The 57,671-nt window shown below is 74.7% G+C and carries 31 protein-coding genes, 1 tRNA gene and 1 pseudogene; 27 read left to right on the top strand and 6 right to left on the bottom strand.

All coding sequences use genetic code 11. From position 1 onward, the window contains the following. Nucleotides 1-2: 2 nt before the first annotated feature. Nucleotides 3-76: transfer RNA gene (locus tag IF01_RS0136330), tRNA-Met, on the bottom strand. A gap of 710 nt (nucleotides 77-786) precedes the next feature. Here IF01_RS0136330 and IF01_RS0136335 point away from each other — a divergent pair. The 17 genes and pseudogenes from IF01_RS0136335 (at nucleotide 787) to IF01_RS0136415 (ending at nucleotide 39,871) form a co-directional block, all read left to right on the top strand. Next, nucleotides 787-2,430 carry an alkaline phosphatase D family protein gene (locus tag IF01_RS0136335; RefSeq protein WP_030397904.1) on the top strand — a complete coding sequence of 548 codons (1,644 nt, stop codon included), beginning with the start codon at nucleotides 787-789 and terminating at the stop codon, nucleotides 2,428-2,430. A 359-nt stretch (nucleotides 2,431-2,789) separates the two neighbouring features. Then, the gene (locus tag IF01_RS0136340) at nucleotides 2,790-4,049 is read left to right on the top strand and encodes a helix-turn-helix domain-containing protein (protein WP_030397905.1); all 1,260 of its coding nucleotides are present in this window, start codon (nucleotides 2,790-2,792) and stop codon (nucleotides 4,047-4,049) included. Between the two features lie 226 nt (nucleotides 4,050-4,275). Then, nucleotides 4,276-4,737: pseudogene (locus IF01_RS42845) on the top strand (cobalamin B12-binding domain-containing protein); the annotation flags it as partial. A 110-nt stretch (nucleotides 4,738-4,847) separates the two neighbouring features. Then, the gene (locus IF01_RS0136350) at nucleotides 4,848-6,197 is read left to right on the top strand and encodes a methylaspartate mutase (protein ID WP_051742129.1); all 1,350 of its coding nucleotides are present in this window, start codon (nucleotides 4,848-4,850) and stop codon (nucleotides 6,195-6,197) included. Further along, on the top strand, nucleotides 6,194-7,204 hold the full coding sequence (locus IF01_RS0136355) for an asparagine synthetase A (RefSeq protein WP_030397908.1): 1,011 nt from the start codon (nucleotides 6,194-6,196) through the stop codon (nucleotides 7,202-7,204). The genes IF01_RS0136350 and IF01_RS0136355 overlap by 4 nt, the downstream gene beginning before the upstream one ends. A 55-nt stretch (nucleotides 7,205-7,259) precedes the next feature. After that, entirely contained in the window at nucleotides 7,260-8,525 is a 1,266-nt protein-coding gene (locus IF01_RS0136360; RefSeq protein WP_030397909.1) for a glutamate synthase-related protein, read from the top strand. A 232-nt stretch (nucleotides 8,526-8,757) separates the two neighbouring features. Beyond that, nucleotides 8,758-13,530, top strand: coding sequence for a non-ribosomal peptide synthetase (locus IF01_RS0136365; protein WP_244215733.1), 4,773 nt, complete (start codon nucleotides 8,758-8,760; stop codon nucleotides 13,528-13,530). Nucleotides 13,531-13,574: 44 nt separating this feature from the next. Then, the gene (locus IF01_RS0136370) at nucleotides 13,575-18,056 is read left to right on the top strand and encodes a non-ribosomal peptide synthetase (RefSeq protein WP_244215734.1); all 4,482 of its coding nucleotides are present in this window, start codon (nucleotides 13,575-13,577) and stop codon (nucleotides 18,054-18,056) included. A gap of 105 nt (nucleotides 18,057-18,161) precedes the next feature. Next, nucleotides 18,162-20,081 carry a non-ribosomal peptide synthetase gene (locus IF01_RS0136375; RefSeq protein ID WP_279617289.1) on the top strand — a complete coding sequence of 640 codons (1,920 nt, stop codon included), beginning with the start codon at nucleotides 18,162-18,164 and terminating at the stop codon, nucleotides 20,079-20,081. Next, a complete protein-coding gene (locus IF01_RS0136380) occupies nucleotides 20,078-21,046 on the top strand; it encodes a thioesterase II family protein (RefSeq protein ID WP_244215735.1) in 969 nt (322 codons plus the stop codon). Before IF01_RS0136375 ends, IF01_RS0136380 begins: the two co-directional genes overlap by 4 nt. Further along, nucleotides 21,040-22,224, top strand: a complete 1,185-nt coding sequence (locus IF01_RS0136385; protein WP_030397914.1) for a cytochrome P450 — start codon at nucleotides 21,040-21,042, stop codon at nucleotides 22,222-22,224. Before IF01_RS0136380 ends, IF01_RS0136385 begins: the two co-directional genes overlap by 7 nt. Nucleotides 22,225-22,464: 240 nt before the next feature. Continuing rightward, complete coding sequence (locus IF01_RS0136390) at nucleotides 22,465-22,677, top strand: MbtH family protein (protein ID WP_030397915.1); 213 nt, start codon at nucleotides 22,465-22,467, stop codon at nucleotides 22,675-22,677. An 8-nt stretch (nucleotides 22,678-22,685) separates the two neighbouring features. Next, the gene (locus IF01_RS0136395) at nucleotides 22,686-23,684 is read left to right on the top strand and encodes a TauD/TfdA family dioxygenase (RefSeq protein ID WP_030397916.1); all 999 of its coding nucleotides are present in this window, start codon (nucleotides 22,686-22,688) and stop codon (nucleotides 23,682-23,684) included. A gap of 45 nt (nucleotides 23,685-23,729) precedes the next feature. Then, nucleotides 23,730-37,259 (top strand): non-ribosomal peptide synthetase, encoded by a 13,530-nt coding sequence (locus IF01_RS0136400; protein WP_051756900.1) that lies wholly within the window; start codon nucleotides 23,730-23,732, stop codon nucleotides 37,257-37,259. Further along, on the top strand, nucleotides 37,256-38,551 hold the full coding sequence (locus IF01_RS0136405; RefSeq protein WP_030397918.1) for an MFS transporter: 1,296 nt from the start codon (nucleotides 37,256-37,258) through the stop codon (nucleotides 38,549-38,551). Before IF01_RS0136400 ends, IF01_RS0136405 begins: the two co-directional genes overlap by 4 nt. A 60-nt stretch (nucleotides 38,552-38,611) precedes the next feature. After that, the gene (gene ddaH, locus IF01_RS0136410; RefSeq protein ID WP_030397919.1) at nucleotides 38,612-39,424 is read left to right on the top strand and encodes a dimethylargininase; all 813 of its coding nucleotides are present in this window, start codon (nucleotides 38,612-38,614) and stop codon (nucleotides 39,422-39,424) included. Between the two features lie 225 nt (nucleotides 39,425-39,649). After that, a complete protein-coding gene (locus IF01_RS0136415) occupies nucleotides 39,650-39,871 on the top strand; it encodes a hypothetical protein (protein WP_030397920.1) in 222 nt (73 codons plus the stop codon). A gap of 75 nt (nucleotides 39,872-39,946) precedes the next feature. Here the strand turns inward: IF01_RS0136415 and IF01_RS0136420 are convergent, their stop codons facing one another. Further along, nucleotides 39,947-43,165, bottom strand: a complete 3,219-nt coding sequence (locus IF01_RS0136420) for an AfsR/SARP family transcriptional regulator (protein ID WP_244215736.1) — start codon at nucleotides 43,163-43,165, stop codon at nucleotides 39,947-39,949. Between the two features lie 314 nt (nucleotides 43,166-43,479). Here IF01_RS0136420 and IF01_RS0136425 point away from each other — a divergent pair, with 314 nt between their 5' ends. The 8 genes from IF01_RS0136425 to IF01_RS0136460 all read left to right on the top strand — a co-directional run bounded on the left by IF01_RS0136425 (nucleotide 43,480) and on the right by IF01_RS0136460 (nucleotide 51,153). Then, nucleotides 43,480-44,559 carry a hypothetical protein gene (locus IF01_RS0136425; protein ID WP_030397922.1) on the top strand — a complete coding sequence of 360 codons (1,080 nt, stop codon included), beginning with the start codon at nucleotides 43,480-43,482 and terminating at the stop codon, nucleotides 44,557-44,559. Nucleotides 44,560-44,701: 142 nt separating this feature from the next. After that, the gene (locus tag IF01_RS42850) at nucleotides 44,702-46,213 is read left to right on the top strand and encodes a hypothetical protein (protein WP_037782539.1); all 1,512 of its coding nucleotides are present in this window, start codon (nucleotides 44,702-44,704) and stop codon (nucleotides 46,211-46,213) included. Nucleotides 46,214-46,320: 107 nt separating this feature from the next. Next, entirely contained in the window at nucleotides 46,321-46,689 is a 369-nt protein-coding gene (locus IF01_RS0136435; protein ID WP_030397923.1) for a DUF1304 domain-containing protein, read from the top strand. After that, nucleotides 46,686-47,270: a TetR/AcrR family transcriptional regulator gene (locus IF01_RS0136440; protein WP_030397924.1), complete on the top strand. Its 585-nt coding sequence runs from the start codon at nucleotides 46,686-46,688 to the stop codon at nucleotides 47,268-47,270. Before IF01_RS0136435 ends, IF01_RS0136440 begins: the two co-directional genes overlap by 4 nt. A gap of 110 nt (nucleotides 47,271-47,380) precedes the next feature. After that, nucleotides 47,381-47,818, top strand: a complete 438-nt coding sequence (locus tag IF01_RS0136445; RefSeq protein ID WP_030397925.1) for a hypothetical protein — start codon at nucleotides 47,381-47,383, stop codon at nucleotides 47,816-47,818. Nucleotides 47,819-47,893: 75 nt separating this feature from the next. Then, nucleotides 47,894-48,193 (top strand): hypothetical protein, encoded by a 300-nt coding sequence (locus IF01_RS0136450; protein WP_030397926.1) that lies wholly within the window; start codon nucleotides 47,894-47,896, stop codon nucleotides 48,191-48,193. Between the two features lie 257 nt (nucleotides 48,194-48,450). Further along, entirely contained in the window at nucleotides 48,451-49,938 is a 1,488-nt protein-coding gene (locus IF01_RS0136455) for a hypothetical protein (protein WP_030397927.1), read from the top strand. A 360-nt stretch (nucleotides 49,939-50,298) separates the two neighbouring features. Beyond that, nucleotides 50,299-51,153 carry an S-methyl-5'-thioadenosine phosphorylase gene (locus IF01_RS0136460; protein WP_030397928.1) on the top strand — a complete coding sequence of 285 codons (855 nt, stop codon included), beginning with the start codon at nucleotides 50,299-50,301 and terminating at the stop codon, nucleotides 51,151-51,153. A gap of 684 nt (nucleotides 51,154-51,837) precedes the next feature. Here IF01_RS0136460 and IF01_RS0136465 read toward each other — a convergent pair. Both IF01_RS0136465 and IF01_RS0136470 read right to left on the bottom strand, forming a co-directional pair. Next, complete coding sequence (locus IF01_RS0136465; RefSeq protein ID WP_030397929.1) at nucleotides 51,838-52,260, bottom strand: hypothetical protein; 423 nt, start codon at nucleotides 52,258-52,260, stop codon at nucleotides 51,838-51,840. Further along, the gene (locus IF01_RS0136470) at nucleotides 52,257-52,751 is read right to left on the bottom strand and encodes a MerR family transcriptional regulator (protein WP_051756903.1); all 495 of its coding nucleotides are present in this window, start codon (nucleotides 52,749-52,751) and stop codon (nucleotides 52,257-52,259) included. The genes IF01_RS0136465 and IF01_RS0136470 overlap by 4 nt, the downstream gene beginning before the upstream one ends. A gap of 149 nt (nucleotides 52,752-52,900) precedes the next feature. On the opposite strand from IF01_RS0136470, the gene IF01_RS0136475 reads away from it, so the two are divergent. Further along, the gene (locus IF01_RS0136475; protein ID WP_030397931.1) at nucleotides 52,901-53,728 is read left to right on the top strand and encodes an oxidoreductase; all 828 of its coding nucleotides are present in this window, start codon (nucleotides 52,901-52,903) and stop codon (nucleotides 53,726-53,728) included. A gap of 149 nt (nucleotides 53,729-53,877) precedes the next feature. Here the strand turns inward: IF01_RS0136475 and IF01_RS0136480 are convergent, their stop codons facing one another. Further along, complete coding sequence (locus IF01_RS0136480) at nucleotides 53,878-55,062, bottom strand: serine hydrolase domain-containing protein (protein WP_030397932.1); 1,185 nt, start codon at nucleotides 55,060-55,062, stop codon at nucleotides 53,878-53,880. 185 nt (nucleotides 55,063-55,247) lie between these two features. On the opposite strand from IF01_RS0136480, the gene IF01_RS0136485 reads away from it, so the two are divergent. Next, on the top strand, nucleotides 55,248-56,465 hold the full coding sequence (locus IF01_RS0136485; RefSeq protein WP_030397933.1) for an RNA-guided endonuclease InsQ/TnpB family protein: 1,218 nt from the start codon (nucleotides 55,248-55,250) through the stop codon (nucleotides 56,463-56,465). 103 nt (nucleotides 56,466-56,568) lie between these two features. On the opposite strand, the gene IF01_RS0136490 is transcribed toward IF01_RS0136485, so the two are convergent. Then, nucleotides 56,569-57,654 carry a serine hydrolase domain-containing protein gene (locus tag IF01_RS0136490; RefSeq protein ID WP_030397934.1) on the bottom strand — a complete coding sequence of 362 codons (1,086 nt, stop codon included), beginning with the start codon at nucleotides 57,652-57,654 and terminating at the stop codon, nucleotides 56,569-56,571. Nucleotides 57,655-57,671 lie beyond the last annotated feature (17 nt).

Below are 57,671 nucleotides of genomic sequence, written 5' to 3' on the forward strand. Positions count from 1 at the left end.
AGTAGCGGGGACAGGATTTGAACCTGCGACCTCTGGGTTATGAGCCCAGCGAGCTACCGAGCTGCTCCACCCCGCGTCGGTGAACACGACCTTACGCACCGGGCCGGTGGAAAGCGAATCGGCTGTTCCCGCACGGTCCGCCCCGGGAGGCGCCGGTCCTCCGCCGGCCCCTCCTGCGGCCGACCTTCCGGTGCCGGGACGGCAGACCGCTCCCCGGAGGGCGGCAGGCCGTGAACAACCCTTCCGGGCTCGGAGTATGACGGAGCGTCCGATCCCGTGAGCGGCGGGTTTGCGGGTGGGTGCGGTGTCGTGATTGGCTGCCGCCACCCACCCGCAGGCCCATCGGGGTGATCTCGCCCCGGGCTCCACCGTGAACGCCGTCGATCGGCACGGTGGCCGAGGACCTGCCGGTCGCCGTCCGGCGCCGGGCCGTGAGGCTCCGTCGACGGGCTTGCAACCCGCGCGCGGTGGAGGGACGGGCGGCGCTCGTCCATCTGCGTGCGGGCAGGACCGGCGGGCCGAGTGGGGCGGGCGGGTCCGCGCCGACCGCCCCGCTCGGTACGAATCCGGAGCGGACTCCACCGCGTGACTCCGGCAGGAATCTCCCGATTGTCCGATCCGGCCGCTGTGATCACGCGATGATCACCTGCCCGCCGATGCTCCGACGCCCGCCGTACCGCACGGGCCGGTCCAATTTCCCTCCGTACACAGCCGGTGTCCCGGCCGCAGTGACCGGCCGGTGCGCCCGGCCGGTCCGGCCCCCGCGTACGGAAGGCAGTCCAGCCCATGGCCCGCACAGACCAGCAGCCCTCGCCCGACCGGCGGTTGACCGAGGCCGCCGCCCGCCTCGGCCTCGGCCGCCGCCGCTTCCTGACGGTCGCCTCGGCGGCCGCCGCGCTCGCGTTCACCACCGAGTTGCCGAGCGCCCACGCCGCCGACAACGAGCTCGCGCCCCGCACCCTGACCGAGAACCCGTTCACCCTCGGCGTCGCCTCCGGTGACGCGCTCGGTGACGCGGTGGTGCTCTGGACCCGCCTCGCGCCCCGCCCGCTGGAGCCCGGCAGCGGCCTGCCGCCGGCCGGCGTGGTCGAGGTGGACTGGGAGATCGCCCGGGACGAGCGCTTCCGCAAGGTCGCCCGGCGCGGCACCGCCCGGGCCCACGCCGAGTTCGACTGGTCGGTGCACGTGGACGCCGACGGCCTCGACCACGACCGGGTGTACTGGTACCGCTTCCGGGTCGGCGCCTGGACCAGCCCGGTCGGCCGGACCCGGACCGCCCCGGCCCGCAACCGCCACGTCGACCGGGTCCGCCTCGGCCTGGTCTCCTGCCAGGCCTACGAGGACGGCTACTTCACCGCGTACAAGCACCTCGGGGAGGAGGACCTCGACGCCGTCTTCCACGTCGGCGACTACATCTACGAGTACGCGATCGACGCCGCGGGCGGCGACCGCAAGTACACCGACCGCACCCTGCCGTCGCTGTTCGCGCACGAGACCACCACCCTGGCGGACTACCGGCTGCGCTACTCCCTCTACAAGACCGACCCCGACCTCCAGGCCGCGCACGCCGCCTTCCCCTGGTACGTCACCTGGGACGACCACGAGGTGGAGAACAACTACGCGGCCGGCATCCCCGAGAAGGGCCAGTCCCCGGAGGCCTTCGTCGCCCGCCGCGCCGCCGCCACCCGCGCCTACTGGGAGAACATGCCGCTGCGGATGCCGCAGCCGAACGCCACCGAACTCAAGCTGTACCGCCGCCACCACTACGGCCGGCTGGCGCAGTTCGACATCCTCGACACCCGCCAGTACCGATCCGACCAGGCCAACGGCGACGGCTGGCAGTACCCCACCGCGGAGTCGGCGGACCCGCGCCGCACCCTGATGGGCGCCACCCAGGAGCGCTGGCTGCTGGACGGCTTCCGCAGCTCCCGCGCGGTGTGGAACGTGGTGCCGCAGCAGGTGGTGCTCTCCCGCCGCCAGAACACCACCGCCGAGGTCTCCAAGCTGTCCATGGACGCCTGGGACGGCTACCCGGCCGCCCGCGAACGGCTGCTGGCCGGGGTCGAGGACATCGGCGTCGAGAACCTCGTCGTCCTCACCGGGGACGTGCACGTCGCCTACGCGATGGACGTCAAGCGCGACTTCGACAACCCGGACTCGCGGACCGTCGGCGTGGAGATCGTCGGTACCTCGATCGCCAGCGACGGGGACGGCGAGGAGCACCCGGGCAACTGGGCCACCCTGACCGCCGCCAATCCGCACCTGAAGTTCTACGACGGGCGGCGCGGCTACACCGCGATCACCCTCGACGAGGAGCACGCCCGCGCCGACTACCGGGTGGTCTCGCACATCACCCGCCCCGGCGGCACGGTGTCCACCGCCGCCTCCTTCGTCAGCGAGGCGTACCACCCGGGGCTCCAGCGCGCCTGAGCCCGACCCCGGCCCCGACGCAGTCCCGCCCCGAGCCACCGGCCCGGTCGTACCGTTCCCCGATGCGGTACGCCCGGGCCGGTCCCGTTCCGCCACCCTTTCCCGCCCGTCCCGCCCGCCGCCGTCGATCCCGCTCCGCGCCTTCGGGCGTCCGGAGGGTTCGTGGACGATGCGGAGGTGTCGTGAATCTGCGGTGATCGGCCGTTGATCGGCCGTAGAGCCGGGCCGTGGACCATCGGCGCCAGGGGAAAGCCGGTCCGACGGTCACCACCGTCCGGCGCCGCCCTCGGGCCCGCCTGACGGGGGGCGCGGGCCCCTGGTCCCCGGTACTTGGCCAACCCACGGAAGGCGGACGGAGCATGGACGGCGGTCACACCCTGCAGTCGACGGCGGGCTTCGGCGAGCTGCTCAGGATCCGGCGCGAGCGCATCGGCCTGACCCAGCAGATCCTCGCCGACCACGCGACACTGAGCGTCCGGGCGATCCGGGACATGGAGAGCGGACGGGTCCAGCGCCCCCGGCAGGAGACGGTCCGGCTGCTCGCCGACGCGCTGCGGCTGGAGGGCCGCAGCCGCTCGGTGTTCGAGGCGGCCGCCCGCCGCCAGGCGCTCGCGGAGGAGCCGCGCGACGAGCCGACCGCGCCGCCGGTCGCCCGGGGCGCGATCGTCGGCCGCGAACCGGAGATCGACGTGCTCACCGAGGCCCTCGCCGTGCACGGCGACCGGCTGGTCACCGTGGCCGGACTCGGTGGGGTCGGCAAGACCCGGCTGGTGCTGGAGGTGGCCCGCCGGCTGCACCTGACCGCCCGCTGGTCGGTGCGCTGGATCGACTGGGCCCGCCAGCCCGGGATGGGCCCCGAGCGCCGGGCCGACCTGGTCGGGGCGATCGGCGCCCGCCCCACCCTGCTGGTCCTGGACGGTGCCGACGCCGGGGTGGAGACCGCCCTGCTGGACGAGCTGTTCCAGCGCTGCCCCGGCCTGAGCGTGCTGATCACCGCCCGGGTCGCCCAGCCGCTGCCCGGCGGGCAGGTGGTCCCGCTGGCTCCGCTGCCCACCCCCGGTCCCGAGCTCGACCACGACCCGGCCGCGCTGGCCGAGGTCGGCGCCGTCCGGCTGCTGCTGTCGCACCTGCGCCGGCTGCGCCCCGGGTACCGGCTGGAGCCGGAGGAGGCGCCCGCGGTGGCCGCGCTCTGCCGCCAGCTGGACGGCCTGCCCGGCGCCCTGGAGCTGGCGGCCGGCTGGTCGACGGTGCTCTCGCCGCGCCAGTTGGTGGCGCGGATGGCGGACGGGCCGTTCCACCTGGGGCCGCCGCCGGCCGGCTTCGGCGGTCGCGGCGGCGTGGGCGAGGCGCTGGACGCGGCGGTGGACCGGCTGACGCTGGGCCAGCGCGACCTGCTGCAGCGGCTGGCCGCCGAGCCGGGGGACTGGTCCGGGGAGGACGCCGTCGAGCTGAGCGGACGGCCGCCGCAGGAGTCGCTGGCCGCCGTGCACGAACTGCTGGCCAGCGGGCTGATCCGCAGCGTGCCGGCCCGGGACGGCGTCCGGTTCACCGTGCTCAACCTCTGCCGCCGGTTGTTCGGCGGCGCCGGGGCGTACCCGGTCCTGGCCGCGGCGGGCTGAGCCGCCGGACGACGGGGCGCACCAGGGGTCCTGCTGCGGTGACGCTTACCCGTGCCGGGTGCGGCGGGCCGAGCCGCCGGGTCCCGATACTGCCCGTCACTTGCCGGACGAGCTGCCGGTCCGCCGGTCCGATCCTGCCTAGCGTTCTGCTCAGGCCGGGCGAGCCGGTCGCCGGCGCCGCCGGGCCGGGACTCCCACCACCCACCGACTACAGAGGGTTTGCGCCGTGAACCAGTTGGAGCCGCAGCGCGGAAAGGCCGAACCGGCCGGTCTGGACGTCGTCGTGACGACGATGGCCTCGGACTCGCACACCTGGAACCTGGTCTTCCTCCAACTGCTGCTGGAGGAGCTGGGCCACCGGGTCACCAACCTGGGTGCCTGTGTGCCGGACGAGCTGCTGGTCTCCGAGTGCCGCCGGATCGAGCCCGACCTGATCGTGCTCAGCAGCGTCAACGGACACGGCTACCACGACGGCCTGCGGGTGATCCAGGCGCTGCGCGCCTGCCCCGAACTGGCCGCCACCCCGACCGTGATCGGCGGCAAGCTCGGCATCGCCGGCTCCGGCGAACCGGACCGGCAGCGGTCGCTGCTCGCGGCCGGGTACGACGGGGTGTTCGAGGAGGGGCGTTCGGTCGCCGACTTCCGCTCCTTCGTCGGCGCGCTGCCCCCCGCCGCCTCGCGGGCCCTGTCCGCGCCCGCCGACCGCGCGCTGCCCGCGGACCGCGCACTTCCTGCCGACCGGGCGCTGCCCACCGCCGCCAGAACCCTGCCCACCGCCTCCGCCTCCGGGGTGCTGCGATGACCGTCCCCGCCACCGCGCCTCGCGGTGACGCCCCCGCCACCCCCGGCTTCGGCGCCTTCGTCGCCCGCGCCCGGGCCGCCGGGACCCTGGTGGTCCAGCCCCGGATGGGCATGGCCGACCCGCTGCGGATGCGCGACGGCCTGCTCGCCACCCGCGGCGCCGCCGCCACCACCGTCGGCACCATCACCCTGGACAGCTACACCCGCACCGGGGACCTCGCCGCCGCCCGGAGCGCCCTCAACGAGGGCGTCGGCCTCAACGGCTACCCGATCGCCAGCCACCCGGTGGACGTCACCAGGGCGGTGCTGCGCGGGGTCTCGGACGCCCGCTTCCCGGTGCAGGTCCGGCACGGTTCGGCGATGCCCGAGCACATCATCAGGGCGCTGCTCGCGGTCGGCCTGGACGCCACCGAGGGCGGCCCGGTCTCCTACTGCCTGCCGTACAGCCGCACCCCGCTCAGCGAGGCGGTGGCCTGCTGGCGGCGCAGCTGCGAACTCCTCGCCTCGCTGCGGGAGTTCGGCGCCGAGCCGCATCTGGAGACCTTCGGCGGCTGTCTGATGGGGCAGCTCTGCCCGCCCAGCCTGCTGATCGCGGTCAGCGTGCTGGAGGCGCTGTTCTTCCGCCAGCACGGGCTGCGCAGCATCTCGCTCAGCTACGCCCAGCAGCCGGACCGGGTGCAGGACGAGGAGGCGCTCACGGTGCTCGGCCGGCTCGCCGACGAACTGCTGCCCGACGTCGACCGGCATCTCGTGCTCTACGCCTACATGGGCGTGTTCCCGCGCACCCCCGGCGGGGCCAGGCTGCTGCTGGAGGACGCGGCCCGGCTGGCGGTGCGCACCGGCGCGGCCCGGCTGATCGTGAAGACGACGGCCGAGGCGCACCGGATCCCGACCGTCGGCGAGAACGTGACGGCGCTGGAGACGGCCGCCGCCGCTGCCGCCGCGGAGCGCCTGCGCCCGCCGCTCACCGCCGTCCCGGACACCGGCATCGAGGCCGAGGCGCGGGCGCTGATCGGCGCCGTGCTGGAGCTGGACACCGACATCGGCCGGGCCCTGGTCCGCGCCTTCGCGGCCGGCTACCTGGACGTCCCCTACTGCCTGCACCCCGACAACGCGGGCCGGGCCCGCAGCTCGCTCGGGCCGGACGGCCGGCTGCACTGGTCGAACGTCGGCTCGATGCCCATTGCCGGCCTGTCCGGCGGCCCGCGCCCGCCGATCCTCGGCTCGGCCGACCTGCTCGGCGCGCTCTCCCACGTCCAGTGGAGCTACGACAGTCGCGCCGCCGAGACCCCGGACCTCGACCGAACACCCGCCGCACCACGAGAGTTGGGACACACCACGCCATGACCACCGACGGGCCCACCCCCGCGACCGGCGCCGCGACGCTTCCCGAGCCCGGCCGCCACCTGACCTCCCCGACCACCCGGGCCGCCCTGCGGATCCAGCACCAGCTGCTGTTCGCCGCCCGCGAGTTCCTGCGCGGCCGGGGCTTCACCGAGCTGCTGCCGCCGATCATCGGCCCGGTCACCGATCCCGGCTCGCGCGGATCCAAGCAGGTCGACATCGACTTCTACGGCCACCGCTACAAGCTGATGACCAGCGCGATCCTCTACAAGCAGGCCTCGCTGCTGGCCTTCGACAAGATCTTCTGCATCGCGCCGAACGTCCGGCTGGAGCCGTTGGAGACCGCCGGGACCAACCGCCACCTGGCCGAGTTCCACCAGCTGGACGTGGAGGTGGCGGGCGCCACCCGGGACGACGTGGTGCAGCTGGTGGAGGAGCTGGTGGCGCACATCGTCGGCAGCGCGGTCCGCGAGCTGCTCAAGGAGTTCGCCGAACTCGGCCGCGACACCGACGCGTTCGCCGAGCTGCTGAAGGGCTCCTTCGGCCGGATGCGGCACGCCGAGGCGGTGGCGGAGCTCCAGGGCCTCGGCCACCCGCAGAGCCCGGACGCCGAACTCGACTGGGCCGGTGAGGCACTGCTCTCCGCCCGGCGCGACCGGCCGTTCTTCGTCACCGACTACCCCAAGGGCTCGCGCGGCTTCTACGACCGGGAGAACCCCGAGGACCCGGGCCTGCTGCGGAACTTCGACCTGATCGCGGCCGAGGGCTTCGGCGAGCTGTGCAGCGGCAGCCAGCGCACCAACGACTACGCCGAGATCATCACCCGGATGCGGGAGACCGGCGAGAACCCGCAGAAGTACCGCTGGTACCTGGACCTGGTCCGCGAGGGCGTGCCCGCCAGTGCCGGCTTCGGCATCGGGGTGGAGCGGCTGACCCGCTACGTCGCCGGGCTGGACGCGGTCTGGCAGGCCAGCGCCTTCCCGAAGCTGGCGGGGGTGGTGTCGCCGTGAGCGGACGCAGCATTCGGGTCGGACGGGACACCACCGGACGGAACGGGGCGGGCGCATGAGCGACCTCTCGGCACCCGGCTTCCCGGAGGAGGAGGTCCGGCACCGGGCCCGGGTCGGCACGGCCGCCGCCTTCCCGCCGCCCGGCAGTTACGGGCAGGTGCTGCTCGGCGCCGAGCGCCCGCCGGCCGGACAGCCGGGCCCGGACGCCGGGGACGCGCTCGACGCGCTGCGGATCGTGCCGCCGGTGTTCGTGCCGCAGCGTCTCGCCCGGCTGATCGACCTGGGCCGCGAACCGGACTACCGGGACGTCGAACTCACCACCGGGATCGGCGGGTTCACGTCCGCGCTGCCGGTGTACGTGTCCGCGACCGGCTCCACCCGGGCGGCCGGCGGTGACCTCGGCCTGGCGCTGAGCCGGCAGGCGGGCGCGCTCGGCCTGCCGATGGTGATCGGCGAGAACGTCGTCCCGGTGAACGGCTACGGCCGGCTCGGCGAGGCCGCCGACCGGGCCCTGCTCGGCCGGCTGCGCGCCTACGCGGAGGAACTCCCGGACGGGCTGGGCGGGGTGGCCGTCCAGCAGTCCACCGAGGACGCCGACGCCGAGGTGTGGAACCTCGTGTACAGCGACCCGGCGGCCCTGCCGCTGCTCGAATCCGGGCGGCTCGCCTTCGAGTTGAAGGTCGGCCAGGGCGCCAAGCCGGGCCTCGGCGGGATGACCGTGCTGGACGCCGCGGACGCCGCCCGGCTCGGCGACCGCTACGGCATCGACCCGGTCTTCGGCGACGACAGCCGGGTGCTGCGCGCCAGTACACCCGGCACCTTCACGGCCGAGATCCTGCGCCAGCAGGTCCGGCTGATGCGCAACAACTTTCCCCGGGCCCGGATCTGGGTGAAGCTGCACCCCGGCCGGGACGTCGCCGAGGCCGCCCGGGTGGCCGCCGAGGCGGGGGCGGACGCCGTCACCGTGGACGGCGCGGAGGGCGGCACCGGCTGGGCGCCGGGTGTCTTCCCGGCCCAGGTCGGCCTGCCGCTGGCGGAGTGCCTGCGCCGGCTGGCCGCCGCCGGGCCGCCGCCCTGCCTGCTGGTCTCGGGGCGGATGTGGGAGGGCGGCCGGGCGGTCAAGAGCCTGGCGCTGGGCGCCCGCGCGGTCGGCCTGGGCCGGGCGGCCCTGCTCGCCGCCGCCGAGGACCCGGAGGACGGGCTGATCCGCTTCGCCGACTGCCTCGCCCTGGAGCTGCGGCTGCTGATCAGCGCGCTCGGCAAGTACACGCCGGCCGCGCTGGAACGCGCGGACGTGTGGTCCCCGGACTTTCCCGAGTAGTTCCGTCCCCCACCTCACTCCTTTCCCGCAGACAATCGCAGACCGTATTCCCGCGAGCCCGTCGCGGCGCCTCCGTGCGCCCCGGCGGGCCGTCTGCGTCTGCGGCAACACCCATGTGGAAAGCGGCAGTTGAAACTGCCGATGGTCTTCCGGAAATTCTGCCGATCGGCCCCGGAGGGCGGGCCTATCGTCGAGACCACTGCCCGCAGCATCGTTAATTCATCGGGGTTGGATGATGGAATCTCGCGGTTTCCCCTTCATATCCTTCGCGCGCCGGTTCCCGGACCGCCCGGCCGTCCGGCTCGGCGAGCGGACCGTCCGCTACCGGGAGCTGGACGAGCTGAGCGGTGCCCTCGCCGCCCGGATCGCCCCCGGCCGCACGGTCGCCGTCACCGGTCGCGACCGGCTCGACCACCTGGTCGGCCTGCTCGCCGCGCTCCGCGCCGGTGCCACCTACCTGCCGCTGGACCGGGAGGCCCCGGAGGAGCGCAACCGCTGGATCCGCGAGGACGCCGGCGCCACGCTCGCCCTCACGGACGGCGAGCTGACCGGAGAGCAGACCGGCGACCTGATCGGCGACCCGACCGGAGAGCCGGCGGGCGAGCCCACGGGCGCGTCGGTCGCCGAACTGCCGGACGAGCCGCCGGCCACCGCCGGCTACCTCATCTACACCTCCGGCACCACCGGCCGCCCCAAGGGCGTGCACGTGCCGCTCGCCGCCCTCACCGGCCACCTGGCCGCCGCCGTCGAGCGCTTCGGCCTCACCGCCGAGGACGTGGTGCTGCACCTCGCCCGCCCCACCGTCGACGTCGCCGTCGAGCAGGTGCTCACCGCCCTCTCGGCGGGTGCCTGCCTGGTGATCCCGGAGCAGCAACTGCTCGGCCCCGACGCCCTGCTGGACCTGCTGGACACCGAGGGCGTCACCGTCGCCAACCTGCCCGCCGGCTACTTCCAGGAGGTCGTACCGGCCGTGCGCGACCGCGGCCGTGACCGGGCGCCCCGCACCCTGCGGCTGATGATCTCCGGCAGCGACCGGCTGCACCCGGACGCCGCCGCCACCTGGTGGGACGCCACCGGGGTGCCGCTGCTCAACGCCTACGGCCCGACCGAGACCGTCGTCACCGCCACCACCCACCGGCTGGCCGGCCCCACCGAGCCGGGCACCGGGTCCGTCCCGATCGGCACCCCGCTCGGCGACCGCCGCGCCTACCTGCTGGACGACCGGCTGCGGCCCGTCACCGCCCCCGGCGAGGCCGGCGAGCTCTACCTCGGCGGCCCGCTGCTCGCCGCCGGCTACCACGGCCGCCCCGGCCAGAGCGCCGGCCGCTTCGTCGCCGACCCCTTCGCGCCCGAGCCGGGCGCCCGGATGTACCGCACCGGCGACGTCGTCCGGCGCGCGGCCCCGGACGCCCCGCTGGAGTTCGTCGGCCGCGCCGACCACCAGGTGAAGATCCGCGGCTTCCGGGTCGAGCCCGGCGAGATCGAACAGGTCCTGGCCGCCCACCCGGACGTGGCCGGCGCCGTGGTGGTCGCCCACGAGGGCCGGCTCGCCGCCTACGTCACCGGCGCCGCCCCGGACCAGGGTGTGCTCCGCGCCCACCTGGCCGAGCGGCTGCCCGAGCACATGGTCCCGGCCACCGTCACCGTGCTGGACGCCTTCCCGCTGACCGCCGGCGGCAAGGTCGACCGCGCCGCCCTGCCCGAGCCGCAGGCCGAGCAGCCCGCCGCCGCCCCCGCCGGGCGCCCGCTGCGCACCCCCGCCGAACAGCTGATCGCCGCCGTCTGGGCGGACGTCCTGGGGGTGCCCGAGGTCGGCGCCGAGGACAACTTCTTCCACCTCGGCGGCGATTCGCTCACCGCCGTGCGGGTGGTCGGCCGGGTCTTCGACGCCTTCGGCATGATCTCCCCGTACGCCATCTTCGACGCCCCGACCCTGGCCGGGTTCGCCGCCGCCGTCACCGCCTCCGCGGGCGGCGAGCGCCCGCCGCTGACCCGGGCCGGCGCCACCTCGGCGCCGCTGTCCAAGTACCAGCGAGGGCTGTGGTTCCTCGACCAGATGAACCCGGACGCGCCGACCTACATCGTGCCCTGGGTGTTCCGCTTCGCCGGCCCGATCGACCCCGAGCGGCTGCACGGGGCGCTGGCGGGCGTGGTGGCCCGGCACGAGGCGCTGCGCACCACCTTCGAGCTGACCGAGGACGGCCCCCGGCAGGTGGTCCACCCCGCCGTCGAGGTGCCGTTCACCGTCACCGACACCGAGGCCGGGCGGGTGGACGGGCTGGTCGCCGAGGCCGCGCTCGTCCCCTTCGACCTGGAGACCGGCCCGCTGCTGCGCGCCCACCTCTACCGCACCGGCGACACCGCCACCCTGCTGCTGCTCTGCCACCACATCGTCTGGGACGAGGGCTCGCTGCCCGTGCTGGAGGGCGAACTCGCCGCCCTGTACGAGGAGTCGGCCACCGGCCGCCCGGCCGCCCTGCCCGAGCTGGCGGTCCAGTACGCCGACCACAGCGCCTGGCAGTACCGGGACGCGGAGAGCGCCGAGCGCCAACTCGCCCACTGGCGCGAGCACCTGGCCGACGCCCCGACCGAGCCGGTGCTGCCCACCGACCACCCCCGGCCCGAGGTCCAGGAGTTCCGCGGCGACTTCCACCGCTTCGCGATGCCGCGCCCGGTCGCCGAGGCCGTCCGGGCGCTGGCCCGCAGCGAGGACGCCACCCCGTTCATGGTGCTGCTGGCCGCCCTGGCGCTGACCCTGCACCGCCGGACCGGACAGCGCGACCTCGTCCTCGGCTCCCCGGTCAGCGTCCGGGGGCGGGCCGAACTCGATGCCCTGGTCGGCTACTTCGTCAACCTGCTGCCGCTGCGGGTGCGGGTCGACGAGGACGTGGACTTCCGCGACCTGGTCCGGCACGTCCGCGAGGTGGCGATCGCCGGCTACCGCCACCAGGAGGCGCCGTTCGACGACATCGCGGCCACCGTCCTGGAGGACCGCCCGGACGACCGGGCCGAGAACCGCAACCCGCTCTGCCAGGTGCTGCTGGAGCTGCACCCGCTGGACTCCCGCCCGCTGACCGTCGGCGGCGTCGAGGTGACCCGGGAGCTGCACTCCAACCCGGTCTCCCGGTTCGACCTGTCGATCTCCGTCGACGACCGGGGCACCGACTTCACCGGCCGGTTCGAGTACGACTCCGACCTGTTCGACGCCGCCACCATGGCCGAGCTGTGCGACGCCTGGCTGGGCACCCTCGCCACCGTCGTGGAGACGCCCGTGCACGCCCTGGTCGAGGCCCGGGCGGCGGCCGCCCCGCAGGCCCTCGCCGTGGTCTCCGGCGAGCAGCGGCTCACCTACGGCGAGCTGAACACCCGGGCCAACCGGCTCGCCCACCACCTGGCCGAGTCCGGCACCGGCCGCGGCGACACCGTCGCCGTGCTGGTCGAACGCGGCCCGGACCTGGTGGTGGCGCTGCTGGCCGCGCTCAAGACCGGCGCCGCCTACACCCTGCTCGACCCGGACTTCCCGGCCGAGCGGCTGGCCGGGGCGGTCGCCGACAGCGGCGCCGCACTGCTGGTCACCCACCGGCACGCGAGCCCGCCGTTCCCGGTCGGACGCCACCTCGACCTGGACGCGCAGGCCGCCGCGATCGCCGCCCGCCCCGGCCACGACCTGGGCGTGCCGGTCACCGGCGAGGACCTCGCCTGCGTGATGTTCACCTCCGGCTCCACCGGCCGTCCCAAGGGCGTTGCCGTGCCGCACCGCGCGCTCACCACCACCTACCTCGGCCAGGACTACGCCCGCTTCGGCCCCGACGAGGTCTGGCTGCAGTGCTCCCCGGTCTCCTGGGACGCCTTCGCCCTGGAGCTGTACGGCGCGCTGGCCTTCGGCGGGGTGTGCGTGCTCCAGCCCGGCCAGCGGCCCGACCCGCAGGCGATCGCCGAGCTCACCCGGCGCCACGGCGTCACCCAGCTCCAGCTGTCGGCCAGCCTGTTCAACTTCCTGCTGGAGGAGTTCCCGGCGACCTACGACGACCTCAAGGTGGCCTTCACGGCCGGTGAGCGCGCCTCGGTCACCCATGTCGGCAAGGCGCTCGACCAGTATCCGGGGCTGGTGGTCGCCAACGGCTACGGCCCGGTGGAGAGCCTCGGCCTGACCACCTGCCACCGCGCCACCGCCGAGGACGCCGCCGGCGCGGCGATCCCGATCGGCCGCCCGCTGCACGGCAAGGCGATCCACATCCTGGACGAGCGGCTGGAACCCGTCCCCGACGGCACCACCGGCGAGCTGTACGCGGCCGGCGGCGGCCTCGCCCACGGCTACCTCGGCCGCCCCGCGCTGACCGCCGAACGCTTCGTCGCCGCCCCCTTCGGCGCCCCCGGCGAACGCCTCTACCGCACCGGCGACCTCGGCCACCGGCGGCCGGACGGGCTGCTGGAGATCACCGGCCGGATCGACGACCAGGTGAAGATCCGCGGCTTCCGGGTCGAGCCCGGCGAGATCGAGGACGCGCTGACCCGCCACCCCGCCGTCCGGGAAGCCGCCGTGACCGTGCACCAGCCCGCCCCGGGCGACCACCGGCTCGCCGCCTACGTCACCCTCGACGCCGGGGCCGGCCCGGCCGGACCGGAGGCGCTGCTCGACCACCTGGCGGCGCTGCTGCCCGAGCACATGGTGCCCGCCACCGTCGACGTGCTGGACGCGCTGCCGCTCAACCCCAACGGCAAGGTCGACCGCAAGGCGCTGCCCGCACCCGCCGAGCGCCGCGCCGAGGCCCCGGCCGACCCGCTCACCCCCGGCCAGCGGCTGGTGGCCGACGCCGTGCGGGCCGTGCTGGAACTGCCGGGCGACCTCGGCCCGGACGACAACTTCTTCCGGATCGGCGGCAATTCGCTGGCCGCCGTGCGGGTCGCCATGCGGCTCTCGCAGGAGACCGGCACCAAGGTCCCGCCGCACGTGGTGTTCCGCGGCCGCACCGTGGGCGCCATCGCCGAACGGCTGGCCTCGTGATGACGGGCCACCCCGACACCGCTCGCACCGAAGGGAACGAGGCCGTGCGCCCGTCCGACACCCCAGCCGCCATTGCAGAAGCGCTCCGGACCGCGCCCGCCTCCGGCCTCCAGCGCGGACTCTGGTTCCTCGACCGCCTCGACCCCGGCGCCGTCACCTACACCACCCCCTGGACGTACGAGGTCACCGGCCCGCTCGACCTCGACCTGCTGGCCCGGGCCCTGGACGCCGTCACCGCCCGGCACGAGGCGCTGCGCACCACCTTCGCCCTGCACCCCGACGGCCCCCGCCAGCACGTCCACCCCGGGCTCGCCGTGCCGCTCGCCGTCACCGACCTGCGCACCCTGCCGGAGGAAGAACGCCACGCCCGCGCCGAGGAGTTGATCGCCGCTCGGGCCGCCGAACCGTTCGACCTCGCGGCCGGCCCGCTGCTGCGCGCCGAGGCGCTCCGGCTCGCCGACGAGCGCACCACGCTGCTGTTCGTCGTCCACCACATCATCTGGGACGGCTGGTCCGCCGACCTCTTCGAGCGTGAACTCACCGACCACTACCGGGCGTTCCTCGAAGGCCGGACCCCGGACGTGCCCGCCCTCGGCACCCAGTACGCCGACTGGGCCGAGGAGGAGCGGGACACCTCCTACGAGGAGCACCTGGCGTACTGGAAGGACCGCCTGGACGGCGCCCCGACCCTGCTCGACCTGCCCGGCGACCGCCCCCGGCCGGCCGAGCGCGGGGAACGCGGCGGCACCGAGCACTTCGGCCTCGCCCCCGGCAGCGCCGCCCGGGTCCGGGAGCTCGCCGAACAGGAGGGCGTCACCCCCTTCACCGTCCAGCTGGCCGCCTTCGCCCTGCTGCTGAACCGCTGGACCGGCGCCGACGACCTGCTCGTCGGCACCCCGGTCACCACCCGCAACCGGCCCGAACTCGCCGACCTGCTCGGCTACTTCGTCAACCTGCTGCCACTGCGGATCCGGCTCGCCCCGGACGCGAGCTTCCGCGGCCTGCTGGCCGACATCCAGGACGGCGCCTTCGACGCCTTCGGCTACCTCGACCTGCCCTTCGACCAGCTGGTCGACCACCTCGGCACCGCCCGCACCCCGCAGCACCCGCCGCTGGTCCAGGTGGTGTTCGGCGCCCACAGCGAGGACAGCACCCCGCTCGCCCTCGGCCCGGCCGCCGCCCGGCGCACCGTCCGCGCCAACGGCACCAGCAAGTTCGACCTCACCTGGTCGGTCTTCGAACCCGTCGGCGACGGCGGCGGCGAAATGCGCGGCGAGGCCGAGTACAACGGCGACCTCTTCGACCCCGGCACGATCCAGCGGCTGGCCGCCGACTACGCGGCCCTGCTGGACGCCGCCCTCGCCGACCCGGACGCCACCGTGCTGCGGCTCACCGCCGCCCCCGCCGCCGGGGCCCGGCCCCGCGCCGCCCGCCTCGACGACGGCCACTGCCTGCACCACCTGTTCGAACGGGCCGCCGACGCGTACGGCGACCGCCCGGCCGTCGACGACGGGCAGGAACGCCTCGACTACGCCGAACTCGACCGCCGCGCCAACCGGCTGGCGCACACCCTGATCGAGCGCGGCGTCCGCCCCGGCGACCGGGTCGGCCTGCTGCTGGAACGCACCGCCGCCGTGCCGGTCGCGATCCTCGCCGTGCTCAAGGCCGGCGCCGCCTACGTGCCGGTCGACCTGGTCGCCCCCGCCGACCGGGCCGCCCTGGTCTTCGGCGACACCGCCGTCCGGGCCGTCCTCACCGACCGCCCCGACCGCGCCCCCGACGGCCCCTGGCAGACCCTCGACCTCACCGCCGGCAGCGCCGGAGCCGCCGAGGTCGCCGCCCGCCCCGACAGCCGCCCGCCCGCGGTCGGCCGCCCCGGCGACCTCGCCTACCTGATCTTCACCTCCGGCTCCACCGGCCGCCCCAAGGGCGTCGCCGTCGCCCACGAGCACGTCAGCCGCCTGCTGGACTCCGGCCGCGAGCACTTCGGCTTCGGCCCCGACACCACCTGGACGCTGTTCCACAGCTACGCCTTCGACTGGACCGTCTGGGAGCTCTGGGGCGCACTGCTGCACGGCGCCCGGCTGCTCGTCGTGCCCTACCTGACCAGCCGCTCGCCCGAGGAGTTCGCCGAACTCCTCGACACCGAGCGGGTCACCCACCTGTGCCTCACCCCGTCCGCGCTGCGCCAGCTCGAACCGGCCCTGCGCCGCCGCCCCCGCGCCCTCCCGGAGCTGCGCTGGATCATGCTCGGCGGCGAGGCGCTCGACCCCGGCGTGGTCCAGCGCTGGCACGACCTCGACCCGCTGCCGCCCGCCCGGCTGTGCAACCTGTACGGCATCACCGAGACCACCGTGCACGTCACGATCCACGACGTGGCCGAGGGCGGCGCCGGCTTCGAGCGCAGCCTGATCGGCGAGCCGATGCGGCACCTGACCGCCGCCGTCCTGGACGACTGGCTGCGTCCCTGCCCGCCCGGGGTGCCCGGCGAGCTGTACATCGGCGGCGGCAGCCTCGCCCACGGCTACTGGGGGCGCCCCGGACTCACCGCCGGACGCTTCGTCGCCGACCCGGCCGGACCGCCCGGCGCCCGCCTCTACCGCACCGGCGACGTCGCCCGGCGGCTGCCGGACGGCGGCCTCGAATACGTCGGCCGCGCCGACTTCCAGGTCAAACTGCGCGGCTTCCGGATCGAGCTCGGCGAGATCGAGAACGCCCTCGCCGTCCACCCCGACGTCGACGCCTGCGTGGTGACCGTCCACGAGGACCGGCTCGCCGCCTACGTCACCGGCCGCGCCCCGGCGGACGTCCACGAGTTCCTCGGCCGCTCCCTGCCCGCCTACATGGTCCCGGCCAGCGTCACCGAGCTGGAGGCGCTGCCGCTGACCGTCAACGGCAAGGTCGACCGGGCCGCGCTGCCCGCCCCCGGCCGCGCCGCGCCCACCCGGGCCGGCCGACACGTCGAGGCCCGCAGCCCGGAGGAGGAGCTGTTCGCCGCCGTCTGGACCGAGGTGCTCGGGGTCCCCGGGATCGGCGTCCACGACGACTTCTTCCACCTCGGCGGCGACTCCATCCGGGCCGTCCAGCTCGCCGGCGCCCTGCACGACCGGGGCTGGCAGGTCTCGCTGCGGGACGTCTTCAACGCGCCCACCGTCGCCGCCCTGCTTCCGCTCGCCCGGCCCGTCGAGGCCGACCCCGGCGCCGACCTGCCGTTCGCGCTGATCGACGAGGAGGACCGCGCCGAGCTGCCGCCCGGGATCGTCGACGCCTACCCCATGGTGTCGATGCAGCTGTCCATGGTCTTCCACATGGAGGTCGCCGGCGGCACCGACAGCTACCACAACGTCAACTCCTACCGGATCAGCGGAGACCTCGACGAGACCGCGTTCCGCCGCTCGGTCAACGAGGCGATGGCCCGCCACGCCGTGCTGCGCACCGGCCTCGACCTGTCCGGCTACGGCGAACCGCTCCAGCTGGTGCACGGCACCCTGCCCGCCCCGGTCGAGTTCGCCGACCTGCGCGACCGGCCCGAGGCGGAGCAGGACCCGGAGGTCCGCGCCGTCTTCGAGGACCACCGCGACCGGCCGTTCGACCTCGCCGAACCGCCGCTGTTCCGGATCACCGTGCAGCGGCTCGCCGACCGGGCGTTCCAGCTCACCATCTCCGAGCACCACGCGATCCTGGACGGCTGGAGCTTCACCTCCCTGCTCACCGAGATCCTCGAACGGCACACCGCGCTCACCGCCGACCCGGTCTCCGCCCCCGCCCCGCCGCCGCGCACCGCCTTCCGCGACTTCGTGGCCGTCGAACGCGCCGCCACCACCGACCGGGACTCGCTCGCCTACTGGCACCAGCGGCTCGACGGCGCCACCGCCCAGCTCTGGCCCGGCAGCGAGGACGTCCACGAGCTGCCGCGCACCGTCGAACGGGTGCTGCCGGACGCGCCGGGCCAGCTGCGCGCCGTCGCCGACGCGCTCTCCGTCCCGGTCAAGTCCGTCGCGCTCGCCGCCCACCTGTACGCCCTCGCCCGGATCACCGGGCGGCAGCGGGTCACCACCGGGCTGGCGATGAACGGCCGGCTCGAACGCCTCGGCGGCACCGAGGTCTACGGGCTGTTCCTCAACACCGTGCCGCTGGTCGCCGAACCGGGCGAGGACCTCGCGGCGCTGGTGCGGCACGTGCACCGTGAGGAGCTGGACATGATGCCGCACCGCCGGGTGCCGTTCGCCCGGCTGGCCCGGATGATGGCCGACACCGCGCTCGACAGCCAGTTCGGCTACCTGCGCTTCCACGCCCTGGGGCGGCTCAGCGCGGCCCGGATCGAGGACGGCCGGATCGGCAGCGAACCCACCTACCGGCACGAGCCCAACAGCTTCACCTTCGGCGCCTCGCTGATCCAGGACCCGGCCTCGCAGCGGGTGCTGCTCGCGGTGGACCACCAGCGGGCGCTGGTGGACGACGCCACGGCGGAGGAGTTCATCGACACCTACGCCGGGGCCCTGGCCCGCCTGGCCGGGGAGGTCTGACCGGCCCGCGGCAGAGGGGTGGCGCCGGTGCCCGACCGCGGGCAGCTGTCCGGGCCCGGCCCCACCCCTCCCTGCCCCCCGCCCCGCCGTTCCCGCGGCACCCCTATGACTTCGCACCACCGCTCGACCCGCACCGCTGTCCCGTCCGACCTCATCGAGATCGAGGAGTACCCCGCCATGACCACCTTCGCCGAGCCGGCCGCCACCGTCCCCGCCGCTCCCGCTTCCAGCGCCCCCGCCGACCTGCTGGCCCGCCTGCGCGCCGCCGTCGCCGCCCACCCGGCGCGGACCGCCGTGCACGCCGCCGACGGCAGCCTCGACTTCGCCGCCCTGGACCGCCGCACCGCCGCCCTCGCCGCCGCCCTCCGGGCCCGGGGCGTGCGCCGCGGCGACAAGGTCGGCGTCCACCTCGCCCGCACCCTGGACCTGCCGGTCGCGCTGCTCGCCGTCTGGCGGGCCGGCGCCGCGTACGTCCCGCTGGACCCGGCCTACCCGGCCGAGCGGATCTCCTTCATGGCCGCCGACGCCGGCCTCGCCGCCGTGGTCAGCGCCGAGGCGGCCCCGCCCGTCCCGGCCGGCGTCCCGGTGCTCCGCCCCGACGCGGCGTCCGAGGCCACGGCGGCCGACGCCGACGATTTCGTCCCGGACCCGCTGGACTCCGCCTACGTCATCTACACCTCCGGTTCCACCGGCCGCCCCAAGGGCGTCGAGGTGCCGCACGGCGCCGTCGCCGACCTCGCGGCCGGCCTGGAGCAGGTCGGCGCCTACCGGCCCGAGCCGTCCGTCGTCGCCTGGAACGCCAGCGTCTCCTTCGACGCCTCCGTCCAGCAGTGGATCCGGATCTGCCGCGGCGACACCCTGGTGGTCGTCGACGACGCCCGGCGCGCCGACCCGGCCCGGCTGGCCGCGCTGCTCGCCGAGCACGCCGTCACCGACCTGGACCTGACGCCCTCGCACTGGCAGCTGCTCCGCGAGCAGCTGACCGGCGCCGCCGTGCCGCGCCTGTTCATGGGCGGCGAGCCCGTCCCCGAGCGCACCTGGCGCGAACTCGCGGACGGCGGCATCGACGCCTTCAACCTGTACGGGCCGACCGAGTGCACGGTCGACGCGATCACCGCCCCGATCACCGGCCCCGGCCCGCACCTGGGCGAGCCGCTGGCAGGCGTGCGGGTGCACCTGCTGGACGAGCGGCTGCGGCCGGTCACCGGCGCCGGCGAGGTCGGCGAGCTGTACCTCGCCGGGCCCGGTCTCGCGCACGGCTACGCCGGACAGCCGGGGCTGACCGCCGGCCGCTTCGTCGCCGACCCGTTCGCGACCGCGCCCGGCGCCCGGATGTACCGCACCGGCGACCAGGCCCGCCGCTCCGCCGAGGGCCTGCTGGAGTACGTCGGCCGGGTCGACCGCCAGGTCAAGCTGCGCGGCTTCCGGATCGAGCTCGGCGAGGTCGAGCACGCGCTGGCGGCGCTGGACGGCGTCACGGCCGCCGCGGTGACCGTGCACGAGCCCGCCCCCGGCGACACCCGCCTCGCCGCCTACGTCACCGGCCCGGCCGTGGCCCCCGGTTCCACCGCTCCCGCCTCCACCGCTCCGGCCGAGCTGCTGGCCGAGCTGCGCCGCACCCTGCCCGCACACCTGGTCCCGGCCACGGTGACCGTGCTGGAGGCGATGCCGCTCACCCCGAACGGCAAGGTCGACCACCGGGCGCTGCCCGTCCCGGTCGCCGAGGCGGCGCCGGAGGCGGTCGGCGGGGGAGTGGCGGAGCAGGTCGCCGAGGTGTGGCGGACCGTGCTCGGCGTCCCCGAGGTGCTGCCCGCCGACGACTTCCTCTCGCTCGGCGGCCACTCGCTCGCCGCGCTGCGGGTCGTCCACCTGCTGCGCCGCAAGCTGAACGTCGAGCTCCAGCTGCGGCACCTGCTGGACGCCGCCGACCTCGCGGCCTTCACCGAGGCCGTGCAGCGCGCCGCCGCGGCCGGACCGGCCGCCGCCCGCCCGGCCCTCACCGCCCGCCGGCCGGCCGTCCGATGAGCCCGACGACCCCCACGACGCCTGCGACCCCCGGCCCCACCGCCCGCCCGCCGCTGGTCGCCCGCCAGCGCCCGGCCGCCGCGCCGCTGCCCGCCACCCCGGCCGTCCGTCGCGCCCCGGCCACCACCCCGGTGGCGGCCCCGGTCCCCGCCACCCGCCCGCGGATCCAGGGCGACTGGTTCCTGCTCCCCGCGCCCCGGCCCGAGGCCGCCGTCCGGCTGTTCTGCTTCCCGCACGCCGGCGGCGACGCCACCGCCTTCACCCCGCTGGCCCGGGCCCTCGCCCCCGCCGCCGAGGTGTGGGCGCTGCGCCCGCCGGCCCGCGGCGGCCGCAGCCGCGACCCGATGCCCGCCGACTTCGCCGCGCTGACGGCCGAGGTCGCCCGGGAGATCGCCCCGCACCTCGCGCCCGGCCGCCGGGCCGCCTTCTACGGGCAGAGCTTCGGCGCCCTGCTCGCCTACGAGGTGGCCCGGGCCCTGCCCGCCGACCGCCGCCCCGAACTCGTGGTGGTGGCCGGCGCGCCCAGCCCGGCCGAGTGGACCGAGCGGGAGTCCAAGGACCTCGACGCGGCCGAACTCCTGCGCCTCACCGGCCTGGAGGAGCTGGTCAGCGCCGATCCCGAGCTGGTGGAACTCGCCCTCGGCGGCATCCGCACCGACCTCGCGGTCAGCGCCACCTACCGCCACCAGCCGCACCCGCCGCTGACCTCCGCGCTGTACGCGCTGGCCGGCGCCGACGACCCGATGCTCGCCACCACCGACCTCTCCGGCTGGGCCGCCCACACCCGGGGCGCCTTCGACCAGCTGGTCCTGCCCGGCGGGCACCTGCTCGCCACCGTCGACCGGCCCGGCCCGGTCGACCTCCTGACCTCCCTGCTTTCCGGCCGCGCGGCGGCCGCCCCCACGTCCAGCACCGCCACCGCCACCGCCCGTGCCACCGCCACCGAGGAGCAGCCGTCATGGTGACCACCACTTCCGTCGATCTCACCGACCCCGCCCTGTGGGCGGACCCGGAGACCCCGGCCCTGGTCGCCGAGCTGCGCCGCGAGGCGCCCGTCCACCGCACCGACAGCCTGGACGACGGCCCGATCTGGTCGGTGATGACCTACAAGGAGTCGGCGGACGTGCTGCGCAACGCGGCCGTGTTCAGCTCCGAGTCCGGCTCGCTGCTGGGCGCCGGCGTCGGCAACGTCCCGGTCGGCTCGGGCCGGATGATGGCGCTCACCGACCCGCCCAAGCACCGCGAACTGCGGGCGCCCGCCAACCCGTTCTTCGCCAAGAACGGCGTGCGCGGCGCCTCTCGCTCCATCGCCGAGCGGGCCGGCGAGCTGTTCGACCGGGCCGTGGAGCAGGGCGAGGCCGATCTCGTCGACGTGGTCTCCGCACTGCCGCTGGCCGTCATGTGCGACCTGCTGGACGTCCCGGAGAAGGACCGCGACATGATGGTCCGGGTCTGCGACGTGGCCTTCCTGGGCGCCACCCCGGAGGAACGCCGCGCCGGCCACCAGCAGTTGATCCCCTACCTGATGCACCAGGTGATGCTGCGGCGCACCGACCCCAAGGACGACCTCATCTCGATGATGGCGACCTACAAGGTCAACGGGAAGCTGATGCCGGTCGAGGACGTCGTGCTCAACCTGGACAACATCGTCGTCGGCGGCGTCCAGACGGTCCGCCACACCGCGGCGATGGGTCTGCACACCCTGGTCAACCGGCCGGACCTGTGGCGGGCGCTGCAGCGCGGCGAGGTGGACATGGACTCCGCCGTGGACGAGCTGCTGCGCTGGACCTCGGTCGGGCTGCACACCCTGCGGACCGCCACCCGTGACATCGAGTTGGCCGGGCGGCAGATCCGGCGCGGCGACCGGGTCGCGGTCTGGGTGTGGTCGGCGAACCGGGACCCGGAGGCCTTCGAGGCGCCGGAGGAGATCCGGCTCGACCGCTCGCCCAACAAGCACCTGGCGCTGGGCCTGGGCGCCCACTACTGCATCGGCGCGCCGCTGGCGAAGACCGAGCTGAGCGCGCTGTTCTCGGCGGCGCTGGAGAAGGCGGCGACGATCGAACCGGCCGGTCCGGTCGAGTACAACCGCTCGATCATCAACTTCGGCCTGGACCGCTTCCCGGTCCGGCTGACCCCGCGCTGAGCCCGCGCCGGCACCGCGCGCCGGAACCCCGCGCCCACCCCTCCGACCACCCCCGCTCCCACCCTGTCCCACCCGTCGCCCCACCCCCCGTTCCCACCCCGTGCGCCCGAGGCCCGCGCAGGAGGACGGCAGTCCCGGAACTGCCGCTCACCTGCCGGGCCTTGTGCCGCTTCCGGACCCGGCCCGCACCTACCTTCGAATCACACCGCACCGCGCCACCACCTCACCGAGGAGAGCACCGTGAGCAACCCGTTCGAGAACGACAACGCCGGCTACCTGGTCCTGGTCAACGACGAGAACCAGCACTCGCTGTGGCCGGTCTGGATCGACGTGCCGGCGGGCTGGACCACCGTCCACGGCGAGGCGCCCCGCCAGGAGTGCCTGGAGTGGATCGAGACCAACTGGACCGACATCCGCCCGGCCTCGCTGGTCGCCGGCCTCGGGAACCGGTGAGCGCCGCCATGCTGAACTGGGAGCTGAACCCCGGTCGTCCGGCCCTGCTCCACGTCCCGGCCGCCGCCGACCTCGCCGAGGGCTGCGCCTGGCTCCGTGAGCACGAGGACGAGCTGACCGCCGCGCTGCACGAGCACGGCACGATCTTCCTGCGCGGCCTGCCGGTCGCGGCCACCGAGGACGTCGCCGCCGTCCGGGACGTGCTGATCCCCGAGCCCACCCCGTACCGGGAGAAGGCCACCCCGCGCAGCGACTTCGGCAACGGCGTGTTCTCGTCCACCGACCTGGCCGCCGCGCTGCCGATCCGGATGCACAACGAGAACAGCTACACCCTGACCTTCCCCGGCCGGCTGCTGTTCGCCTGCCTGATCGCCCCGGAGGAGGGCGGCGCCACCCCGACCGCGGACGTCCGCAAGGTCCTCGCCGCGCTGCCGCCGCACCTGGCCGAGCGCGGCCGGACCACCGGCTGGACGCTCGGCCGCAGCTACTCGGAGTACGTCTCGCTGCCGTGGCGGACCGCCTTCGGCACCGAGGAGCCCGCCGAGGTCGAGAAGTACTGCCGGGAGAACGGCATCACCTGGGAGTGGCTGGAGGACGGCACCCTGCGCACCGACCAGCTGCGGCCGGCCACCATCCGCCACCCGCACACCGGCGAGGAGGTCTGGTTCAACCACCTGGCCTTCTGGAACGAGTGGTCGCTGGACCCGGACATCCGGGAGGCCATGGTCGAGGAGTTCGGTCCGGACGGCCTGCCGTTCAACACCGGCTTCGGTGACCGCGAGCCGGTCACCCGCGAGGACGTCGAGGCGCTGAACGCCGCCTACGAGGCCGCCACCGTCCGGGAGACCTGGCAGGTCGGCGACGTGATGCTGGTCGACAACGTGCTGTGCTCGCACGGCCGCGACCCGTACCGCGGCGACCGGAAGATCGCCGTCGCGATGGGCCGCCCGGTCGACGTCCTCGACTGCGAGCCGTCCGTCCTCCCGACCACCGCCGTCCCCGCGTGACGGCGTCCCCCACCACACGCCCGTGACGTGAGCAGAGGAAGCACCGTGATCCCGGTTTCGTACGCACAACAGCGTCTCTGGCTGATCGACCAGATCGAAGGGCCGACCGCGCTCTACAACCTGCCGTTCGCGGTCCGCCTGCGCGGCGCGCTCGACCTCGACGCGCTGCGCGCCGCGACGGCGGACGTGGTGGCCCGGCACGAGGCCCTGCGCACGGTGTTCCCGGTGGACGGCGAGGGCGTGCCGGTGCAGCACATCCTGCCGTCGGCGGAGGCGGGCACCGTCTTCACGACGGTGGAGTGCGCGCCGGCCGACTACGCCGCCCTGCGGGACCGGGCCGCCGCCCACACCTTCGACCTGAGTGCCGAAACGCCCGTCCGGGTCACGGTCTTCTCGCTCACCCCGACCGAGGGGGACACCCCGATCGACGGGGAAGCCCCCGAGCACGTGCTGCTCGTCGTGCTCCACCACATCGCCGGTGACGGCTGGTCGCTCGGCCCGCTGCTGCGCGACCTCGCCGCCGCCTACACCGCCCGCCTCGCCGGCGCCGAGCCGGACTGGGAGCCGCTGCCGGTCCAGTACGCCGACTACGCCCTGTGGCAGCGCGAGCTGCTCGGCGAGGAGTCCGACCCGTTCAGCCTGATGAGCCGTCAGCTCGACCACTGGAGAGGAGTCCTGGCCGGTCTGCCGGAGGAGCTCGAGCTGCCGGTGGACCGCCCCCGGCCGCCCGTGCCGACCGGTGCCGCCGACGCCGTCCCGTTCACCCTCGACCCCGAACTGCACACCGCGCTGGCCGAGCTGGCCCGCCGCCACCGGTCCACCCTGTTCGCCGTCCTCCAGGCCGGTCTGGCCGCGCTGTTCACCCGCCTCGGCGCCGGTACCGACATCCCGCTCGGCACCGGTGTGGCCGGCCGCTCCGACGAGGCCCTGAACGACCTGGTCGGCTTCTTCGTCAACACCCTGGTGCTGCGCACCGACACGTCCGGCGACCCGTCCTTCGCCGAACTCCTGGGCCGGGTCCGGGAAGCGCAGCTGGACGCCTTCGCCCAGCAGGACGTGCCGTTCGAGCGGCTGGTCGAGGAGGTCAACCCGGCCCGCGCGCTCGGCCGCCACCCGCTGTTCCAGACCCTGTTGGTGCTGCAGAACCACGAGGAGGGCGAACTCGGCCTGCCCGGGCTGGAGTCGGCGCCCGAACCGCTGGGCCTGCGGGTCGCCAAGTTCGACCTCAACATCGGCGTCACCGAGCGGCACGCTCAGGACGGCACCCCGGCCGGCCTGGAGGGCTCGGTCGAGTACTCGGCCGACCTGTACGACCGGGCCACCGTCGACACGCTGTTCGCGCGCTTCGGCCGGCTGCTGGCCGCCGCGGCCGCCGACCCCGCGGCGCCGATCGGCACCCTGGACATCCTCGCCCCCGAGGAGCGCGCCCGGCTCGCCGAGGACTGGAACGCAACCGCCGCGCCGGTCCGCACCGGCTCGCTGCCCGGGCTGTTCGCGGCGCAGGCCGCCCGCACCCCGGACGCGGTCGCCCTCGCCCACGACGGCGGCGAGGTCGGCTACGCCGAGCTCGACGCCCGCGCCAACCGGCTGGCCCACCACCTGATCGCCGCCGGCGTCGGCCCGGAGTCCCCGGTCGCGCTGCTGATGGAGCGCTCGGTGGACCTGGTCGTCGCCACCCTCGCCGTGCTCAAGGCCGGCGGCTGCTACGTGCCGATGCACGCGAGCCTGCCACCCGAGCGGATGACGGCGCTGCTCGCCGACACCGCCGCGCCCGTCCTGATCACCGACCGCGCCGAGCCCGGCTTCGCCCACGAGGCCGTCGTGGTCCGCCCCGGCGACGAGGCGGGGGCGCCCGAGCACGACCCCGGCCTGCCCGTCCACCCGGACCGGCTCGCCTACATGATGTTCACCTCCGGCTCCACCGGCACCCCCAAGGGCGTCGCGGTCCGCCACCGCGACGTGGTCGACCTCGCCGACGACAGCCGCTGGCGCGACGGCCGGCACGAGCGGATCCTGCTGCACTCCCCGCACGCCTTCGACGCCGCCACCTACGAGCTGTGGACGCCGCTGCTGCACGGCGGCACCGTCGTCGTCGCCCCGCCCGGCACCATGGACGCGGAGGCCCTGCACGCCGTCGCCACCCGGCACGGCGTCACCGCGGTCTTCCTCACCAAGGCGCTGTTCGACCTGGTCGCCGAGCAGGCCCCGGAGACCTTCCGCGCCCTGCGCACGGTCTGCACCGGCGGCGAGGCGGCCTCCGGCACCCTGATGCGCCGTGTCCTGGAGCACTGCCCGGACCTGCTGCTCGCCCACGTCTACGGGCCCACCGAGGCGACCACCTTCGCCACCCACCACCACCTGCTCCCGGCCGACCTGGACGGCGCCCGGGCCCCGATCGGCGGCCCGCTGGACAACATGCGCACCCACGTCCTGGACGCCCGCCTCCAGCCGGTGCCGCCCGGCGTGCCCGGCGAGCTGTACATCGCCGGGGCCGGCCTGGCCCGCGGCTACTGGCGCCGGGCCGCGCTGACCGCCGAACGCTTCGTCGCCGACCCCTTCGGAAGCGGGGGCCGGATGTACCGCACCGGCGACCTGGTGCGCCGCCGCGCGGACGGCGCGATCGAGTTCCTCGGCCGGATCGACGGCCAGGTCAAGCTGCGCGGCTTCCGGATCGAGCTCGGCGAGATCGAGGCGGCGCTCTCCCGCCACCCCGCCGTCCGCCAGGTCATCGTCGTCCCCCGCGAGGACCGCCCCGGCGACACCCGGCTGGTCGGCTACTGCGCCGTGACCGCCGAGGCCCTCGACGGCCGGCCCGAACTCGCCGCGGAGCTGAAGGAGTTCGCCGCCGCCGGCCTGCCCGGCTACATGGTGCCCTCCGCCGTGGTGGTACTGCCCGCGCTGCCGCTGAACGCCAACGGCAAGGTCGACCGGCGGGCCCTGCCCGCCCCCGAGCTCGGCAGCGACCCGGCCGGCCGCGCCCCGCGCGACGAGCGCGAGCGGGCCCTGTGCGCGCTGTTCGGCGAGATCCTCGGCATCGAGGACATCACCGTCGACGACGACTTCTTCGCCCTCGGCGGCCACTCGCTGCTCGCCACCCGCCTGGTCGGCCGGGTCCGCGCCGACCTCGGCGCCGAACTCGCCATCGGCGACCTCTTCCAGGCCCCGACCGTCGCCGCCCTCGCCGCCCGGCTCGCCGACGGCCCGGCCCGCCCGGCCCTGCTCCCCGAGTTGCGCCCCGAGCACCTGCCGGTGTCCTTCGCCCAGCGCCGCCTGTGGTTCCTCGGCAAGGCCGAGGGCCCCGCCGCCACCTACAACGTCACCCTCGCCCTGCGGCTGTCCGGCCCGCTCGACACCGCCGCCCTGGAACGCGCCCTCGGCGACGTGGTCGCGCGGCACGAGTCGCTGCGCACCGTCTTCACCGAGCTCGACGGCGTGCCGCACCAGCGGGTCCTGGACGGCCCGCCCGGGCCGCTGCTCACCGTCACCGACCGCCCGGCGCAGGAGCTCGTCGGCCACCTCTTCGACCTGGCCGAGGACGTCCCGCTGCACGCGTACCTGTGCCCGGAGGGGCCCGAGGAGCACGTGCTCACCCTGGTGCTGCACCACATCGCCGGCGACGGCTGGTCGCTGCGCCCGCTGTTCCGCGACCTCGCCGAGGCGTACACCGCCCACCGCGACGGCACCGCCCCCGAACCGCGCCCGCTGCCCGTCCAGTACGCCGACTACACCCTCTGGCAGTACCGGCTGCTCGGCGCCGACACCGACCCGCGCTCCCTGCTGTCCCGTCAGCTCGACCACTGGCGCGAGGCCCTGTCCGGCCTGCCGGACGAGCTGCCGCTGCCGCTGGACCGCCCCCGCCCGCCGGTGCCCACCCACCGCGGCGACGTGGTCGAGCTGGACCTCGACGCCGCCCTGCACGCCCGGCTCGCCGACCTGGCCGGCCGGCACGGGGTCACCCTGTTCATGGTGCTCCAGGCCGCCTGGGCCACCCTGCTGCACCGCTTCGGCGCCGGGGACGACGTCCCGATGGGCACCCCGCTGGCGGGTCGGCTCGACCCCGCCCTGGACGAGCTGGTCGGCTTCTTCGCCAACACCCTGGTGCTGCGCACCGACCTGAGCGGCTCGCCCAGCTTCACCGAGCTGCTGGGCCGGGTCCGGGAGGCCGACCTGGCCGCCTACGCCCACCAGGACGTGCCGTTCGAGCGGCTGGTCGAGGAGCTCAACCCGGCCCGCACGCTGGCCCGGCACCCGCTGTTCCAGGTGATGATCGCCTTCGACAACACCACCGGCGGCGGGCCGGAGTTCCCCGGCACCCGCGCCTCCTACGAGCCGCTGGGCCTGCCCACCACCCCCTTCGACCTGACCCTCAACCTGTCCGAGCGGCTGGACCCGGACGGCTTCCCGGCCGGCCTCTCCGGCGGCCTGGAGTTCGCCGTCGACCTGTTCGACCGGGCCACCGCCGAACGGCTCGCCGCCGCGCTGGCCGGCCTGCTCGACCAGGTCGCCGAACAGCCCGACCGCCCGGTCGCCGAACTGGACGTGCTCGGCGCCGAGGGCCGCGAGGACCTCGCCCGCTGGCACGACACCGGACGCCCCGGCGGCGAGCCGCTCCTCCCGGCCGCGTTCGCCGCCCAGGCCGCCGCCACCCCGGACGCCACCGCCCTGGTCTTCGGCGAGCAGCGGCTGAGCTTCGCCGAGCTGGACGCCCGCGCCAACCGGCTCGCCCACGGCCTGGCCGGCGCCGGGATCGGCCCCGAGTCGCTGGTCGCGCTCGCCGTGCCCCGCTCCGCCGAGTCGATCGTCGCCCTGCTCGCCGTGCTCAAGGCCGGCGCCGCCTACCTGCCGCTGGACTCCGACTACCCACGCGACCGGCTGGCGGGCATGCTCGCCGACGCCCGCCCGGCCGCCGTGCTCAGCACCGACGCCTGGCCGCTGCCCGAGGTACTGGCCGGACACACCGTGCTGCCCGCCGGCGCCGCGCCCTGGGCCGAACTGCCCGCCGACGAACCGGAGGTGGAGCTCGGCCCCGAGCACGCCGCCTACGTCATCCACACCTCCGGCTCCACCGGCCGCCCCAAGGGCGTCGTGGTCCGCCACGGCGGCCTCGCCCACCTGCTCGCCTTCCACCGCGCCGGGACCCTCGCCCCCGCCCAGCAGGCCCACCCCGGGCGGCGGTTCGCCTTCGCCGCGACCGCCTCGCTGTCCTTCGACACCTCCCTCGAAGCGGTGCTCTGGATGGTCGCCGGCCAGGAGCTCCACCTGCTCGACGACGACCTGCGCCGCGACGCGGCCGGCATCGTCGGCTACCTGGCCCGCACCGGCGCCGACACCCTCGACGTCACCCCCGCGCTGGCCGAACGCCTGGTCGAGGAGGGGCTGCTCACCGTCGCCCCGCCCGCCGTGCTGATGATCGGCGGAGAGGCCTGCGGCCAGCAGCTCTGGACCACCCTGAGCGCCGCGCCCGACACCGTCGTGTTCAACCTGTACGGGCCGACCGAGTGCACCGTCGACGCCCTGCACCACCGCCTGGACGGCGCCGTCGCCCGCCCGGTGATCGGCCGCCCGCTGCCCAACCTCCGCGCCCACCTGCTGGACGCCCGCCTCCGGCCGGTGCCGGTCGGCGTCCCCGGCGAGCTGTACCTGAGCGGTCCCGGCCTGGCCCGGGGCTACCTCGGCCGCCCGGCACTGAGCGCCGAACGCTTCGTCGCCGACCCCTACGACACCGGCGCCCGGATGTACCGCACCGGGGACCTCGCCCGGCGCCGCTCCGACGGCACCGTGGAGTACCTCGGCCGCACCGACCACCAGGTCAAGGTGCGCGGCTTCCGGATCGAGCTCGGCGAGATCGAGGCCGTGCTCACCGCCCACCCCGCGGTGGTGCAGGCCGCCGTGCTGCCGCACCAGGACGGCACCGCCGGCACCCGGCTGGTCGCCCACCTGGCCGTCGCGGCCGGCGCCGACCCGGCCGCGCTCGACCTCGCCTCGGTGCGCGCCCACGCCGCCGCCGCGCTGCCCGACTACATGGTCCCGGCGGCCTTCACCGCCCTGGCCGCGCTGCCGCTCAACGTCAACGGCAAGATCGACCGGGCCGCCCTGCCCGCCCCCGACTTCACCGCCGCCGCCGGAGCCGGCCGGGCCGCCCGCACCCCGCGCGAGGAGATCCTCTGCGGCCTCTTCGGCGAGATCCTCGGCGTGCCGGAGGTCTCCGTCGACGACGACTTCTTCGCCCTCGGCGGCCACTCGCTGCTCGCCACCAAGCTGCTGAGCCGGGTCCGCGCCACGCTCGGCGCCGAACTCGGCATCCGGGACGTCTTCGAGGCCCCGACCGTGGCCGGCCTGGTCGAGCGCCTCGACGGCGCGGACGCCCGCCCGGCGCTGACCGCCGGCCCGCGCCCCGAGCGGCTGCCGCTCTCCTCCGCGCAGCGCCGGCTCTGGCTGCTCGACCGGATGGAGGGCCCCTCCGCCCTCTACAACATGCCGTTCGCGCTGCGCCTCACCGGCCTGCTGGACCGGGACGCGCTCACCGCCGCCCTGAGCGACCTGGTCGCCCGGCACGAGAGCCTGCGCACCGTGGTCGCCGAGCACGAGGGCGAGCCGTACCAGCGGATCCTGACCCCGGCCGAGGCCGCCGTCCCGGTCGAACTCCTCGACTGCGCACCGGAGTCCGTCGAGGCCGAGGTCGACCGCGCGGGCCGCCGCCCGTTCGACCTGGCGGCCGAGCTGCCGGTGCGGGTCACCCTGCTCCGGGTCTCCGAGTACGAGCACGTGCTCGTCGTCGCCCTGCACCACATCGCCGGCGACGGCTGGTCGATGGGGCCGCTGCTGCGCGACCTCACCGAGTCCTACACCCTGCGCCTCGGCGGCGAGCCGCCGCTGCTCGAACCGCTCGCCGTCCAGTACGCGGACTACGCGCTCTGGCAGCGCGAGCTGCTCGGCGACGAGGCCGACCCGCGGAGCCTGGTCTCCCGTCAACTCGCCTACTGGCGAGACACCCTGGCCGACCTGCCGGAGGAGATCGCGCTGCCGGTCGACCGCCCGCGCGGCGCCCGGTCGGGCCACCGCGGCGACCGGGTCGCGCTGCCGATCGACGCCGGACTGCACGCCGGACTGGTCGCGCTGTCCCGCGAGCACCGGGTGACGATGTTCATGACCCTCCAGGCCGCGCTGGCCGCGCTGCTCACCCGCCTCGGTGCCGGCACCGATGTGCCGATCGGCTCGGTGGTCGCGGGCCGTTCGGACGAGGCGCTGGACGAACTGGTCGGGTTCTTCGTCAACACCCTGGTGCTGCGTACCGACACCTCGGGCGACCCGGCGTTCGCCGAGCTGCTGGGCCGGGTCCGGGAGACCGGTCTCGGCGCCTTCGCCCACCAGGACGTGCCGTTCGAGCGGCTGGTCGAGGAGCTCAACCCGGCCCGCTCGCTGGCCCGGCACCCGCTGTTCCAGGTCGCGATGGTGCTCCAGTCCACCGAGGAGGGGGAGTTGGAGCTGCCCGGCCTGGAGGTCGAGGCACTGCCCTCGGACACCGGGGTCGCCAAGTTCGACCTCAATGTCACCCTGGAGGAGTTCTTCGGCCCGGACGGCGCGCCCGCCGGTCTGGACTGCGCGATCGACTACGCCACCGACCTGTTCGACCGGGAGACGGTGGAGGCGATCGCCGCCCGCTTCGGCCGGCTGCTGGCCGCAGTGGTGGCGGACCCGACGGCGCCGATCGGCCGGATGGAGCTGCTGGACGGCGCCGAGCGCGCCGCCCTGCTCGCCCCCGCCGCCGCGCTGCCCGCCGAGATCCCGCTCGTCCCCGCCGCGTTCGCGGCCCAGGTGGCGGCGACCCCGGAGGCCACCGCCCTGGTCTTCGGTGGACTCCGGCTCAGCTACGCCGAGTTGGACGCCCGGGCGAACCGGCTCGCGCACGGCCTGCTGGCCGCGGGCATCGGACCGGAGGCCGTGGTCGCGCTCGCCCTGCCCCGCTCGGCGGAGACCGTCGTCGCCCAACTCGCCGTGCTCAAGGCCGGCGCGGCCTTCCTGCCGCTGGACGCCGAGTACCCGCTGGAGCGCACCGCGCACATGCTGGCCGACGCCCGCCCGGCGGCCGTGCTCAGCACCGGGGACTGGCCGCTGCCCCAGGCGCTGGAGGGCCTGACCGTCCTGCCCGGCGACGCCGACGCCTGGTCGGAGCAGTCCGCCGAGGCCCCGCCGCTGCGAATCGGGGCGGCCCACGCCGCCTATGTCATCTACACCTCCGGCTCCACCGGCCGCCCCAAGGGCGTCCTGGTGAGCCACGGTTCGATCGCCGCCCTGCTGGCCCAGCACCGGGCGGAGACCTTCGCCGGAGCGGAGCGACGGCACGGCCGGCTGAGCGTCGCGCTGACCGCCTCGCTCTGCTTCGACGCCTCCTGGGACAGCCTGCTCTGGCTGGTCGCCGGCCACGAACTGCACCTGATCGGCGACGAGTTGCGCCGCGACGCGGCCGCGCTGGTGCGCCATGTGCGGGGCACCGGCATCACCGTGGTCAACGTCACCCCCTCCTACGCCGAACAGCTCCTCGCCGAGGGCCTGTTGGACGAGGACGGCGAGGACGGTACGGCCCCCGGGGTGCTGCTGCTCGGCGGCGAGGCCGTCGGCCAGGCGCTCTGGACCAGGCTGCGGGAGACCCCGGGCCTCGGCGGCCACAACCTCTACGGCCCCACCGAGGCCACCGTCGACACCCTGGTCCAGTCCTTCGCGGACTCCGAGCGCCCCACCCTCGGCCACCCCGTGCTCGGCACCCGCGCCCACGTCCTGGACGAGTACCTGGCGCCGGTCCCGGTCGGCGTGCCCGGCGAGCTGTACCTCGCCGGACACAGCCTGGCCCGGGGCTACCTCGGCCGCCCGGCGCTGACCGCCGAGCGCTTCGTCGCCGACCCGTTCACCCCGGGGGCCCGGATGTACCGGACCGGCGACCTGGTGCGGCGCAACCGGGACGGCGGCATCGACTACCTGGGCCGCACCGACGACCAGGTCAAGCTGCGCGGCTTCCGGATCGAACTCGGCGAGATCGAGCAGGCGCTGACCCGCCACGAGGCCGTCCGGCAGAGCGTGGTGACCCTGTACGAGGGGGCCGACGGCGACCGCCGGCTGGTCGCCCACTGCGCCACCGGCACCTCCGAGAGCGGTGTCGAACTCGCCCAGGAGCTGCGCCGGTTCGCCGCCGAATGGCTGCCCGCCCACATGGTCCCGGCCGCCGTCGTCCCGCTCGACGCGCTGCCGCTCACCGGCAGCGGCAAGGTCGACCGGCGGGCCCTGCCCGCCCCCGACTTCGCCCTCTTCGCCGGCGGCCGTGCGCCCCGCACCGCCCGCGAGGAGATCCTCTGCGGCCTGGTCGGCGAGGTGCTCGGCGTCGACCGGGTCTCGATCGACGACGACTTCTTCGCCCTCGGCGGCCACTCGCTGCTCGCCATGAAGCTGGCCGCCCGGGTCCGCGCCACCCTCGGCACCGAACTCGGCATCCGGGACGTCTTCGAGGCCCCGACCGTGGCCGGCCTCGCCCAGCGGCTGGACGGCGGCGCCGAGGCCCGGCCCGCGCCGACGGCCGGCCCGCGCCCCGAGCGGCTGCCGCTCTCCTCCGCGCAGCGCCGGCTCTGGCTGATCGACCGGATGGAGGGCCCCTCCGGCCTCTACAACCTGCCGCTCGCGCTGCGGATCGGCGGCCCGCTCGACCCCGCCGCCCTGGCCGCCGCCCTGACCGACGTGGTGGCCCGGCACGAGAGCCTGCGCACCGTGATCGCCGAGCAGGACGGCGAGCCGTACCAGCGGATCGTCCCGGCCGCCGAGGCCCTGGTCCCGTTCGAGCACCGCACCGCCCCGGCGGCCGACCCGGCGGCGGAGGTGGCGGCCTTCGCGGACCTGCCCTTCGACCTCGCCGCCGACCTGCCGCTGCGGGCCCTGCTGCTGCCCGCCGGCGACGGCGCACAGGAGCAGGGGGAGGCACCGGAACACCTGCTCGTCCTCGTCCTGCACCACATCGCCGGTGACGGCCGCTCGATGGAGCCGCTGCTGTGCGACCTCGCCGCCGCCTACGCGGCCCGCCGCGACGGCGCCGCCCCCGCGCTGCGCCCGCTGCCGGTCCAGTACGCCGACTACGCGCTCTGGCAGCACGAGCTGCTCGGCGACGAGACCGACCCGCAGAGCCCGGCCGCCCGCCAACTCGCCCACTGGCGCGGGACCCTGGCCGGACTGCCGGAGGAGATCGCACTCCCGGTGGACCGCCCCCGGCGGGCCGACAGCTCCCACCGCGGCGACCGGGTGGTGCTCCCGCTCGGCGCCGAGCTCCACCGCGCTCTGACCGCCCTGGCGCGCGAGCACCGGGTGACGATGTTCATGACCCTCCAGGCCGGCCTGGCCGCCCTGCTCACCCGCCTCGGCGCCGGCACGGACGTGCCGATCGGCTCGGTGGTCGCGGGCCGCTCGGACGAGGCGCTGGACGAGCTGGTCGGGTTCTTCGTCAACACCCTGGTGCTGCGGACCGACACTTCGGGCGACCCGGCGTTCGCCGAACTGCTGGGCCGGGTCCGGGAGGCGCAGCTCGACGCCCACGCCCACCAGGACGTGCCGTTCGAGCGGCTGGTCGAGGAGCTCAACCCGGCCCGCTCGCTGGCCCGGCACCCGCTGTTCCAGGTGATGCTGCTGCTGGAGGGCGCGAGCCAGGGCGCCACCGGCGGCGACGTCCCGCTCGACCTGGCCGGACTGCCGGCCGCGATCGAACCGGTCGGCGGCTACGTCGCCAAGTTCGACCTCTCCGTCGGCATGGGGGAGTCCTTCGACGCCGAGGGCGCCCCGGCCGGTCTGGAGTGCGCGATCGACTACGCCACCGACCTGTTCGACCGGGAGACGGTGGAGGCGATCGCCGCCCGCTTCGGGCGGCTGCTGGCCGCCGTGGTGGCGGACCCGGCGGCGCCGATCGGCCGGGTGGAGCTGCTGGACGGCGCCGAGCGCGCCGCCCTGCTGGCCCCCGCCGCCGCGCTGCCGGCGGACGTCCCGCTGCTGCCCGCCGCGTTCGCCGCCCAGGCCGCCGCCACCCCCGACGCCACCGCGCTGGTCTTCGGCGAGCAGCGTCTGAGCTTCGCCGAACTGGACGCCCGCGCCGCGCTGCTGGCCGAGCGGCTGCGGGCGGCCGGGGCCGGTCCCGGCACCGTGGTCGCCCTGGCCCTGCCCCGCTCGGCGGAGACCGTGGTCGCCGTGCTGGCCGTGCTGCGCTCCGGCGCGGCCTCGCTCCCGCTGGACGCCGAGTACCCGGCCGAGCGGACGGCGGCGATGCTCGCCGACGCCGCGCCCGGGCTCGTCCTCACCGACGACAGCTGGCCGCTGCCGGAACTCCTCGCGGACCTGCCCGTCCTCCCGGTGCACGGCCCCCGCCCGGAGGCCGCCCCGGCCCCGGCCGCCGCGCCGGACCCGGCGGACGCCGCCTACGTCGTCTACACCTCCGGCTCCACCGGCCGCCCCAAGGGCGTGGTGGTCGGCCACGGCTCGATCGCCGCCCTGCTCGCCTCGCACCGCGCGCCCACCGGCCCGATCGGCGCGGGCGAACGGGACGGCGGGCGCCGCCGGGTCGCGCTGACCGCCTCGCTCTGCTTCGACGCCTCCTGGGACGGACTGCTCTGGCTGGTCGCCGGCCACGAACTGCACCTGGTCGGCGACGAGGTCCGGCGCGACGCCGCCGCGCTCGTCCGGCACCTGCGCACCGAGCGGATCGACGTCCTGGAGGTCACCCCCTCCTACGCCGAACAGCTCCTCGACGAGGGGCTGCTCGACACCGCCGCGCCGCAGGGCCCGGCCCCGACCGTGCTGCTGCTCGGCGGCGAGGCCGTCGGCCAGTCCCTCTGGACCAGGCTGCGCGAGGCCCCGCACACCACCGCCCACAACCTCTACGGCCCGACCGAGTCAACCGTCGACGCGCTGGTCCAGCCGTTCGCGGACTCCGAGCGCCCCTCGCTCGGCCACGCCGTGCTCGGCACCCGGGCGCTGGTCCTGGACGAGCACCTGGCACCGGTCCCGGTGGGCGTGCCCGGCGAGCTGTACCTCGCCGGGGCGGGCCTGGCCCTGGGCTACCTGGGCCGCCCGGCGCTGACCGCCGAACGCTTCGTCGCCGACCCGTTCACCCCGGGGTCCCGGATGTACCGGACCGGCGACCTGGTGCGCCGCACCAGGGACGGCGGGATCGACTACCTCGGCCGCACCGACCACCAGGTCAAGATCCGCGGCTTCCGGATCGAACTCGGCGAGATCGAGCACGTGCTGACCCGCCACCCCCGGGTGCTGGCCGCCACCGTGAGCGCCCACGAGGACGGCGCTGCCGGCCCCCGCCTGGTCGCCCACGTCGTCCCCGACGGCGCCGGGCACCAGAACGCGGCACCGGTGGACCCGGCCGACCTGCGGGCCTTCGCGGCCGAGTCGCTGCCCGGCTACATGGTCCCGGCGGCGGTCGTCCTGCTCGACGCCCTCCCGCTCACCGCCAGCGGCAAGGTCGACCGGCGGGCCCTGCCCGCCCTCGACTTCACCCTCCTCCCGGGCGGCCGCGCGCCGCGCACCCCGCGCGAGGAGCTGCTCTGCGGCCTCTTCGCCGAGGTGCTCGGAGTGGAGCGGGTCTCGATCGACGACGGCTTCTTCGACCTCGGCGGCCACTCGCTGCTGGCGATGAAGCTGCTCGGCCGGATCCGCGCCGCCCTCGCGGACGAGCTCGGCGAGCGCGCCGACCTCGGCATGCGGGCCCTGTTCGAGGCGCCGACGCCGGCCGGCCTGGCCCGCCGGCTGGACGCCGCGGCCGACCGGGGGTCTGACGCCCCGGAGCCGTCCGACGCGCTGGACGTCCTGCTCCCGCTGCGGACCGGCGGCGGCAAGGCCCCGCTGTTCTGCGTCCACCCCGCCGCCGGCATCAGCTGGGTCTACTCCGGCCTGCTGCGCCACCTCGACCCGGAGCGGCCGGTGCTCGGCCTCCAGGCCCGGGGCCTGCGCGGCGGCTCCCCGGACTCCGTGACCGGGATCGCCGCGGACTACGTGCGGGAGATCCGCGCCGTCCGCCCGCAGGGCCCCTACCACCTGCTCGGCTGGTCGTTCGGTGCGGTGGTCGCCCAGGAGATGGCCGTCCAGCTCCGGGCGGCCGGCCAGGAGGTGGGCCTGCTGGCCCTCCTCGACGGCCTCCCGGCCGGTCCGGCCACCGAGGAGCCGCCGGCCTCCGACGACCCGGTGGAGACCCTCGCCGAACTGCTCGCCTCGCTGGGCTACGACCCGGCCGACGGGCGCGGGCAGGCCGAACTGACCGCCCTGCTGGGCGAGGCGGCGGCACTGCTGCCGGACGTCTTCGAGCACCACCGCAAGCTGATGGCCGAGCACGTGCCCGGCCACTACCGGGGCGCGGCCGTCTTCGTCGGCGCCACCGCCGACAAGCCCGCCGACTGGCCCTACGAGGCCGCCTGGGCCCCGTACCTCACCGGCGGGGTCGCCGCCCACCGGATCGACTGCGCGCACGGCGCCCTGACCCAACCCGAGCCCCTCGCACGGATCGCCGCCGTGCTGGCCGAGACGCTGGAGAGTGACCCCCGATGAGCACGAGTACCGTCCCGGTCGAACCGCCCGCAGTCGACGACGGGCCCCGCCGCAGCCGCTGGGGCCTCTGGGCCCAGGGAAACTTCCGCAAGCTCTGGATCGGTGAGACGGCCAGCGGTCTCGGCACCGCCGTCGGCAACGTCGCCCTCGCCCTGGTGGCGGTGGTGACCCTGGACGCCTCGCCGTTCATGGTCGGCGTGCTGACCGCCTCCGCCTGGGTCCCGTGGCTGTTCCTCGGCCTGCTGGCCGGCGCCTGGGTGGACCGCTGGCCCCGGCTGAAGGTGATGCTGGTCTGCGACCTGCTGCTGCTGGTGCTGTTCGCCAGCGTGCCGGTGGCCGGCTGGTTCGACGCGCTGACGATGGCGCAGCTGATCCTGGTGGCGCTGCTGGCCGGCGCGGTGAAGGTGTTCTTCTCCACCGCGTACGGCGCCGTGCTGCCGGCCCTGGTCGCCAAGGACGACCTGCTGGAGGCCAACGTCAAGCTGCGCTCCGGGGACTCGGCGGCGGAGATCGCCGGGCCCGGCCTGGCCGGCCTGCTCTCCCAGGTCTTCGGCGCGGCGAGCGGACTGCTGGCCGACGCGATCACCTACCTGGTGTCGGCGGTCTGCCTGGCCGGCATCAAGGTGAAGGAGACGCCGCCGCCGGTGGCCGAGCGGCGCGGCATCCTGCGCGAGATCGGCGAGGGCGTGCGCTTCCTGGCCGGGGACCCGTTCCTGCGCAACCTCGCCCTGTTCGGCGCGGTCGGCAACCTGGGTCTCAACGGCATCCAGGCCGTGCAGACGATCTTCCTGGTCCGCAGCGTCGGGGTCTCGCCCGGCGGCATCGGCGCCGTCTTCGCGGTGGTGTCGGTCGGCGGCCTGGCCGGCGCCGCGCTGGCCGGGCGGATCGCCCGCCGCTTCGGCACCGCCCGCGGGCTGCTGCTCTGCGAGCTGGTCGCCGCGCCGTTCATCCTGCTGCTGCCGCTGGCCGGCTCCCGGCTGCCGCTCGCGGTGAGCGCGGTCGCCTGGTCGGTCGCCGTCTGCGGGGTGATCGCCGGGAACGTCCTGGCCGGCAGCTTCTACCAGTCCTACTGCCCGCCGGCCATGATCGGCCGGATCCGGGCCAGCGCCTCGACCGTCAACTTCAGCGCCATCCCGATCGGCGCCCTGCTCGGCGGCTGGCTGGGCGAGGTGCTCGGCGCCCGCACCACCATCTGGATCATGGCGGGGGTGCTGCTCTCGGCCGGCGCCGTGCTGCTGGCCGGCCCGCTGCGGGCCCGCCGGGACTTCCCCGAGCGCCCGGCCGCCGCCTGATCCCGCGCCCCGCCCCCTCGTCACGTACCGATCGCCCGCCCTCACCCCCGGAGCCCCGCCATGACCCGCACCGCCCGCCCGCGCCGCTACCTGATGTGCCGTCCGACCCACTTCGACGTCAGCTACGCCATCAACCCCTGGATGGACCCGGCCAAGCCGGTCGACACCGCCCTCGCCGTCGCCCAGTGGGAGCGGCTGTACGAGCTCTACCTGGAGCTCGGCCACCGGGTCGACCTGATCGACCCGATCCCGGGCCTGCCGGACATGGTGTACGCGGCGAACGGCGCCACCGTGGTGGACGGCCGGGTGCTGGGAGCGCGGTTCCGCAACACCGAGCGCGCCGCCGAGGGCCCGGCGTACCTGGACTGGTTCCGGGAGCACGGCTTCACCACCCACGACCCGGCGCACGTCAACGAGGGCGAGGGCGACCTGCTGCTGACGGACCGTTACCTGCTGGCCGGCCGGGGCTTCCGCAGCGTCTCCGCCGGTCACGCCGAGGCGCAGGAGTTCCTCGGCCGCCCGGTGGTCGGCCTGGACCTGGTCGACCCGCGCTTCTACCACCTGGACACCGCCCTCAGCGTGCTCGACGGCGACCGGATCATGTACTACCCGGGGGCGTTCTCGGCCGGCAGCCGGGCGGTGCTGGCCCGGCTGTTCCCGGACGCGGTGCTGGTGGCGGAGGAGGACGCGGCGGCGTTCGGCCTCAACGTGGCCAGCGACGGGCTGAACGTGGTGCTGCCGGAGCCGGCCACCGGGGTGGCGGCCCGGCTGCGGGAGCACGGCTTCCGTCCGATCGGGGTGGACCTCTCGGAGCTGCTCAAGGGCGGCGGCAGCGTGAAGTGCTGCACCCTGGAGATCCGCGAGGCGGCCTGACGGCGGGCGGGAACTCCCAGGTCGCGTGCGGTCCAGGACCCCGATCAACGCCCCGATCAATACGCCGATCAACAGCCCGATCAACGACGGTGATCGACGCGCGGTGCTCGCGCGTCGATCTGCCGTTGAACGCCCCTTGCCATGCTGATCACGTCAGCCCGGGGAGCCCCCCGGAAGAGCCCGGAACACTCCTTCCCGCCAGGGAAGACGACCCAGGGAGCAGTCATGGCGAAGAACTCGACGAACGGCACCGCCCGGATCCGCCTGACCGTCGCGGGCCTCGGCCTCGGCACCCTGCTCGCCCTCGGCGTGGCCGGCACCGCGATGGCGGACGGCGCGGCCGGCCCCGCCCAGGGCGGGACCACCGCGCCGACCGCCACCCCGACCCCGACCGCCACGCCGACCAACGGCAACGCCCACGGCGACTGGAACAGCACCGGCTCCTGAGCCCGGTCCGACCCTCAGGATCCACCGAACAACGGTGAGCAGAACCGTTTCTGCCGCCCCGTCACACCGTCCCGATCAGGGATCCACCAGCGCGAACGCCGGCTCCGCGAGCAGCCCCGCCACCTCGGCGGCCTCCGGCAGCCCCAGCCGCCGGAAGATCGCGTGGGCCTCCCGCAGCCGCGCCCCCGCCTCGGACCCGCGCCCGAGGTCCGCCAGCGCGCAGCCGAGCACCACCAGCGCCTGCGCCTGGTCCCGCTCCGCCCCCAGCTCCTCGCAGAGCCGCAGCGCCTGCTCCGCGTGGTCGAGCGCCTCGTCCGCCCGGCCCAGCTCGCGCAGACTGTCCGCCAGCCGGTAGCGCGCGTGCGCGGCCCGGTCCCGCAGACCGGCCGCCACCGAGACCGCCAGGCACTCGCCGAACCAGGTCACCGCCTCCTCGTGGCGCCCCAGCGCGTGGTGTGCCAACCCCAGCACGTACAGCGTGTACGCCCGGCCAGGGTCGTCCTGCCGGGTCCGCAGCTCGGCCAGCGCCTCGTGGCAGATCGTCACCGCCTCGTCGGCCCGGCCGCTGCGCACCCGCGCGAGCGCCGCGTTGACCGTCGTCACCAGCGCGCCGGAGCGGTGCCCGAGCCGGTTGGCCAGCAGCAGCGCCTCGTCGTAGTGGTCCACCGCCTCGTCGTAGCGGCTCAGGAACTGGCAGATCAGCCCGAGGTCGTTCAGCGCCTGCCGCAGGATCACCGAGTCCCCGGCCGCCCGCGCGGCCTCCACCGCCCGCCGGGACGCCGCCTCGGCCGCGTCCAGCCGGGTGGCGGCCAGCGCGACGTTGCCGCGCAGGAAGTGCGCCCGCCCCTCCGCCCGGACGTCGCCGTGCCGGGCGGCGGCCTCGGCCAGCGCGTCGGCGGTCGCGGCGAGCTGACGGCTCGGCGGGGTGAGCACGAACGGGGTGAGCGCGATCAGCAGATCGGTCGCCGCGCGCAGCGCCGCGCCGAGCCCGGCCGCCGGGTCGGCGGCGACCTGGGCCGCCAGCGCGACCGCGCCCGCCCGCTCGGCCGTCGCCCACTCGCGGGCCGCGTCCCGGCCGGACAGCGGGACGCCGGGGGAGTGGGCCGGGCCGAGCGCGCCCGCGGCCGGATCGCCCGGCACGGCGTGCTGGAACGCGCTGCACGCGGTGGCCAGCAGGTGGTCCAGCAGCCGGTCCCGGGCGGCGACGGCCTCGCCGCCGTCCTGGTCGGCCCCGTCGCCCCCGCCACTCGCGCCGTCCCCGCCACCGGTGCCGCTCCCGCCGCCCGGTCGTCGCCGGGCGAACGCGCGCAGCAGGTCGTGGTACCGGTACCGGCCGGGGAACGGCGATTCCACCATCGCCACGTCCACCAGCGCCTCCAGCAGGTCCTCGGCGTCGTACGCGTCGAGGTCCAGCAGCGCGGCCGCGGCCGACAGGCCGATGTCGGGCCCGTCCACCGAGGCGACCAGCCGGAACGCCCGGGCCTGGTCGGCGGTCAGCTGGCGGTAGCTCAGTTCGAAGGCCGCCGCGACCGCGAGGTCCCCGATCCGCAGTTCGTCGATCCGCCGCCGCTCCACCTGGAGGCGGCGGCTGAGGGTCTCCACCGTCCAGCCCGGCCGGGCGGCCAGCCGGGCGGCCACGATCCGCACCGCCAGCGGCAGGTGCCCGCAGGCCACCACCAGCTCGCGGGCGGCCTCCGGTTCGGCCGCCAGCCGCTCCGCGCCGATGGTGCGGCCGAGCAGGTCCAGCGCCTCCTCAGGCTGGAACACGTCCAGGTCCACCTGCACCGTCGCCGGCAGCCCGGCCGGGCGGGTGCGGCCGGTGGTCAGCACCGCGCAGCCCTCCGCCCCGGGCAGCAGCGGCCGGATCTGCGCCGCGTCCTTGGCGTTGTCCAGGACGAGCAGCAGCCGCCGGCCGTCCACCACCGAGCGGAACAGCGCCGAGCGCGCGTCCAGCCCGTCCGGCACCGCGTCCGCAGGGACCCCGAGCGCCACCAGGAAGCCGCTCAGCACCGCCTCCGGATCGGCCGGGACCGGGTCCGAGCCGCGCAGGTCCACGTACAGCTGGCCGTCCGGGTAGCCGTCCCTGACCCGGTGCGCCACGTGCAGCGCCAGCGCGGTCTTGCCGACCCCGCCCATGCCGACCACGGTCGCGACCACCAGCGCGTGCGGCTGCCCGGGGGCGCCGCCCTCCGCCTCCGGCGCGGCGGCGGCCAGGGCCGCGTGCAGCACCCGGACCGGCGCCGTCCGCCCGGTGAAGTCGGCGGCGTCCGGCGGCAGCTGCGCGGGCCGCGGCGGGGCGCCCGCCGGACGGGTCCCGCGCCCGGCCGGCTCCGCGCCGTCGCCGGGCTCCTCGGCCGCCCCGGTCCGGTCCGCCGCCTCGGTGTCGGCGGCCGCCCGTCCGGCGCGGGGGCTGCCCGGCCCGGCGCCGGACGCCCCGTCCGGGGCGGGAGGCGGCCCGCCTGCGGGAGCACCGGGCGGCTGCGGCGCGGCCAGCGTCGCGTCGCCCTCCAGGATCCGCCGGTGCAGCTGCTCCAGCTCGGCCCCCGGCCCGACCCCCAGTTCGGTGAGGAACAGCTGCCGGACGCCGCGGAACACCGCCAGCGCGTCCGCCTGCCGCCCGGCCTGGTACAGCGCCCGCATCAGGAGTCCGTAGGCCCGCTCGTGCAGCGGGTGCTCGGTGGTGAGCGCGGTCAGCTCCGGGATGCACCGCGAGTAGCGGCCGAGCGTGAGGTCCAGGCCGATCCGCTCCTCCAGCAGGGTCAGCCGCAGCTCCTCCAGCCGCTGCCGGTGCCGCTCCGCGAACGGCCCGGGGATCCCGGTCAGCGGCTCGCCCTGCCAGAGCTCCAGCGCCTGGTTGAGCAGGTCGCGGGCGCGCAGGGGATCGGCCCGGGCGGTCCGCTCCGCCTCGGCGGCCAGTGCCTCGGCCTGCTCCGCGTCCACCGCGAGTTTGGGCAGGACGAGCCGGTAGCCGTCCCCCATCGACATCAGGACGCTGCCCGCGCCCTTCTCACCGGTCTTCCCGCCGGTCTTCCCGCCGGGGTTCTCCTCCCCGGCCGCCACGGCGTCCAGGACCTTCCGCCACCGCCACGCGTACGTCCGCACGGTGGTCATCGCCGCCCCCGGCGGCTCCTCGCCCCACAGCGCCGCGATCAGATCCGTGGCGCTGGCCGAGTGGCCGGGCCTCAGTAGCAGTACGGCCAGCATGGCCTGCTGCTGTGGGCTGCCCACCTTGAGCGCCGTCGCGCCGCGGTGAGCCCGCATCAGACCCAGTACGGAAAAACGGAGATCGCTCATACTGCCCCCTGCTGCCCCAAGGACAGTGCCCGCCCCGTTCGTGCACATGTCAGATGATATGTGAGTTGTAGACCTCTGATGTTCTTGGCCACAAGGTCGAGCCCGGTGTCGAGACTCCGTTGAGCCTGTGGTGACCGGGCGTTGACCCCCACCGGCAAGAATCACCCTGCCGGGGCCCTCCGGAGACGGTCCGGTCCGCGCCCCTCCTTCACCTCCCGCGACCGGGTACCCCCTGTGCCCGGTCGTGATCCGCCCCCGCCCTCGGCCGTCGGCGGCGTGGGGCGCCATGACCATACCTTCGGAGGCGGACGTCCGTGAACACCGCTCTGCTGTACCACCTGCTCGACGTCGACCCGGCCGACGGGCCGGCCGAACTGCTCCACCGCGCCCGCGGCAGCCGTCACCTGCCCCACCTCGTGCTCTCCGCCCTGGCCCGCGAGGACGTCCGGATGGGCGAACCCGCCCGCGCCGAACTGCGCCGCGCCCGCGCCCGCGCCGACCGCTACGCCGGCCTCGCCCTCGACCTGGCCCGCTCCACCGGCGTCCGCGCCATCCACGGCCTCCCGCTGGCCGGCTACTACCCCGCCGACCTGCTCCGGCCCCAGGCCGGGCTCGACCTGGTCGCCCCCGGCGAGGCCGCGCTCTGGCAGGCCGTCGTCCGCCTGGTCACCGACCACCCCGTGGAGACCATCGACGTCACCCTGCTCGGCGACCGCCCCCACCACACCGCCGTCACCGTCCGCTGGCCCGCCGAGGACCCGCTGCTCGACCCCTGGTACCGGGTCCGCCTCGCCACCGCCGCCCTGCCCGGCGACTGCGCCACCGTGCCGGTCCGGCCCTACCTGGTCGCGGACGACCACGTCGAGTGCCTGATCGCGCTGGCCGAGGCCCAGCTCGGCCGGAAGGGCGGCGCCGGTGCCGCCGGTGCCGCCGGTGCCGATTCCGGTCCTCCCGACCCGCTCGCCCTGCTCGACCTCTCCTGTCTCACCGACCAGCCCTTCGAACCCGCCGAGACCGCCGCAGTCCTGGCCGCCTACCGCCTCGCCCCCGAGGCCGCCGCCCTGCTCGACCTCGCCGCCCCGCTGCTGCCACTCGGCACCCTGGCCGCCGTCCGCACCGCCCTCACCCCCGAACTCGCCCCCGAGCGCCGCCGCCGCGCCGAGGCCGCCGCCACCCCCCGGCTGCCCGTCCGGCACGGCACCCTGCTGCGCCGCACCGTCATCCGCCACACCTGGGACGAGGCCCGGCTGCTGGGCGCCGGCGACTCCCGCGAGGGCGCCCTGCTGCTCACCCCCGTCGCCGACTACCTGCTCGGCGCCCCCGACGCGCCCCCCACCCTCGCCGACCGCAGCACCGCGCTGGACGCCCTGCACCACTGGGACACCCACTGCTGACGGAGGCTCATCCCGCCGTATCTGTGGCGCTGTTCGTCCCCGACCTGCGAGAACGGTTCCGCCGTTCCACCCGCGCGGCCGCGTCGAGCCCCCTACTGTCGTCCCACTGGCACGCGGGGGACGACTTCCGAGGGGGCACACCGTGCACATCTACTGCGACCGCTGCGGGTTCGAGCGGGACTACTCCGGGGCGCAGAACCAGGACGGCATGCCCTGCGCCGTCTGCGGCCTCGGCCGCATGCGCAACGGGCGGCCGGCCCGGGGCTTCACGATCGGGGCCGACTTCCGGCCCGTCCCGCGCAACATGCTGGTGCCGAACTACCACGCGGTCCGGACCGGCACCCGCTCCACCCCGAGCGACTTCAACTACTTCGCGAGCATCCGCGGCACTGCCTATCAGGAGTTCGTCCAGGAACACACCAGCTACATCGGCGCGTTCACCAACCTGCTGGTGCCGGACTCCGAGCGGTTCGCCTGGCTCACCCCGTACACCGGCAACAAGCACAACCGGACCCACTTCACCCAACTCGCGCTCGCCCGGGTCGCCCAGGCCAAGTTCGTCGACAACAAGGGCCGACTGCCCCGGCTGATCGAGCCGTTCGTCGGCTCCGGGCAGATCTGGCTCAACTCCGCCTGCTGGGGGAAGGCCTTCACCGGCGGCGTCCAGCCGTTCGCCTCGGTCGTCGCCGGGGACCTCAACCACTACGTGATCGGCAGCTACTGGACCATGCGACGGCTCGGTGCCCGCTTCGTCGACGAGTACTTGAAGCTCGCGAAGGCGTGGGACGCCGATCTTCCCTACCGCTTCGCCCAGTTGATCGAGGAGACGAGGACCGGCAAGGCGGAGCTGGCCCGGGCCGGGGACGACCCGGCGACGGCGATGGTGACCTGCTTCAAGTACATCTGGCTGGTCAATCGCTGTGTGCACGGCACCAAGCTGAGCCCCGGCGGCGCCGTCGTCGCCACCTGCAAGGACCGCACCGCCGGCGAGCTGGCCGCGCTGCGCGCCCAGGAGCGGGACCGCCTCGGCGCGGTCCGGGACAAGGTGCTGGGCACCATGTTCGACTTCGAGTGTCGCGACTTCCGGCGTACCTGCGAGCTGGCCGAGCCGGGCGACATCGTCTTCATGGACTGCCCGTTCCCGGTCTTCAGCAACGGCCTGGTGCCCGGCGACGCGGTGTCGCCGGAGACGGCCGGCTCCAGGACCGCGAACACCTACGGCACCGGGGACGACGGGGCGGACTTCCAGAAGGCCATCGTGGACGTCGCCCGGGAGCTGTCCCGGGAGGGCGTCACCGTGCTGCTCTGCAACTTCGCCAACCCCGGCCTGGTGCACGCCTACCAGCGGCTGGTGGCCAACGGGGTGGCGGCCCGGGACCTCAAGTACTACACCTTCACCTACCGCTCGCCCGCGACCACCACCGAGGCGTACCAGCTCACCGTCGTGCCCGGTGTCGGGAACCGGGCCGTGACGGCCAGTCCGCGGCAGATCCTCGCCGACTGGCACCAGCACGGCGGTGACGACGTGCTCGCCGGAGAGTTCTTCGCGCCGCGCCAGGTGCTGAACGAGACCGAGATGGCCTTCCAGCTCCAATACGACGCGCAGCAGGAGCGGCGCGAACAGGACGAGGACAGCGACTACGAGCCCCAGTAGGACCGCCCGGCTCCCCCTCCCCCCGGCCCCCCTCTCCCTCTCTTGCCCTCTCTTGGACAGGTGTCCATGTATGCTGGACACCTGTCCAAGAGAGAAGGGGGTCGACCGTGCGTACGGCCGCGAACGTCCTGGTGGTCCTGGTGGCCGCCCTGCACCTGTACTTCCTGGTCCTGGAGATGTTCCTGTGGCAGCGGCGGCCCGGCCGCGAGCTGTCTGGCTTCGACGCAGACCTCGCCCGGACCACGGCCCCGCTGGCCGCCAACCAGGGCCTCTACAACGGCTTCCTCGCCGCCGGACTCGTCTGGGGCCTGGTCGCCGGCGGCTCGACCGCGACCGGCTTCGGGGCCCAGGTCTTCTTCCTGTCCTGCGTGGTCGTTGCCGGCGTGTTCGGCGCCGCCACCGCCAACCGGCGGATCCTGTTCGCCCAGGCCGTCCCGGGCGCGCTGGCCCTCGGCGCCGTCCTGCTCGCCCGATGAGCCCGGACCGCGCGCCGGCCCGTGACGCCGAGGACCCCCGGGCCGCCCGCACCAGGGCCCGGCTGCGGCAGGCCCTGCTGGAGGAGTGCGCCGAACAGCCGCTGAGCGCGACCGGCGTCGCCGCCGTCGTGCGCCGCGCCGGCGTCGGCCGGGCCACCTTCTACGTGCACTACGCCGACCTGGAGGCCCTCGCCGTCGACGCCTGCGCCGACGTGGTCCGCGAGGCCGTCGACGCCCTGCACGCCTGGCGCGGCATCCCCGACCCGGCCGCCCCGCCCCCCGCCCTGGCCGCCTTCCTCACCACCCTGCTCCCGTACGCCGGCCTCTACCGCTCCCTGCTCACCCCGGGCGGCGGCGGCCCCCTCGGCCAGGTCCTCCACCGCGAACTCCGCGAACGCAGCCGCACCGAACGCACCCTCGCCGGCGCCCCGCAGCCCGAACTGGTCGCCTCCATGGTCGCCGGCGCCTTCACCGCCCTCCTCGCCGACTGGCTCCACGGCTCCATCGACGCCACCCCCACCGACCTCGCCGCCCGCACCTGGCGCCTCCTGATCTCCCTCCACCGCACCCCGGGGCTGTGATCCCGGCGGCGACCGGAACGACAGGGCCGACTACATTCGGGTCCGACCGCAACCGGGCCCCGCGCCGACCGACGGAGCGAGGGCCGCCCCCACCCCTTCCGGGAGATCCGTTGAACCGCGCGACGGCCACGCTCGCCACGGCAACCATCGCCGCCGGCCTGCTTCTCACCTCCTGCGGGCCCACCGACGAGTCGGTGACCACCCGTCAATCCGCCTTCGCCCCGACGGCGATGCCTTCGGCGGGCGGCGCCGAGGCCGCGGCCGCCGACTTCGCCCGGTTCGTCCAGGAGCGCGGCACCTCGGAGCAGCGCACGGCGGTGGTCGGCCACATCACCGCCGTCGCCCGGTCCACGCCCCAGGGGGACCACCGCAACAGCTACATCGCCACCGACTTCCCGCAGTCCGACGACGCGACGACGCGGGCCGTCGTCAACGCCTATCTGCGGTGGGCCGGACCGGCGGACGACGCCGTCATGCTCGTTCTCTACACCGCGGCCGGAACGGTCATGGGCGCCGTGGAACTCGCGTCGTGGCGGAGCCCGTCGTAGGCACCGCCGGGCCTCGCGGGCTCCTGCCCATTTTCCGGGTGCCCCGGGAGGCCGCCCGGGCCTGCCCTGGCCGCCATGACGGGGACCGAATCACCGCGTCGGCTGTTCCACGCCCCGGAGGCGTACGAGGGGCAGGACTCCGAGTTCTCCGGCTCCAACTCGCAGTGGAAGACCGACTTCCGCCACGACTACCGCACCGCGACCGCGTACCACTACAACGTGGACGGAACGGCGGAATCCTCGCGGCCGCCCCACCAGGACCACCACGACCTCCTGCGCCACCGCTACCTCGTCCGCCCACCCGCTGCCGCCACTCCAACCCCGCACCCCACCTCCGCCGACCGGCGCCTGACCGAACCCCGCCCGGCCGCCTGAAGCTTCGTGCAGAAGGTCGGAAGGGCACTTCCCCGGTACGGGCGGGGTGCTTCGGGCTGAGCCGTTCCGGGTGGAGACGTTCTGCGATGTCATTTCAGGCCGACCGCCATGCGGCGGCTCCCCGCCACTCATGACTGACCAACGATCCGATAGCGCTGATAAACTGATCGGTTAGCCCATTGTCGGTATCGCGAGAGTCGGGCTTCGGTCCGAGGGGGCTGCGAGTCGGTGGGGCGAGCCACGTTCAAGGAGGCAAGGTGCGGGACAACTTCGGTCCACTGTCGGACCTTTCCGATGTCGAGGAGGTCGTCGAGGCGATTGTGGGGGTGCTGAGCCAACAGCTCGTCGACTATGAGCCGGAGGGCGAGCAGGATGGCCGCCTCGTCTTCGTACTGGGCGCGACCCTGGAGAGCGGAGGAACCGGTGTAGATGAAATCGATGATGCTCTTCGGAACGTCTATCGGAACGCCCCCGACCGGCCTCGCGCGGCCTGGGAGGCAGAGATCGAATTCGACGCGATCGAGAAGATCGCCCGCCGACTTGTCTCTTCCAAGGGCAGGCCAGACACCCAGATCGAGGGGCCGGCCACCCTGGAGATGCTGGTCCGCGACGAGACGCCCTATCAGAGGCTCAAGAGGCCGCAGGGCGCGAGCGTGACCTACAACGTCAGAACCTCTGCCGGGGAGTGCGCGGTCACGGTGGGGCCGCCGTCGATTGATCTGCTCCTGCGTCTGGCGTTCCGCCCCATGGGCTTCGAGCGAACGGGGTTCCTGGACCGGCAGCGTCTGTTCCAGTTCCTGATCGAACAGGAGGCGAAGAAGCGGCTCGGCGAGGGTGCGCGTACCCGTGTGTCCGCGCTGCGCCTGCTGCGCGTCATGGCCCGTCCGGAGCTCGTCTCCCTGCGTCTTGAAGGTCCTCGCGGAACAGGTATCGATGAGCTTGAGAAGCTGGCGACGAGCTTTCGCACGCGCATCGCCTATGAGAGCGACGTGGTTCTCGCCCCGGTTCTGGACCTTGACCATCTGGAGAGCGCTCCGTCACAACCCCGATTCATCCGCCAACTGCGCCTTAGGACAACGGAGTTCGCCGATGCCATCGGGCAGGGGAGCCCCACCGGCTTCATGGGTGACCGGCTTCTCGGCGCGCTCGCCGGTGCGGATGAGGAGCTGTCCCTGAGGTATTTGCGGGCGATCGCTGCGGACAACCCCTTTGCCGCGTTCATGGGGTACTACCACGTGCTGGAGTACCAGATGGAGGAGGCGTGGTTCGAGAGTCTCAGTCGGAGAGTCGCGGCCGTCGGGGGTGTTCTGCAGCGCCCCGTCGACAGCATTCGCAAGGCCTCGAAACAAGCCCGCGAGCTGCTCGGCGTGAAGGAGGACGAGGTGAGGTTCACCGAACTGAGGGCTGTGCAGAATCTGCTCGAAGCCTCCCTCGACGTGCCCCGACTCGCCGCCGACCTCGGTCGGCTCGATGCGGGCACTGTCAAGTACTTCGCCGCCGGGAACCTTCCGTTCGCCGATGTTCCCCACTTGGAGTTCGCGAGGCCACTCGACGCGGACGGAGAGGCGGAACTGAAGCGCGAGACGGCATCGCGCATATACAACGTCCGCTGCGCGATCACCCATAGCAAGGCATCTGCGCGCCGCTACAGCCCTTACACCGACGACCTCCATCTCGCCCGCGAGGTTCCTCTGGTCCGCGTCGCGGCGGAACAGCTCCTGATCCCGCCGGATCAGCTCCTCTGAGAGTCGCCCTTCTCCCCTCCGGGAACGACTCTGCCGATATGCGCCGGGTCACAGGGTCTTCCTCCTCGGCCCGCATCAGAGGGCTGCCGGCCCAGCGACGACAAGGGACGACCAGGCCACTGTTCGGGTGCGGGCTTGTTACCTCGTACGGGTCGGGTGGCGGCAGGCACCGCGGCCTGCCGCCACCGGGCCCGTTGTCACCCCGCTCGCGCACCAGGCCCTTGAACCGCCGCCGCAGACGCCGTGAACGTCTCCATCCGGACCGGCTCAGCCGGTGCCGGTGAAATGCTCTCCCCGAATTTGCTGCAAGAGAGCTTTAGGCTGGACCCCTTGACGATCTTCTCCGAAGGGGCGGGCGACATGACGGACGATCGGGGCGCGGTGCGGGCCGAGCTCGGCGTGATCGGCGGTTCGGGGTTGTACGCGCTGCTCGACGATGTGGTCGAGGTGGCCGTCGACACGCCGTACGGGGCGCCGAGCGACTCGGTGTTCGTCGGTGCGGTGGGTGGCCGGCGGGTGGCGTTCCTGCCGCGGCACGGGCGGGCGCACGCGATTGCGCCGCACCGGATCAACTACCGGGCCAACCTGTGGGCGCTGCGCTCGCTCGGGGTGCGGCAGGTGCTGGGGCCGTGCGCGGTGGGCGGGTTGCGGCCGGAGTACGGTCCGGGCACGCTCGTCGTCCCGGACCAGTTCGTGGACCGCACCGCCGCCCGGGCGCAGACCTACTACGACGGCGAGCCGCTGCCCGACGGCTCCCTGCCGGGCGTGGTGCACGCGCCGATGGCGGACCCGTACTGCCCGGCCGGGCGCGCCGCCGTGCTGGCTGCGTCCCGTGGGGCCGGCTGGGAGCCGGTCGACGGCGGCACCCTGGTGGTGATCGAGGGCCCGCGGTTCTCCACCCGCGCCGAGTCCCGCTGGTTCACCGCCAACGGCTGGTCCACGGTCGGCATGACCGGCCACCCCGAGGCCGTGCTCGCCCGCGAACTTGCCCTCTGCTACACCTCGTTGAACCTGGTCACCGACCTGGACGCGGGCGTCGAGAGCGGCGAGGGCGTCACCCACGCCGAGGTCCTGGAGGTCTTCGGCCGCAACGTCGACCGCCTCCGCACCGTCCTGTTCGCCGCCCTCGAAGCCCTCCCCGAACACCGCTCCTGCCCCTGCCCCCGTGCGCTCTACGGCTTCAAGCCCAACCTCCCGGTCCTGCTACGAGAATGACTGCACGTCAGTGCCGGCGGGGTGCCCGGCCGGCGAGCGGTGCGGCGCCGGGGTCAGAACCAGCCCTGCTGGGCGGCCTTGAGTCCGGCTTCGAAGCGGCTGGTGAGCGCGCCGACGATACCGGGCTAGGGTCCGTCTTCAAACCCCCGCCGTCCGCCCGGAGGGCGGGCGGGGCGTCGTTGGGGTGCGTGCATCGGCGGTGCCGAGGAGGGAGTCCATGCGGAGCATCGGCGACTGACGAGAAGCCGTCGAGGTGCGTGCCCCGGCGTCGCCCCGCAGGCGCGGGTTTGAAGACGGGCCCTAGGTGACGTGGAGCGCGCCCTGCGGGGTGTCGGCGGGGTCGATCGGGACGAGGGCGTGGGCGCGGTCGACCACGACCAGGCGCTGGGGGAGGGGTCGGCGCGGTGCGCACCTGGAGCGGCTTCGGCCAGGTCGCCAACACCCAGGGCTTCAGCGAGATCACCGCGGCCGCCGGCTCCTGACCCCCGCCGGCTCCTTGCCACCTCCGGCTCCTGGCCACCTCCGGCTCCTGGCCACCTCCGGCTCCTGGCCACCTCCGGCCCGTGACGCCGGCCCCGGTCGGCGTCACGGGCCACACCCCTCGGGGCCGCGAAGGCCGCCACCGCCCAGGTGGCGGCCTTCCGCCGTTCACCGACCGGCCGGCCCTCGACGCTCGCGAGGAGGTCAGTATCCGTGCGAGTCCCGGCCCGGGGAGAGAGGCCGGCCGGTGACGGCGTCGACCAGCGCACGCGAGGCGAGCGGCGCGCTCAGGCGACCGCTGAGCCGTGCGGAGCCGACGGCATCCTCCGGGCACTGGTAGGTCGGCCCCCTGAATGCCCTGCGATGCAGCACCACCGTGACGCGATCGGCGCTTTCCCGCACCTCCAGGTCCGGGCGCTGCTCGCACCGCCAGTCGACGGCGAGGCTGATGGTCCGTCCGTCCTCGCTGAGCGCGACCTGCCCGGTCGCGCTCGCGTCGTAACCGCGCCACTTCGAGGGCAGCCACCACGTCTGCAGCGCGACCTCGGTGACCACGGCGACCAGCACCGCGGCGAGGACGAGGCTCGCCCGCCTCGACAGGCGCAGCCGACGGCGGGTCCGGATCACGACGCCTCCTCGGCGTCCGGGGCCAGGGTCGAGGTCGGGGTCGGGGTCGGGGTCGGGGGCGAGGGCGTGCAGGGCTGGGGGTCGGACTGGGCCCGGTGGGACGGGTTCCAGAGGCTGTCGGCCTCGCCGCGGGCGAGGTGGGCCTCGTAGATCCGCACCTTGGCCCGCATCACGTCCAGCGTGTCCTGGAGTTCGCGGACCTGTGCCTCCACGTGGTCCTGGTGGCGGCGCAGCAGGTCGAGCCGTTCGTGTTCATTGCCCGGGCCCTGGCGGGCGAGCTGGATGTACTGGCGGATGTCCGCCAGGGACATGCCGGAGGAGCGCAGCCTGGTGCAGATCGCCAGCCACTCCAGGTCCTCCTCGTGGTAGATCCTGCGGCCGTTGGACAGGCGGCGCACCGGGTTGGCGAACAGGCCCTCCCGCTCGTAGAAGCGCAGCGCGTGCACGCTGAGCCCGCTGCGCTGCGCCACCTCGCCAATGCTCAGGTCCATGGATCCCCCTCGTACTGCTGTTGATCTAGACCCGACTCTAGGACCTAGCGTCGGGTCGTCGGCCCATCGGCCGTTGGTCATCGGTCCAACAGCCATTGGTCATCGACCCAACAGCAGTTGGTTATCGGCCCAACAGAACGGGGAGAAGAATGAGTATCTGGTTCGTCACCGGCGCATCGCGCGGGCTCGGCGCGGCGATCGTCCGCGAGGCGCTGGACCGGGGGCACGGCGTGATCGCCACCGCGAGGAACGCGTCGGCGGTGCTCAAGGCCTACCCGGACATGCCGGACGGCCTGCTGGCGGTCGACGCGGACGTGACCGACCCGGGGCAGCTGGCGATCGCGGTGGAGGCGGGCCTGGCCCGGTTCGGCCGGATCGACGTCGTCGTCAACAACGCCGGTTACGGCCTCGTCGGCGCGATCGAGGAGACCTCGGACCGGGCCGCCCGGGACCTGTTCGACGTCAATGTGTTCGGCGTGCTCAACACCCTGCGGGCGACGCTGCCGACCCTGCGCGGCCAGCGGTCCGGGCACGTCCTGAACATCGGTTCCGTCGGCGGCTTCGCCACCGCCCCGGCGGCGGGCCTGTACGGCGCGTCGAAGTTCGCCCTCGAAGGCATCTCCGAGGCACTGCACGGCGAGCTGGCCCCGCTCGGAATCCGGGTGACGATCGTCGAACCGGGCGGCTTCCGCACCGATTTCCTGGGCGGCTCCAGCCTGCGGACCGAGCCGGCCTCGATCGCCGACTACGCCGAGGGCGCGGGGCCGGTGCGCGAGGCGCTGGCCCGCTACGACGGCCACCAGCCGGGCGACCCGGCGAAGGCCGCCCGGGCCGTGGTCGACGTCGCCGAGGTCGCCGAGCCGCCGCTGCGCCTCCAGTTGGGCGCGGACGCGGTCGAGCGCGTCGAGGCGAAGCTGGACCTGGTGCGGCGCGAACTCGACCGGTGGCGGGACGTGGCGCTCTCCACCTCCGTCTGACGGCCGCCGTCCGAGTGCCGTGCCGCCGCCCCCGGACACCATCGCACCGGACCCGACACGGCGGGAGCGGACCGCGCGTACTGCTCCCGCGCGATCCGCTCCCAACCACCTTGCACCTCACCGGTGTTCGACCCCGGAACCCACCGGCGTCAGCGGCAGAGGGCCGCGTCGACCGCGTCGGTCAGCCGCTTGCCGACGACCGCGTCCGGGACCTCGGTCAGCGTGATGTTCGCGGCCCGGCCGTCCTCCGTGACGCCGCCCCGGGTCCGGAAGCCGGGGGAGGTGCCGCCGTGGCCCCAGACGAGGCCGCCGCAGGTCAGCGGCCTGCTCTGGATCCCCAGGCCGTACCGGACCCCCTCGCCCAGGAGCTCGGCCGGGACGGTGGTGCGCATCTGGGCGAGCTGGGCGGCGGGCAGCAGCCGGCCGCCCAGCAGCGCGCCGTAGAAGGCGTTGAGGTCGGTGTTGGTGGACACCACCGCCCCCGCCGCCCAGGCCATCGAGGAGTCCATCTCGGTGTAGTCGACCAGCGGCGCGTCCGGCGCGGTGCGCAGGTAGCCGTGCGGGTGGGGTTCGCGGAGGGCGGTCTCCCCGGCGGCCGGGACGTAGGTGTGGCGCAGGCCGATCCGGTCGATGACGCGCTTGGTGACCTCCTCGCCGTACGGGCGCCCGGTGACCTTCTGGACCAGCAGGCCGGCCACCAGGTAGTTGGTGTTGCTGTACGCCCAGCCGGTTCCGGCGGAGAACTGCGCCTTCTGCGCCAGGGCCCCGTCGAGGAGTTCGCGCGGTTCGAACCAGCGGTACTGGATGGTGGTGAAGTCGGCCAGCGCGGGGGCGGCCATGTAGTCGGGCAGGCCGCTGGTGTGCTGGAGCAGCTGGCGGACGGTGATGTTGCGGCCGTCGATGCCCTCGCCGCGCAGCAGGCCGGGCAGGTAGGTGTCGACGGCCGTGTCCAGGCCGATCTTGCCCTCGGCGATCAGTTGCAGGACGACGACGGCGACGAAGGCCTTGGTGTTGCTGCCGGCCCGGATCTGCCCGTCGACCGGGACCCCGGCCCCGGTGGCCAGGTTGCCGACGCCGGCGGTGTAGGTGCGGTTGCGGCCGTCGCGGCCCTTGACGGTGGCGAGGGCGGCGGGAATCCCGTCCTCCTTCACCAGCGCGTCGAGGCGCTGCTGCACGACGTCGGGGCGCTGCCGCGCGGCGTCCGGCTGCGGTGCGGCGGCGGCCGGGGCCGGGGCGAACGCGGTGAGGGCGAGCCCGGCGGCGGCCGTGGCCGTCATGGCGTACCGCACCAGGCGGATGCTGTGTGCCCTGCGCTGCGGGGCGTGTTCGTTCATCGGATGCCTCCAAGGAAACCCCGGTCTTGAGGCCGGGGAGGAATTGGGGTGCCCGCGTTGGGCGCACCACCGGGCGAAGGCCGGGGGAGGGTCAGGGGAAGCCGAATTGCCGTCAAGGCTGTTCTGCTTTGCGGCAAATGATTGACAGCCAGGTGGTCACGGGCAGTGGTGTTAGTGTGTGATCCGTGGCGACCACTCGCGTGAAGCGGGCGTTCAAGTACCGCTTCTATCCGACCGATGCGCAGGCGGCCGAGCTGTTGCGCACGTTCGGGTGTGTTCGCAAGGTCTACAACATGGCGCTTGCGGCCCGTTCCGAGGCGTGGACGCTGCGTCGGGAGCGGGTCGACTACAACGCGACCAGCGCGATGCTGACCGGGTGGAAGAAGACCGAGGAGCTGGCCTACCTCTCCAAGGTGTCGTCGGTGCCGTTGCAGCAGACGCTCCGGCACCTGCAGGGGGCGTTCAGCAACTTCTGGCAGAAGCGGGCGAAGTACCCGACGTTCAAGTCCCGGAAGAAGTCCCGCCGTTCCGCCGAGTACACCACCAGCGGCTTCCGGTTCCGGGACGGCCGGCTGACCTTGGCGAAGATGACCGATCCGCTGGACATCGTGTGGTCCCGTCCTCTGCCGGCGGGCGCTTCCCCGTCGACGGTGACGGTGTCGCAGGACGCGGCCGGACGCTGGTTCGTCTCCGTGCTGTGCGACGACCGCCCGGCCATGCCCACACCGGTCAACGATGCCGTGGGTGTCGACGTCGGTGTCGCCAGCCTGGTGACGCTCTCCACCGGGGAGAGGATCACCAACCCGAGGCACGAGCGCAAGGACCGGGAACGCCTCGCCAGGGCCCAGCGGGATCTCTCCCGCAAGGCCGAGGGCGACGGTTCGAATCGGGCGAAGGCCCGACTCAGGGTCGGGCGGGCTTACGCGAGAATTGCCGACCGGCGCAGGGACTTCCTGCACAAGCTCACCACTCGACTCGTTCGTGAGAACCAAACGATCGTGATCGAGGATCTGACCGTCCGGAACATGCTCAGGAACCGGCGGCTGTCGCGTGCCATCAGTGACGCGTCCTGGACCGAGCTGCGGTCCATGCTGGAGTACAAGGCCGACTGGTACGGACGCGAGGTGATCGCCGTGGACCGGTGGTTCCCCTCGTCCAAGCTGTGCTCGGCCTGCGGCACCCTGGAGAGCAGGATGCCGCTCGACGTGCGCGAGTGGACGTGCGCCTGCGGAACGACCCACGACCGGGACGTGAACGCCGCACGCAACATTCTGGCCGCCGGACTGGCGGTTGCAGCCTGTGGAGACGGTGTCAGACCTCAACGGAGCACTCCGGGCGGGCAGTCGTCGGTGAAGCAGGAAGTAGTCCCACCGCCGCGCTCACGCGCAGCGGCTCAGCCGTGAGGCTGAGGGGAATCCCCGTTCTTCAGGGCGGGGAGGATGTCAACGGGACTCCACTGCTGGGAAGCGAAGGGGAAGAAGGGGGAAGGCGGGCAGTGCTCGCGGATCAGCGGCAGAGCGCCGCGTCGACCGCCTTGTCCACGTGCTTCGCGGTGTCGCCGTCCGGGATCGTGGTCACGGTGAAGTTCACGGCGCGGCCGTCCTCGGTGGTGCCGCCGGCGGTCTCGTAGCCCGGGATCGTGCCGCCGTGCCCCCAGGCGACGCCGCCGCAGGAGAGCGGGCGGCTCACCAGGCCGAGTCCGTAGCGGGCCCCGGTGCCGATCGCCTCGGCGGGGACGGTGGCGCGCATCTGGGCGAGCTGGGCGGCGGGCAGCAACCGGCCGCCCAGCAGCGCGCCGTAGAACTTGGTGACGTCGGTGTTGGTCGAGACCGCCGCGCCGGCCGCCCAGCCCCAGGACGGGTCCAGGTCCGTGTAGTCGCGCAGCGACCCGTTCTCGGCGCGCTGGTAGCCCTTGGGGTGGGCCTCGTGGATCGTCATGTCCCCGGGGGCGGGGAAGTAGGTGTGGCGCAGGCCGATCCGGTCGACGACACGCTTGTTGATCTCCTCGCCGAGCGGGCGGCCGGTGACCTTCTGGATGATCATGCCCGCCAGCAGGAAGCCGGTGTTGTTGTACTCCCACTGGGTGCCGGGCGCGAAGTGGGCCTTCTGGGCCAGTGCGGCGTCGAGGAGTTCGCGCGGCTCGTAGTAGCGCTTGGGGGCGTTGAGGACGGCATCGCGGTCCACGTACTCGGGCAGGCCGCTGGTGTGCTGGAGCAGCTGGCGGACGGTGATGTTGCGGCCGTCGATGCCCTCGCCGCGCACCAGTCCGGGCAGGTAGGTGTCCACGTTCGCATCCAGGCCGATCTTGCCCTCGGCGACCAGTTGCAGGACGACGACGGCGGTGAAGGCCTTGGTGTTGCTGCCGATCCGCACCTGTCCGTCCATCGGCACCTTGGCCTTGGTGGCCGCGTTGCCGATACCGGCGGTGTAGGTGCGTACGCGGCCGTCGCGGCCCTTGACGGTGGCGAGGGCCGCGGGCACCTTGTCCTCCTTCACCAGCGCGTCGAGGCTCTGCTGCACCGAGTCCGGGCGCGGGGCGGCCGAGGCCGTGCCGGGTGCCAGGACGCCGGCCACCACGGCGGCGGCGACCATCGTGGTCACGGCCGCCG

Origin of the sequence: Kitasatospora purpeofusca (genome assembly GCF_000718025.1) — a bacterium.
Classification (GTDB): Bacteria; Actinomycetota; Actinomycetes; order Streptomycetales; family Streptomycetaceae; genus Kitasatospora; species Kitasatospora purpeofusca.

What these genes read in the sequence shown, in the direction of transcription:
- IF01_RS0136450 (WP_030397926.1), top strand. Translation starts at nt 47,894, where the DNA reads ATGACGGGGACCGAATCACCGCGTCGGCTGTTCCACGCCCCGGAGGCG.
- IF01_RS0136385 (WP_030397914.1), top strand. Translation starts at nt 21,040, where the DNA reads ATGGTGACCACCACTTCCGTCGATCTCACCGACCCCGCCCTGTGGGCG.
- IF01_RS0136475 (WP_030397931.1), top strand. Translation starts at nt 52,901, where the DNA reads ATGAGTATCTGGTTCGTCACCGGCGCATCGCGCGGGCTCGGCGCGGCG.
- IF01_RS0136470 (WP_051756903.1), bottom strand. Translation starts at nt 52,751, where the DNA reads ATGGACCTGAGCATTGGCGAGGTGGCGCAGCGCAGCGGGCTCAGCGTG.
- IF01_RS0136355 (WP_030397908.1), top strand. Translation starts at nt 6,194, where the DNA reads ATGACCACCGACGGGCCCACCCCCGCGACCGGCGCCGCGACGCTTCCC.
- IF01_RS0136380 (WP_244215735.1), top strand. Translation starts at nt 20,078, where the DNA reads ATGAGCCCGACGACCCCCACGACGCCTGCGACCCCCGGCCCCACCGCC.
- IF01_RS0136375 (WP_279617289.1), top strand. Translation starts at nt 18,162, where the DNA reads ATGACTTCGCACCACCGCTCGACCCGCACCGCTGTCCCGTCCGACCTC.
- IF01_RS0136490 (WP_030397934.1), bottom strand. Translation starts at nt 57,654, where the DNA reads ATGGTCGCCGCCGCCGTGGTGGCCGGCGTCCTGGCACCCGGCACGGCC.
- IF01_RS0136395 (WP_030397916.1), top strand. Translation starts at nt 22,686, where the DNA reads ATGCTGAACTGGGAGCTGAACCCCGGTCGTCCGGCCCTGCTCCACGTC.
- ddaH (WP_030397919.1), top strand. Translation starts at nt 38,612, where the DNA reads ATGACCCGCACCGCCCGCCCGCGCCGCTACCTGATGTGCCGTCCGACC.
- IF01_RS0136420 (WP_244215736.1), bottom strand. Translation starts at nt 43,165, where the DNA reads ATGAGCGATCTCCGTTTTTCCGTACTGGGTCTGATGCGGGCTCACCGC.
- IF01_RS0136360 (WP_030397909.1), top strand. Translation starts at nt 7,260, where the DNA reads ATGAGCGACCTCTCGGCACCCGGCTTCCCGGAGGAGGAGGTCCGGCAC.
- IF01_RS0136350 (WP_051742129.1), top strand. Translation starts at nt 4,848, where the DNA reads ATGACCGTCCCCGCCACCGCGCCTCGCGGTGACGCCCCCGCCACCCCC.
- IF01_RS0136405 (WP_030397918.1), top strand. Translation starts at nt 37,256, where the DNA reads ATGAGCACGAGTACCGTCCCGGTCGAACCGCCCGCAGTCGACGACGGG.
- IF01_RS0136335 (WP_030397904.1), top strand. Translation starts at nt 787, where the DNA reads ATGGCCCGCACAGACCAGCAGCCCTCGCCCGACCGGCGGTTGACCGAG.
- IF01_RS0136415 (WP_030397920.1), top strand. Translation starts at nt 39,650, where the DNA reads ATGGCGAAGAACTCGACGAACGGCACCGCCCGGATCCGCCTGACCGTC.
- IF01_RS0136365 (WP_244215733.1), top strand. Translation starts at nt 8,758, where the DNA reads ATGATGGAATCTCGCGGTTTCCCCTTCATATCCTTCGCGCGCCGGTTC.
- IF01_RS0136440 (WP_030397924.1), top strand. Translation starts at nt 46,686, where the DNA reads ATGAGCCCGGACCGCGCGCCGGCCCGTGACGCCGAGGACCCCCGGGCC.
- IF01_RS0136340 (WP_030397905.1), top strand. Translation starts at nt 2,790, where the DNA reads ATGGACGGCGGTCACACCCTGCAGTCGACGGCGGGCTTCGGCGAGCTG.
- IF01_RS0136460 (WP_030397928.1), top strand. Translation starts at nt 50,299, where the DNA reads ATGACGGACGATCGGGGCGCGGTGCGGGCCGAGCTCGGCGTGATCGGC.
- IF01_RS0136480 (WP_030397932.1), bottom strand. Translation starts at nt 55,062, where the DNA reads ATGAACGAACACGCCCCGCAGCGCAGGGCACACAGCATCCGCCTGGTG.